A 56,878-nucleotide genomic window follows, 5' to 3' on the forward strand; every position below is an offset into this window, starting at 1 on the left:
TCGTTTCCGCTCGACTTGCATGTGTTAGGCCTGCCGCCAGCGTTCAATCTGAGCCATGATCAAACTCTTCAATTTAAAGTTTTTGATTCCCTAAATAAATAGGGAGAGGCTCAATGAATACTGACTTCAAAACTACTAATGTAATTTTAAAGCTATTATCGTTCCAACAGAACGATAATGAATTGACTGTGCCAAGTCCGAAGACTTGATTGGTCACTTCGTTTCATTGAAACCTAATTTGATACCGCTTTCCGTTAAGAAAGAAATATCTAATTGGATTATCATCAACGAGTGCCCACACAGATTGATAGGTCTATATTGTTAAAGAGCTTGCTTCGTAAGCTTTGCTATCGAAGCGGAGGCGTATTCTAAGGAATTAATTTTCAGTGTCAAACACTTTTTTAAATTAATTTTTAGAAGTTTTCTTTCGCCTTCTTGCCAACCGCTTTTGCGTTTCCGCTTTGCCCTGACAACGGAGGCGCATTATAGGGAGATGATTTTTCTTGGCAACCCCTTTTCAGAAAAAAAATCAAAAAAAAGCGTCGAATGATTAAATATCACTCAAACGCTTATTTTTAGCACTCAGTTGTTAACTTCAAGTAGCAAATAGGCAATCAATATGTGTCTAGCCAAGACTCTTCAAAGCCTGTGATATCGAGACTCATTGATTGCGCCGCTTCGATTTGCTCGATAGCCTCCAATTCTTTATTTACACTGCTCATCGTCAGTGTGTTGTTGTCTAGCTCAAACACCTGACTTTGAGTCGTATAGTAGAACTTAAGGATCGTCAGCGCTTTTACATCGCCATTGTTCGCGGCTGCTTTAATGCTTTTTAGTTTACGAAAGATCTTGTTGTGCAGCTGCTTGAGTTTCCAAACGTACAGCACTTCTTCCATGTATGGTCGAGTTTTAATTTGATTCAATAAAGAGAGGGAAGTTGCAACTGCGAGAACGACACCAATCAAATTCCAATGGAAATTGCCCGTTGATTGTTCTGGTACGACTTCAGTGTTGCCAAACAAAACAATCAACAAGGTACTAAAGGCAAGAGAGGAGATGGCGAGCAACGCAACAAAACCGCCAATCACAAGGTTTACTTTCTTTTTATAAATGTCTTTATTTATCTGTTTGATTTCCATATACCACTCCTAACAGGGTTGCCTCCTATTCTAGCCAGCACACCCAGCTCCACAATCGAAGCTTTGTAAGTAAGTTCACATTTGCTATTAAACTCGCATCCCTTCCCTGCTTGGGTATATACTTCCGCGCATTCACTCTTCCTATATAGAGGCTAAATTCATGCGCTCTTTTGTTTTACGAGCTCGCGCGGCGCCAACCACCAGCAAAGCACTGTTAGAAGGTGTTGGTAATGAAGCGCATACAGAGATTCTTGCTCATACCATGATGAACACGATGTTCGTTGCTCAATCACACCGTGAAGATGTGGTTGTTCACTTGGTTTTAGAAAGCACAAAAGATTTCTCACGCACCATTACTATTCGCTCCAACGACATCACCAACATTGGCGGCTTCCATGAGTCAACCTTGATTGCAGCAGTGGCTCGCGCTTTGGATGCTTCGGTTGGTATGGGTAAAGAGCAACTTCGTGAAGTCGAACCTGGTATTACCGTTCGTACAGTGAGCTTTGAACGCCTAGTACAAGAACTGGCAGAAGATCACCAACTATATATGCTGGATAAGAAAGGCGAATTTGTTCGTGATGCAGAAATTGGTGAAAATCCATGTTTCTTGCTAACTGACCATATACCGATGCCGAAAAAGTCTTTTAACAGCTTAAAGCGCCTTGGCACAGAGAAGATCAGCTTAGGTCCTAAGATGCTTTTCGCTTCTCAGTGTGTAGTATTGATCCACAATGAGTTGGACATACGCGAATTCTAGTTATTCGCGCACACGTTGCTAGATAATGAAAGAGGACTCTATTGAGTCCTCTTTTTGTTTCTATAGTAATGCTAAGTTTACTTACCACCAATGCTCAAACGAGCAAAACGAACGTCTGGCGAGAAGAAAGTTCGGCTATCGTTAATTAGCTGAGTATCACCTACTGCCTCAACTTCTTGCAGCATATTGTAGAAGTTACCCGCTACCGTGATCCCACGAACTGGTTGAATGCGCTTACCATCACGGCACAAGAAACCACTCGCGCCAAATGAGAAATCACCACTCACTGCATCCGCACCAGAATGGACACCTTGAAGTTCGACTAACTCTAGGTACTCACCCGCTTTTACTTCTGACGCACTGCTGTTACCCGTCGCAATCACTTTGTGATTCGCTGATACGTCTAGGCTCGATTTTGCACCGCGAGCGGCACTTGCTGTCGAGACTGCGCCCAAGTAACTTGCGGTCTGGCTGTTGTGTAGCAAGGTTTTCAACTCACCATTAGCAATCATGACATTATCTTGAGTAGCGAAGCCTTCACTATCAAAACTCGCGATTGCCATACCATTTGGCATGTAAGCCGTATCAGTAAAGGTAATTAAATCACTCGCAACACGTTGACCAAGCTTGTCACCCAGTGGCGTAATGCCTTTCATCGCGCTTACGCCAGAGAAAGCACTGCCGAAAGCACCGAATAAACTTGCTAGCGCATTGATGTGGAAAATAGCAGGGTAGTTACCTGTCGCAACCGGAGCGCCTTCCAGAAGATCACGAGCAAGGTTGTAGCCACCTTCTATACAGTAAGCTGGATTCAACTCATCAAAACGGCGACCCAGTGACATTCTACCCGCCATTGACTGTTTGCCGTCTTTTTCAAACAAGGTATACGCGTAACAAGTGAACGAGCGCTCGAAGTGTTGACACAATGTGCCTTGAGTATTGGCAATGATCAGTTGTGTTTCGCCATCGCTGTAACCATTGTAAGGTGCGCTAGAAGCGTGAGGCAGAGCCACTACGCCTTGCTCAAGTGCGAGAGACAGTTCGATTTTTTCGTCAACAGAAGTGGTATCTTCTTGCACAATCTCAGCAACATCAGTCGTGATTTGGCTGTTTACGCAGCTGATGGTTTGATGTTCATCTTGCTTGGAAAAGCGAGCACTTTGCAGCGCGTTTGTGAGCATCAAATCTAAACTTGGTTGCTCTAGTGATTCAGAATAACTTGTCGCGACACGAGCATCTTTAATAACTCGAACACCCAGCACTTGACTTGAGCTTACTTTGTACTCATCCAGCTTTCCTTGGTTCGCTTTCAGAGAAAAGCTGCTGTTGCGGTTTACAATGACGTCCGCTTCTGCACCTTGGCGTTTTGCTTCTGATAGGACGTAATCAACCGCATTAAGAAGTTGTTGTTCTTGGCTCATTAGTTACCGCCTCCTACCAGAATGTTATCGACTTTCAGTGTTGGCTGACCGACTGTTGTTGGTACTGAACCACTTACGGAACCACACATGCCCGGCGCAAGTGCCATGTCTTTGCCGACCATGCTGATTTCTTTCAACACTTTTGGACCCGTGCTGATCAGCGTTGCTGTTTTCAGAGGCTTGGTGATTTTGCCATTTTCAATGAGATAAGCTTCACGAACAGCAAAGTTAAACTCACCCGTACCCGGTTGAACCGAGCCACCTCCCATCTTCTTCGCATAGATACCATGCTCGATGCCTGCCAGCATGTCATCAAGTGAATGCTCGCCTTCTTCGATAAAGGTATTACGCATACGCGAGGTTGGTGCGAACTTGTAGTTTTGACGACGACCAGAACCCGTAGGTTCGTAACCTGTCTTCATGCAACCCATTTTATCGACCATAAAGCTGGTTAGCTTACCGTCTTTGATCAATTGGGTGCGCTGAGTCTTCATGCCTTCGTCATCAACATGAATCGAGCCCCATTCGTTGGTCATGGTGCCATCATCGACTGCATTCACCGCGGTGTGAGCAACCATTTCGCCCATCTTGTCGTGGAATACTGAAGCTTTCTTCGCAACCGAAGTGGTTTCTAGCAAGTGACCACACGCTTCATGGAAGATAACGCCGCCAAAGCCGTTACCAATTACCACTGGCATTTCACCCGATGGACAAGCATCAGCGCCAAGTTTTACCAACGCTTGTTGCGCGATAGTTTGACCTAGCTCTTTCGCATCAAGCTGTTCACTGAACTCCCAGCCAGCAAGAGCACCAGGACCTTCCATACCAGAAGACTGCTCATTACCTTTTTGAGCGACAGTATTACCAGCAACTCGGATGTAGTGACGAGTATCGTCAACGTGTAGACCTTCTGAATTGAAGATAGACACTTGCTGTTCGCGCTGAAGCACGCTGCCAATAAACTGGCTGATATGCTCACTCTCAGCACGTGCGGCTTGGTCAACTTTCAATAGAAACGCGATTTTTGAATCTAGGTTAGCATCCTTACTTAGCGGCATGCGGCAACCATGTTGGATTGGGTAGCGGTTCAAATTCAAAGAACCCGCTGACGCGATTTGCTCACGCTTGTCTTTTGCAGCAAGCAGCGAGGTTACGCGCTTTAGTTCGGCTTCATCTGTGCTGTTGGTGTAACCGTAAAGCACCTTATGACCGAAAAAAAGACGAATACCGATACCAAAATCGATACCCGAGTTAACCTTATCCACTTCACCAGATGCGATCTGGACAGTGTTGGTTTGGTGATGTTCAACGAATAGTTCAGCGAAATCAGCCCCCAAAAAGAGAGCATGATCGATCACTGACTTCGCTGTTACAGAATTAAGCATGAAGTCTCCTTGCTCGATGATCGTCTTAGCCTTCCTAATTAACTGTGAAAAAGTTCAACAAAGTTAAATTGGCAACACGTTAAATTTTAACAGTTTTTTAACCTTGTTTTGTGCTAATCCTTGCTTAACGAGACCACGATTATTTATTAAATATTCCAGGTTCTGCTCATTCACCAGAGCGTTGCACTAGTAAATTCCACCCAGCAAACCATTTAGGTGCTTACTTTATCACTCACCTCGCATAATTGAATACTCATTATAATTACGCTCAAAAAACGTATCCCTTCCGCAATGGTCCTGCTATCATCCGAACGAAATAGTCGGGGGGCCACACGACAAGTGTTGGCTGAGATCGAAATTCGAGACCCGTTGAACCTGATTCAGTTAGCACTGACGTAGGGAACTATGCACACTTTGCCTTTCGTCGCCCCTCTTAGGTAAGCGATAGCGATCGAAAAATCGATCTATCTGCAACGGTCAAAGTCAGTTCCTATACGTCTTGTAGTAGGAGCGACCATGACGCAGCAATCACAACCTCATTCACATCACACGCCAGCCTTGCCTACCCCTATCGTATTGACCATCGCGGGCTCAGACAGTGGTGGCGGTGCAGGTATTCAAGCCGACATCAAAGCGATGTCCGCAACCGGCAGTTTTGCTTGCTCGGTAATCACGGCGATTACTTCGCAAAATACCCAAGGCGTTTCTGCGATTTTCCCCATTCCTCTCGACCATGTAGAGAGCCAACTTGATGCAGTATTTACCGACCTCAACATCGTTGCAGTCAAAGTGGGCATGCTGGCAGATTCCAATATCATCAAAGTCGTTGCTGACAAAATTAAACAATACCAGCCAAAACACCTCGTGATTGACCCTGTAATGGTGGCCACTAGCGGCGATCTATTATTGGAACAGTCGGCAATCAGCACTTTAAAAGAAGAATTGATTCCGCTCGCAGACATCATTACCCCTAACCTACCCGAAGGCGCAGCATTGACGGGTAAGCCAATGCCTCAGTCAGAATCTGAAATGAACGATATGATTACCGACCTTCGTGCGCTTGGAGCCAAAGCTATTCTGCTCAAAGGCGGTCACCTTGAAGAAAATGAAAACAGCAACGATCTGCTTATCATGCAAGACAGTGCCGAGTTAATTAGCGCCAAGCGATTTCCAACCAAAAACACCCATGGCACAGGCTGCACGCTGTCTTCTGCCATCGCATCTTATCTTGGACAAGGCAACAATCTGCACAAAGCGGTGCACCTTGGTAAGCAGTACATCAGCCAAGCTATCGCGCACGCTGATGAACTGGATGTCGGTAAAGGTCACGGCCCTGTGAACCACTTTTTTGCGGGTCATACTTATGTTCGCTAACGCGATTGGCATTCAGCTTTCCGATGCTAGCCTGCGATACAAAGATAGCCAAACACCGACTTTAGCAGGAATGAACATGACCATTCCCGTCGGTAAATGGACGGTATTACTCGGACGAAGTGGCTGCGGGAAAACCACAATATTGCGTTACTTAGCTGGCCTACTGGATGACCAAGTTGACTGGCATGGCGAACTCATCACAACCGATGGCGCTGCACTGCATGACCGTATCGCTTACATGGCTCAACAGGATTTATTGCTACCGTGGTTGAATGTGTTAGACAACGTCTGCCTCAGTTCTCGATTTTCTCAAGAGCAAGCACCAGAGCAAAATAGACAACGTGCACTGACTTTACTCAGCCAAGTGGGACTCGCCGATTACGCGGATGCTAAGCCAGCTCAGCTCTCTGGCGGCATGAGACAACGTGTTGCCCTTGCTCGTACTCTGATGCAAGACAAGCCTCTGGTTCTGATGGATGAGCCCTTCTCTGCGCTGGACGCGGTTACTCGCCATAAGTTGCAAACCTTGTCTGCCGAATTATTGAAAGATAAGACGGTTGTTCTGATTACCCACGACCCACAAGAAGCGGTGCGATTAGCTCATCAACTCTATGTATTGCAAGGCTCACCTGCGCAAGCTCAGCACTTGGTTGTTCCGGGTTCTACGCCTCCACGAGTTCTCGATGGAGAATGCGCGGCGCTACAACAAGCGATTTTGGACCAATTGGAGAAAGACTATGAGTGATATGACTCAGTACAACTCCGTTTCGGCACGTATTGGTAAAAAAGAAAGCGTGACACATCCGGCTCTGCGCTTGGTCATCAGCACTGCGGTGATCTTGGGATTGTGGCAGTTGGTCGTGGTGATATTCGATATGCCAAGCTTCATCTTACCTTCACCAATTGAAGTGCTGGATAGATTGGTCACTCGTTACGATGTCCTGCTCAAACATACTTGGGTTACCGCGCAAGAGATTTTACTTGGCTTGGCGCTTGGATTATCAATGGGTTTGCTGTTCGCATTGCAAATGCTGATGTTCGAGCCGCTCAAGCGTTGGTTACTGCCCATTCTGATTGCTAGCCAAGCGATCCCTGTGTTCGCCATCGCGCCAGTGCTCATGCTTTGGCTTGGTTACGGCATTGCATCGAAAGTTGTCATGGCGGCGATCATCATCTTTTTCCCCGTCACGACATGTTGTTATGACGGTTTGCGCAATACACCAACAGGTTACCTCGATCTTGCCAAGACCATGGGCGCGTCGAAATGGCAGCTACTTCGTCATATTCAATTGCCAGCCGCACTACCAACTTTAGCTTCAGGTATTCGTGTTGCCGTCGTTATTGCGCCAATTGGAGCAGTGGTCGGTGAGTGGGTAGGTTCAAGTGAAGGCTTGGGTTATCTGATGCTCCAAGCTAACGCTCGAATGATCATTGATGAGATGTTTGCAGCGCTGTTTATCCTCGCCGTGCTGTCTATCTCACTCTACTTCATCACCGATAAATTATTGAAAAAAGCCATCCCTTGGGAAAGCAAGTAATTGCCGAAAATAACCAAAGGAAATTGGGAAAGAAAAGGAAGAACCCCGTGAATAAAAACAAACTTATGAGCGCTGCTGCTCTACTCGCTTCAGTGGTATCAACCAACGTGCTTGCCTCTGAAAAAGAGATGACACTGATGTTGGATTGGTTCGTCAATCCAAACCATGGTCCTATCGTGATTGCCAAAGAGCGCGGTTACTTCAAAGAACAAGGTTTGAAGGTCAACATTCAAGAGCCTGCAGATCCAAGTACACCACCTAAGTTGGTCGCGGCGGGTAAAGTCGACATGGCGATTTCATACCAACCGAGCCTAACTATCGATGTCGCGGCTGGTTTGCCACTAATCCGCTCTGCGACTTTGATTGCTACGCCACTCAACACGCTGATGGTGTTGGACAACGGTAAGAATGAAAACCTTGGCGACTTAAAAGGCAAGAAGATCGGTATTGCGATCGCAGGCAACGAAGAAGCAACAATCGGCACCATGCTAGCTCAAGAGAACGTGAAGTTTTCTGACGTACAAATCATCAACGTAGGTTGGGCGCTGTCTTCGTCTCTTGCGTCTGGCAAGGTGGATGCGATTTGGGGCGGTCTACGTAACTTCGAAACCAACCAACTGGCACTAGAAGGTTATAAAGCTAAGGCCTTCTTCCCTGAAGAACACGGCGTGCCAGCGTATGACGAGTTGGTCTTCGTAGCCAATGCAAAAACCTACGACAAAGAAGCCATCAAGGCATTCAATAAAGCACTAGAGCAAGCGACCACTTACATCGTTAACCATCCAAAAGAGTCGTGGAAAGAGTTTGTGGCTTATTCACCAGACACCCTCAACAACGAACTTAACCAACGCGCTTGGAACGACACGCTAACTCGTTTCGCTCTTCGTCCATCTGCAGTAGATCTGAAACGCTACGATGATTATGCCGAATTCATGTATTCACAAAAAATCATCGAAACACTGCCAAAAGCGAAAGATTACGTACCGAGCTTTGACTAATTCTACTGACCTTAGGCTCAAAGCCTAGGGTCTTTTGATAACGAGATACCCATAATGAAATACCAAGATTTGATCGACGCTTGCCGCCAAGATTGGCAAGAATACACTGAGCATGCTTTCGTGCAGCAATTGGCGCAAGGCACTCTGGCTCAGCCTTGTTTTCTGCATTACCTAAAGCAGGATTTTCTTTTCCTAAAGCAGTACGCACGAGCTTACGCATTAGCGATCTACAAAGCACGTACTTTGGATGACATGCGCCGTGCCCTACCAAGCGTACACGCATTGCTCGATTCTGAAATCGCCCACCACGTGACTTACTGTGAGCAATGGGGACTGACAGAATCCGACTTAGAAAACGAGCCAGAAGATTTCGGCACTGTGGCTTACACCCGTTACGTATTAGATGCTGGCATGACGGGCGATCTTGTTGATCTATACGCGGCACTAGCGCCATGCTCCATCGGTTATGCCGTAATCGGTAAGGTGCTGATTGAAGATGAAAAGACCGTAATCGAAGGCAACCCATACGCAAGTTGGATTAATCTCTACGGTGGTGAGGAGTTCCAATCTGGTGTCGCAAAAGGTGCAGAACACTTTAACCAGTTATTGGCGGAAATCGACATCAATAGCCAGCGTGGTCAAAACCTGATTCAGGTATTCAAAACTGCAACGCGTATGGAAGTAGCATTCTGGCAACAAGGTCTGAATGCTCAGCAAGATTAATCGGAGAGTCTCATGTTAATTGAACAAATCACCCAAGCATTAACCGCAGTACGCCAGCAAAAGCCATTAGTCGTCAACATCACTAACTACGTGGTGATGAACAACACGGCAAACGCGCTATTGGCTATCGGCGCTTCTCCAATCATGGCGCACTCCAAGCAGGAAATGGCAGAGATGATGTCGTTCGCGGGCTCACTGGTTATCAACATTGGTACCTTAGACAGCGTTTGGACACCTCGTATGAGCTATGCCGTAGAGCAAGCCAATGCCAATGGTAAAATCGTTATACTCGACCCAGTCGGTTGCGGAGCAAGCTCACTACGTACAGAGACATCACGTGAAATCGCACGCCTTGCAGACAAACTCATCATCCGAGGTAACGCCTCAGAAATCATTGCACTCGCTGGCGAGCAAGCACAAAGCAAAGGCGTCGATGCGTTAGACAGCAGCGACACAGCACTTGGTGCAGCCAACTTCTTAGTCACAGAGTATGATGCAAGCGTGGTGATTTCTGGCGAGACCGATTACATCGTCACGAAAGGGCAAACCGTGCAACTGAACAATGGTCACGAGATGATGCCATACGTAACCGGAATGGGCTGTACGCTCACGGCACTAACGGGCGCTTTTGCTGCCGTTGGTGATGACACTGGTCTCGCAGCAGCAGCGGTACTGGGTGTTGTTGGCGAGATTGCAGCGGAACAAGCTCGTGGTCCAGGTAGCCTGCAAATGAACCTGTTGGATGAGCTTTACCAGTTGGATGAAGAAACATTGGCGAAGCGCCTCAAACTGCACGTGCAATAAGCTTTTATCTCTTTTAACACTAGCCTCTCAATCCTCTTTCAATGAGAGGCTTAAAGGAAACCCAATGAACGCCTATCGTTTATATTTGGTCACCGATGACCAACAAGATTTAGCCACACTAAAGCGTGTTGTGAAAAAAGCCGTGGAAGGTGGCGTGACCATGGTACAAGTCCGCGAAAAACACGGCGATGTGCGTGCGTTTATCGAACGAGCTCAAGCCGTAAAGACTATCCTTGAAGGTACTGGCGTCCCGCTAATCATCAATGATCGTGTTGATGTTGCCCTTGCCGTCGATGCCGATGGTGTTCACCTCGGGCAGTCAGACATGCCAGCAGAGATCGCTCGTCAATTGATTGGCCCAAACAAGATCCTCGGCTTATCGATTGAGACTGAAGATCAGCTGGCAGAGGCGGATTCTCTGCCCATTGATTACATCGGCTTGAGTGCCATCTTCGCGACGCCGACCAAAACCAACACCAAAAAACACTGGGGTATTGATGGTTTGAAGATGGCGTTAGAGACGACTTCACTGCCGATTGTTGCCATTGGCGGCATTAACGAAACCAACATTCCTGCCCTGAGTGCGACAGGTGTACATGGTTTGGCTTTGGTTTCTGCCATTTGTCATGCAGAAAACCCAACCAAAGCAGCAGAATACTTACTTTCTCTGATGGATTAAGACCCCAGCGCTTAAGGATGAGCGCCTTTACCTTCCGGATAAATATCATCAATTCATCACTCAACCTTCATTCTCTCGTCAAATTGACAAAGCGTTGATAAGTTTTTCACGCCAGATAACGTAAGATAAGCCCCTTATTTTCACGTGGTTGAATAACCCTCAATAAAAACAAAACGCTCTCAATGAAAACCAAAAAATATGGATTGATGATGCTCGCCTTGTCTGTTCTTGGCATCATCTCAATGTCGCTGTTTGGCTCTTATCACAATCTCACTTCACAGGTGCCTGAAAGTCTGGGTATTACTTTTACTTTGCTCACAGATTCTGCTGGTAGCAAAGGTTTTTTAATTACGTTAACACTGCTACTGCTTTCTTTATTTCGCTTTAAACCAAGTCGCATTGAGTGGATACAAAAACTCTCAATGTTAGGGTTGTTACTGGTGATTGGTTTTGCCAGCAAAACGGGGCTAAAACTGATGACAGAAAGCCCGCGTCCCTACGCCGAACTGCTTGCTGAAGAGCAATTGATTGAGCACCCAGAAGCGTTTTATCAGTTGGATACAAAGCAGCAAGCCAACGTAATTAACCAGATTTCTGAACACGTCAGTGATTGGCGAACGCGCCATTGGCAAGGCGAGAAAGACTATTCTTTCCCATCCGGCCATACGATTTTCGTTTCGATTTGTTTGGCTTTCTTTGGTGGTTTGTTCTTACAGAACAAGTGCTATATCTCTGCACTGTCATTGTGGATGTGGGGAATGAGCGTCGCATATACCCGCTTATGGCTGGGCATGCATCGCCCTGAAGATTTAATAGGCTCGGTCTTGTTTGTCGCGATTGTATTTACTTTACTCCCGACATTTCAGATTAAGAAACAGATGCCGTTTGTTTCTCTCGCTTCGCGCTAATGTGAACGATGACTAGATAAAAAGAAGCCAGCGATTCGCTGGCTTCTTGCTTTCAATCGCTACTTTTTTCTAGCCATTTCTTGGTGGTTCAAACGCTGTTAGTTCTAATTCTGGGCCAGTGTATTTTTCAATACGAACCAGTGCCGAGTTCGCCGCACAGCCGTTTGCAAGTCGAGAGGTCGGAATATCCAACGTTAACACGTTACAACCGCCGTTCTTACAAATGCCGGTTTTAGGATCCAAATCCGGCCAACCGCCTTCATGAATACACACTGAACCTTGCTTGATTCGGTCAGTCACTTCTGCACCAACCAATACTTGGCCACGGTTGTTAAACGCACGAACTAGATCGCCCGTTTTAATACCACGCGCTTTCGCATCTTCAGGGTGAATCCAAATAGGTTCACGGTTTGCAATTGCGTACTCTTCGCGAATCTTCGCGTAGTTGAATTGGCTGTGTAGACGATGCGCTGCGTGCGCGGTCATTAGCTGCAACTCGCCATCTTTCGCAGTACCCGTGTACTCGGTTGGTGCCATCCACGTTGGATGTGGAGGACAGTCTTCCAACTGATAGCCTTCAATGGTTTTCGAGAAGATTTCGATCTTACCACTTGGTGTACCGAGTGGATTCATGATCGGGTCTTCACGGAAATCTGCGTAACGAACAAACTGTGCGTTCTTCTCGTTCCACTTCATCTCGATCAGTTGGTTATCTTCCCAGAACTTGCTGAAGTTCGGCATTGCTACGCGAGAGCCACGGCCACCTTGTTGCGCCGCCTTGTAAAAGCCGTACAGCCATTCCATTTCGGTTTTGCCTTCGGTGTATACGTCACGGCCACCCGGAGCTAGCATCTCTGCCATGTCCGCGAATACATCGAAGTCATTACGCGCTTCACCTTGCGGCTCAACCACTTGCTTCATTGGCACCAAGTGTTGGTTACTGTAGTCACCCGTCATCGTTAAGTCGTTACGCTCGAACGATGTGGTGATTGGCAGAACAATGTCCGCGTGCTTCGCAGCCGCCGTCCAGTAAGGCTCTGAAATCACGATCAGCTCAGGCTTTTGCCACGCTTTGGCCAGACGGTTGGTGTCTTGGTGGTGAGTAAAGTTCGCACCACCTGCCCACCAAATCATCTTGATGTCCGGGAACGTCAGTTCATGACCGTTATGATGGTAGGATTGACCTGGGTTTTCCAACGCCTCGACAATACGCGCCACAGGGAAGCTTTGCACCGCGCCAGACACCGCCCAGTCGTTCCCCGCAGAAGAGCCGCCACCCAGCGATGCCGAAATCGCAGGAAGTACGCCAGCATCACGAGCAGGGTTACCACCGTTTGAGTAGTGGTAAGAGAAACCAAAACCACCGCCCGGTAAACCGATTTGACCCAACATTGTTGCCAGTGTAACCAGCATCCAGTGACGCTGCTCACCGTATTGTTGGCGCTGCATGCCCCAACCAGCCATCAGCATGGTGCGGTTTTTACTGAAGATGTCAGCCAGTAGCTCAAGTTGCTTCGCAGGTACGCCACAGATTTGTGATGCCCATTCTGCTGATTTTTCTACGCCGTCTTCTTCGCCCATCAGGTACGCTTCAAACTTGTCGTAACCTGCGGTGTATTTATCGAGGAAGGCTTTATCGTGCTTACCTTGTTTCACTAAGGTGTGTGCGATGCCCATCATCATTGCCACGTCGGTCATTGGGTGAGGAGCAATCCACTCCGCATTCTCACCAAAGAACTCGATGGTTTCAGAACGAATAGGGTCAATAGCGATAACCGTCTTGCCTGATTTTTTCAACTGATGGAAGAACTCAAGACCAGCACAGTCTGTTGAGCTCCACGCGATTTTTAGAGTGTTGATCGGGTTTAAGCCCCAAAGCACAACCACATCGCTGTGCTCTAGTACCACTGGGTACGTAGTTTGTTGCTCGTACACTTCGATAGAGCCCACAACGTGCGGCATGATGACCTGCGCAGCACCCGTTGAGTAGTCACCCAAGTGGCCTGAATAGCCGCCCGCCATGCTCATGTAACGTTGCAGCAAGGTTTGTGCTTTGTGCAGCACGCCACTTGAACGCCAGCCGTAAGAACCAGCAAACACAGAAGCCGGGCCATATTCTTTACGAATGCGCATGTGCTGCTCGTGGATCAGCTTGTAAGCTTCATCCCAAGACACCCGTACAAATTCATCGCTGCCACGAACTCCTTCGGGAGCTGATGGGTTTGCCAAGTAACCTTTGCGAACCATTGGGTACTTAACACGCGCTTTAGTGTGCACTTGGTCAGGACCGGTGCTTTGTAGGCTGTTTGGTACAGTTTGTGGAAGAGCATTGGTAGTCGAAACCAACTTACCATCTTTCACTTCACATAACATTGGGCCCATGCGGCCTGCTGTCAAAATGCCCTTGCCACGCTGGTTTGAAGACGCAACAGACATAGGTGCAAATGAAGTGAATGCCATTGCACCAGCCGCCATACCAGTGCCTTTTAGAAATCCGCGACGGGTCATATTAGTCATAATCTTATCCTTCTATTTATCGTTAGTGACCAACCACATCTTTCGCGTGGTGCTGGAAGAACTTGGTTAGAATTTCTAGGTTCTCGGCTGAAATATCAGTTCGATCACCCATACTTTTCGCTACCGGTCCCCATGCATTCACTGTGAAGTGATTTGAAGGAATTTTCGCGTGACAAGTTGCACAGTAAACGTTGTCCAACTCTTCTGCGTATGACCATACTGGTTCAAGCGTGTCAACAACTGGAGAATCAATAGCGCCAGTTAGAGAAACCGCGCGCCATTCGTTGCCGTAAACATCTGCCTCAAATTCACCAGTTTCAAGCGCTTGTTGGCCTTGCTCTGTTAGCGTTGCAACGATGGCACGTTGACCTTCTCCCATGTAAAGCACTTGCTCTGCGCCTTTCATTTGGAATGCGTTCAACTTAACAGTGCGGTTGTCGCCTTCAGAGCTGATTACTTCCAACTTCGTCGTTGGGTTAATTTTACCCATCTCACCCATTGCGATTTCAGTCACAGGGTAAACAACCTTGGCATTAGGTGATGTTTTTGTGGTGAAGCTCATCAACGTTTCAAATGCCTTGCTGTCTAGCTCTGCTTCTGGTGCAAAGTGCGCCACACCTTTATGACAATCGATACACGTTTGATCGTTTGCTTTCGCGTAAGCGTGCATCTTCGCCGCATCACGTGATTGCTCAAACTCTTCCATTGCATCGAAATCATGACACGAACGACACGTCGCTGAATCATTTTCACGGAACTGAGCCCATACCGTTTCAGCCATATCTTTACGATGTGCTTCATATTTCTCTGGCGTGTCGATCTTACCTGTCACAAATTCATGGTAGATGTCTTTCGACGCGCGAATTTTGGTGATCAGGTAATCCATTGGTTCTTGAGGAATATGACAGTCAGAACATTCCGCGCGAATGCCTTTCGCATTACTGAAGTGCACTGAGCCTTGGTACTCTTTGTAAGGGGTTTCCATAGAGTGGCACGAGAGACAAAATTCAGTATCTGAGGTGTAATGCATTACTGCCGCACTCCCCCCCAAAGTTAACCAGCCCACACCAATGCCGGCAGCAACCAGCAGTGCAACATATCGTTTTTTTATTGACATAATTAGCAACACTTCCAAATAAAATGTAATTATAGGTCGCAAATTACTACTTTATGGGTAGTCCTCTCTTGATCCACATCATTTCCGTGTTGCTCTGTATGCCTCAAGTATGAAATTTTGTTATTTGCATCTCAAAGATGAATATATGGCAATAATCCATTACCCAGCCAACCATTCACCACATAAATCACTTTTATGAATGCAACTATTTGATTAAACAGATAAGAGGATGAGAGACTGAATCTCCACATTGATGCAGTAAGGACACGCATGTCAGTTTATATCGAGACGCACAGAAGCCAATTAAGACCCATCAAAGCCAGTGACTGGGAACTCTTTCAACGATTACTCTCCGAACAAGAGGTTATTGCGCTCTGTTTCGATCGTCCCAGCGAAACAGAAATAAGAGAAAAATTTGCTTCGCGATTATTACCATGGACCCCAAATTGCCAGCATTGGCTTTGCCTTGTAATACTCGATAAGCAATCTGAACAACCCATCGGCATCACTGGCTTTGCTATTGAAAACGGTAAGGCAGAGGTAGGTTACTTACTTTTGCCGGAATTTCATGGCCAACAGTTTGGAACAGAAACTCTTCAAGCGCTTTTATACTGGGCAACCTCGACACATAACATCAACCACTTTTCCGCGACGGTCACTGAAGGCAATATTGCGTCAGAGCGTGTCCTGATAAAATGTGGTTTCGAACTCATTGAGGTCATTCCAGACGCATACCAAATTGGTGGCAAACCCTACGCCGATAAAATCTACTCACTACATAAATAAGGACGTATTTTGAATAAAGTAGTCATCATTACCGGCGCAAGCCGAGGCATTGGAGCCGCAGCGGCGAAAAAGCTGGCCGAGCAAGGCTATCGCGTTTGCGTTAATTACCGCACTCAGCAAGAGGCCGCCGACCAAGTTGTGGCAGAAATACAAGCAAACGGTGGCAAAGCGATTGCCATCGCCGCAGACGTAGCCGATGAGCAGCAAGTGCTCTCCTTGTTTGATGAAACAGAACGTGAATTTGGTGCAGTGACGCACTTGGTCAACAACGTTGGAATCCTCTTTACTCAATCGCCTTTGTCAGAAATCAGCTTGGAACGCTTTCAGAAAGTAATGAACACCAATGTGAATAGCTGTTTTCTCTGCTGTCGAGAAGCGGCGAGGCGATTCAGTGCAGGCGGTGCAATTGTGAATGTCTCCTCTGGAGCGTCGCGCTCAGGCGCGCCATTTGAGTATGTCGATTACGCCACATCAAAAGGCGCGATGGATACCTTAACTAAAGGGCTCTCGCTAGAGTTGGCAGAGCGCAATATTCGCGTCAATGGCGTTCGACCTGGTTTCATTTACACTGATATGCATGCCGACGGCGGAGAACCAAACCGAGTAGATAGACTCAGCCCTCAAATTCCTCTTAAACGCGGTGGCACGGTAGAAGAAGTAGCAAATGCGATCGCTTGGCTATTAAGTGACGAAGCCTCTTATGTCACAGGATCATTTATCGATATTGCAGGGGGCAGATAGAATGCAAGTCCATATCCGACAAGCGATTCCCGAAGATTTAGACGGAATTTTTCAGCTTAATTTTCAAATTAATTCACTGCATTTTGCGAATGCGCCAGAAGCCTTTGTTGCGCCTTCAGGAGCTGACCGCGAATTTCTTGCACAAGCACTAGAGAACAAAGAGCGACTCTTTTTGATTGCCGAACGCGAACAGCAAATTCTCGGCTTCTTAACCGCGATGATCACCCAAAACGACACCGTCAGTTTTCTGATCAAAGACCCAATTTGTCGCGTGGGAACAATTGTTGTCGATGAAGCGCAAAAGCAGCAAGGAATCGGCCGCCAACTGCTCCTAGCCTGTGAGCAATGGGCGCGCGACGCCAATGCCACACAAATTCGATTGGAAGTGATGGAATTCAATCAGCCAGCACAGCGCTTTTACGATAATCAAGGTTTTAAAACTAACTCACGCATTATGCTGAAACATTTGTAACGATAACGACAATTAAGCGCTTTTCACGACTAAACCCACCTAAATCGCATTTATCGATGCAATTTACCCCCTGATTTTAGAAAAAGACGATATGATGTGCGGATAAGGAGATTCGAACATGATTTATCTTTTCGATTGGGGGAACACCTTGATGGTAGATTTCCCTCACGCACAAGGAAAAATGTGCGATTGGGAACACGTAGAAGCAGTTCCTCAAGCCAGAGAAACACTGGCAATACTTTCCCAAAATCATCCCATCTACATTGCGACCAGTGCATCTGATTCCAACATGGAAGAGGTTCAGCGTGCATTTGTTCGCGTCGACTTAGACCAATACTTAAATGGCTATTTTTGTTTTGCCAACCTCGGTATCGCTAAAAACCAACCTGAGTTTTATCTCGCCATCGCAAAACAGTTAGGGGTTAACGTGAGTGGAATAACCATGGTTGGCGATTTACCTCACAAAGATATTTACCCTGCGATGAAAGCGGGCGTAAACACAATTTGGTTTAACCCAACGGGCGCTGATGCACCAGCCGAAGCCATTCCTAACCAAATTCGTTGTTTATCTGAGCTTATCCCCTAACCGTTACTAACCTGCACTAATCAAGGAAGATGAATGCAAATCAGATCCATCAAGGTGAGCGATATCGCGCGCTTCACCGCGCTGTGGAATCGAGTGTACTCCGAAGGGGAATTTTTGATTTCTCCTGCACCCGATAACGCAACGCTTCGCAGAATCCTGCAACGTGTGGAAAACGAGTCCATCCCTCAGTTTGTCGCGTTTGACCGCCAAAAACTTATCGGTAGTGTTGAAATCTACCCAGCTGAGATGTGCGGTTACGAAAGAGGGCAACGCCTTCGCGTCGGTATTCTTGGTATTCACATCGACAAAAACTACCGAGGCAAAGGATTGGGGCGGAAACTATTGGCAGTCGCGATCGCACGTGGTTGGGAATTTGGTTACGACCAAATCGCACTCTACGTATACAAAACCAACACACCAGCGATTGCTTTGTATGAACGGTTTGGATTTGAACATCAGGGGGAACTTGGGGAAGTGACCTTGCCAAATGGTAAAGTCTTGATGAGTCAAAAAATGATATTGTATAAAGCGCAAAGCCGTTCGAAAAGCCCAGATTTGTAGAGTCACGATAACCGTTGTTCGCAACACTTATTCGGGGTTAACACCCTTGCGTCACATGCCCTCGAACAATTGAATCGTTAGAGGCTTGATTCACGTAGTAGAAATAGCATGCTTCTTCTGCCAGTGTGTAACCTTGCGGCCAAATGTACACCACGCGATCAACACCCGATTTATCTAAGAACTGATAATCAGGAATAGCGACAAAATGAGCACTGTTTGGGTGCTGCTGACCGATGATGCAAAAATCACTGCCTTTGCACGGCACGTCAATTTTCGAATAACCTCTGGCTGGTAGATCGATTTCTAACAAAGCTCGAATACTATCGGCACTCGCTTCTGGCATGCCTTTGCGTGTTTTGACATGTCGGTCAATGTAGTGAACGTGCTCTTGGCCGTAAGCGTTATCAATCACTGATTGAGCATGAAAGAATTTGAGAGCCGTACCCAAAGAAGACTGAGAACTGTGCAGCATCGCAGCGTATGCTTGGCGATGAATATCGAGTAGTACTGGTAAAGCAGCTAATGCGATGAAAGCCAAAGTGGTAAGCACTATGGTGATTTCCATCAGCGTAAATCCCTTTGATTTCACGTTTCTTATCTCAACTAGCCCAAGACAATAGCCCCACATCCATGTGAGACCGAGCCAATATATCGCCAATTTCTTACGATTAAAGGCTTAAGGGGCAAGAAGAGACAAACACCACTCAAACTTGAGAACAGCAGCCAAAGAGCAGTGTAACAAAACGACGCTATGTGTCAGATATTAGACGGTTTTTACTCTCTAGTTACTGAGTAAAGGCACATTATTTCGCACCAGACCACGACGAACATTCGTGCACATTTTGCCAAAACGACGAATCTCATCGAACTGCGGAACAATGCCGCGCTCCATGGCTGACTCCCAATAAGTGACTTCTGAATCGACCATTTCCAACAATTTCTTCGGACAGCCAATGCACTGCCCTTCTGGTCCACATACAAACGTTTCTGGTTCATAAATTGGTAGTTCCGCTTTTACTTGCTCGATGATGCTACGCATGGCGGTCATTCGATCTGGCTTTACCTTCATCATTCTGCTCCACGGATTAAGATGAAGCAGATTGTACCCACTGATACGCAAATGTCCCTACCCAATTTAGGTATATTCTGTTTGAATCGATTTCTTTATCGTCAGATCCGGCTTTTTAACCACCAAATACACCGCCGTAGCTGCCAGTACGAAACCAGAAATCCCCATCCAATCAAATGACTCTCCAAACGCGAGCCAAGCCTGAATCGCCGTCGTTGGCGGCACCAGGTAGAATACAGAAGCTACGCTCGATGCAGCACCGTTCTTAACCATGTACAGCAGCAGTAGAATAGCTACACAAGAGAGCACGACGACCAACCACAACACAGTCAAAATAAACTCCAGTTCCCACTGCACTTGCATGGTTTCAAACTGCATCGCAACGGGCAGAAACATGATGAGCGCGGCCAAATATTGCACCGTCGCACCACCCACCATATCCACTTGTTGGCAATGTTTTTTCTGATAAAGCGTCCCTAGCGTGATACCAACCAAAGCCAATAAACACAAACCAATAGCCAGCACTTTATGCTGCTCGGATTGCCACTCCATTTTGCCCATCAACACCATAGCGATACCGACAAAACCAAGAGCCAAACCCAACCATTGCGAGGGTTTAAATTCCTCACGAACAAACGCCACCAGCAAAGCCGCGGTTAAAATCGGTTGAATACCCACCAGCAACGAACTCAACCCAGCAGGCATACCCAAGGCGATAGCGAAATAAGTACCGCCCAGATAGAAACCGTGGATCAACGCCCCAACCACGCAGCTGTGCCAAAAATCTGTTCCTGTCGGCAACCTTCTACGCAATACCGCCACAAGAACCAAAAACAGTAAGACATTGAATGCCATACGGATAGAAAGTAGTGTCGCTGGCTCGGCATATTGCAAACCAAAACGCGCACCAACAAATCCAGAAGCCCAAAGGATGACAAATACAAAAGGGATGGCTCGGATTAACATGTTCGCCTCACTCACGCTTGTTTTATGTTTTGAGATACTGCTAATGTAATTAGGTACAGTGTTTTCAAAAAGTGACAGATGGAAGTGTTTTTATGGGTACAGATTTATTGGGAAGCGGTGAAGGGAATAAGTACCTCGTGGTGGAAAAACACCTCAAACAAGCCATCAATGGTGGCGTTTATCAGGCGGATGATCGACTGCCCTCCATTCGCTCGTTGAGCCAAGAATTAAACGTCAGTAAAAATACCGTGATTCGTGCGTATCAAGAGCTGGAAGCACAAAACTTGGTTTACTCGGTTCCCAAATCGGGTTATCGAGTTAAAGTCGCCTTGCCGACCTCTCGCTCAATTCCGGATCCGACTCGCGTGGATTTGCTCTCGATCTGCAAAGAAATCCTTACTTATCCTGAATACCAAGAGCGTTTGCCTACCGGTTCTGCCCACCCAAACATTGACTCCCCCGCGATCAAAAGCTTGTACGCCGAGATCGGCCGCCACAGCCGCCAGCAAACGCATGTACCGAGCCATTACCAATTACCACCCGGTGATCACCTCTTAATCAAACAACTAGCGAAAATCACACAAGATTTGGGCACGCCAGCCAAGTTGGATGAGATCATGGTGACGCACGGCGCGCAACAAGCCATTAGCCTAGCGCTGCGCGCAACGACACAAAAAGGCGATATCGTCGCGGTGGAGTCCCCTTGCTATTTTGGCAACTTATTGATGCTAGAATCACTCGGCCTCAAAGTGGTGGAAATTCCGAGTTGCCCACGCGACGGTATGTGCCCCGAAGCCTTAGCAAAAGCAATGGCGACATGGGACATAAAAGCGATCATCGTAACGCCAAACTTCACCAATCCAACTGGTGCCATGATGCCGCTAGAAAAGCGTCAACAATTACTATTGGCGTCCGGCAATATTCCTATTATCGAAGACGATGTGTTTGGCGGGTTAAGTTATGATAAGCCGTTGCCAAGCCTGAGATTGCTCGATGACAAGCAACGCGTAATTTACGTGAATTCGTTATCCAAAACGCTCGATTCGCGTTTGAGAATTGGTTGGATGTTGGCGGGGCGATATCGAGACCAAATTGAACAATATCTACTGTGTGAGAATATGGGCAGTTTGAACCTGATGCAATCCGCCGTGGCAACGTTTCTAACGTCAGGCAAGTATCGAGCGCATACTGCGCGAATGGGTCGGGTTTATCAAAACAACATGCGACGATTTATCCAGATGCTTCATCAATACTTGGATGAATACGAACCTCTAAAAAATCGATACCAGATCAACGCCGTACAAGGCTCGTTCTTACTTTGGTTGCGACTGCCCGAAGACACGGACAGCTATGCGTTGTATCAAGCATGCAATAAGCACAGAATCAGCCTACTTCCCGGCACCGTATTTGGCACTCAAGGGCAATATCGGCATTGCGTACGCCTCAGCGTGGCAAACTTTGGTCATGAAACCGATTGGAGTCAAGCGATGCAAACACTGGCAAAGTTGATAGCAAAGCATGTCTGTTAACTCGCTCTTGCTAAATGAACTTATGCCCACACACGCAAACAGGTAACAACAAAAAACTCCACGCAAAGGTGGAGTTTTCTCGTATCGTTATCGCCCTCAGTGCGACTTAATTTTCCACATTCTCGCGACGTTTTCGGCTAAATTGGCAACGTTGACGTCGGCCTCTTTCATGGCCTCAGGTAAGCTCATCGCCCTTGGTACACAAGCAAGCACCGCATCAATGCCGCACTCATAAACCGCCTGATAGTTGTCGCCCACACAGCCTGCTAATGCAATGACTGGTAAATTACACTGCTTGGCGACCTGAGCAACGCCCATCGGCGTTTTGCCATGTGCGGTTTGATGATCGATTCGACCCTCGCCTGTAAATACGATATCCGCATCCGCAACATGCTGAGCAAGTTTGACCGTTTCAAGCACAATCTCAATTCCCGGTTGCAAACGTGCTGGCGTGTACCCGAGCAAGGCCGCGCCCATACCACCAGCAGCACCCGCCCCTTCACGAGTCAGTACATGCTTACCCGTCGCTTGTTCCGTCAACTCGCCAAACTTGCGCAATGCGTTATCGAGCAGAGTGACGTCTGATACGGTCGCTCCCTTTTGAGGGCCAAAGATAGCCGACGCGCCTTTGTCACCACAGAGTGGGTTATCAACATCGCACGCTACCAACATTTCGCAAGTTGCTAAACGAGGGTCAAGACCAGAAATATCGATGGACGCAAGCGCCGCTAACCCGCCTCCATTTGGGGTAATTGCATGACCAGATTCATCAAGAAACGCCACCCCCAACGCGGTCAACATGCCCACGCCACCATCATTGGTAGCGCTGCCGCCCAAACCAATGATTAAGCGTTGAATACCTCTATCTAGCGCGTGTTTGATCAGCTGTCCAGTACCAATGCTGCTGGTCAGTTTTGGGTCGCGAGCATCACTCGGCACAAGGTGCAGACCACTGGCCTCCGCCATTTCAATAACCGCGGTTTCGCCGTCGCCGAGGATGCCATAAAACGCTTCAACATCATTCCCTAATGGCGCGGTCACCGTTGTGAAGACTTGTTCGCCTTGAGTTGCATCTATCAAAGATTGAACCGTGCCTTCGCCACCGTCTGCGACCGGAACCGTAACAAACTCAGCATCATGCCATACGCGAGCAAGACCTGTTTTGATCGCCTCGCTCACTTGTTTGGCGGTTAAGCTTTCTTTAAATGAATCAGGTGCAATTACCACTTTCATACGTATTTCCAGAGACTTATAAGAGAACGAGGCTCAAAATGTACACCAATGCCATTGCCGTGACACCTTGAACGAGCGTAGCCATGGTTTGCGCGCGGTACGCTAGGCCCACCGACATTCGACTAAACTGCGAAACTACCCAGAAGAAACTGTCGTTTGCATGAGAAACCGTCATCGCACCTGCACCGATCGCCATCACCGTTAATACGCGGCCCATTTCTGAATCGAGCCCCAATTGCGTGAGCATAGGCGCAACCAAAGCCGATGTGGTCACCAATGCAACCGTTGATGATCCTTGCGCCGACTTTAGCGCAGCCGCAACGATAAATGGCATGAAAATACCCACACCCAGCGCCGATAGCGTTGTACCTAAGTATTCACCTAGCGGCGTGGCTTTTAATACCGCGCCAAATGCGCCACCCGCACCGGTAATCAAAAGAATAGGCGCAGCAGCCGTAATACCTTGGCTGATTCGCTCGCCAAATTCTTCAATCTTGTTGTCTGATTTGAGTAGGCGAACAGAAAGGAACAGGCCAATCACTAATGCCGTTAGTGGCTGTCCTAAGAAAGTCAGAACATCAAACACAAAACCTTCGCCCAGCGGTAGGCTTGGGAATTTCGCGATAGAGCCAAAACAGATCAATAAGATAGGAACAAAAATAGGAGCGAATGCTTGGTTCGCCGTTGGCAATTTGCCGTAAGACGCTTTGAGTGCTTGCCAGTCTTGCTGAATTTCTTCTACGGCTTCAATGCCATCTGGTTCAACATGTTGGAATCGGTTCGCCCACAACATACCCGCTAACGCCGCAACCGCTGCAACAAACACACCCACACCAATCACTAAACCAAGGTTAGATTCCAGGCCTAAGTTACCCGCAGCGGCAATCGGGCCAGGAGTTGGCGGCACAAACGTGTGCGTTGCGTATAAGCCAGTTGCCAACGCCACACTCATCGCAACGCTTGAGGTTTTTAAACGCTTCGCGAGTGATTCTTTGAGCGAGTTCAGAATGACAAAGCCTGAATCACAAAATACCGGAACAGAAACGATGTAACCTATGATGCTCATAGTCAATGTTGGGAAACGCTCACCCAACACTTTGATGACCGTATCGGCCATGGTGATCGCCGCACCACTTTTTTCCAAAATAACACCGATGATGGTACCTAAAACGATAACCAAACCAATGTAACCAAGGATGCCGCCAAAGCCAGAAGCAATGGTTTTGGCAATGCTATCTGCCGGTAAGCCGTAAGCAAATGCCGCAAGGAACGCCGCGATGATCAGCGCTAAAAAGGGATGTAATTTGAATTTGGTGGTCGTGAGCACAATAAATGCGATCACCCCAAGCAGGATTAATATAAGGTTCATGATAACTCCATTTATTCTTATTTTGCTGAGCGAGTCCGTGTTGGCTCACTCAACATGTAGGGACGCATGAATTATTAATCGTTTGCTTTCGAATTCCTTTAGGCGGAGTGACAAATGATGTGGTCAAAAAATAACGCGTATTGTGCAAATGCACAACATCACGACATTTTTGAGAGCCGAGTCGCAATATAAAGCTCCGCTAACCCCACAAAATTGGTGGTTGGTAGCCCTGTTATCTCGGTGATTTTCTCTAACCGATAGCGCAGAGTGTTCCGGTGAATAAACAGCATTTTAGAGCATTCTGTTACATTGCCATTGCATTCAAACAGTGCATCTAGGGTTTTCAGTAATTGCCCAGATTTGTCTTTCTCTTTCAACCGTTTCACACCATCAATAATTTGTTCACCTTGCCAAATATCCGCCAACGGCGCTAACAAAACAGGCAAACGAAGTTCATCGAACAGGTACTTACGTTTCTCTGGGTAGAACTGCTTGCCAATAGCTAATACCTGCTTCGCACTTTGGTATGACAACGCGACATCTTTAGGCTCATTAAACAGCTGCCCTAGCGCAATGTGAAACGTATGCGAATCGTGATCGCTTAAACGCGACATCAACTTATCAATGCGCTCACTTTCAACTTGGCTATCCCACTGCTTGGCGGAATGACACGGTTTCAACACCACAATTTCATTCACTGAGACAATCGCAACTAGGTTGTTACGCTCTGGGTATTCAAGCAGCTCAACAATATTGCGCACACTCTTCATGCTTTTCGAGGCCGACGGCGTCGAGACTTCAATCACCGTTGCCACCCGTGGTTGAGTAACATCGATAGAAAGACGCATCGCCCAATCTTTCAGCTCTTCATCGGTCAATTTGCCATTGATCCAAGCCAGAATAAACTCTTCACGATGACGTCTGTCCCACTGAAATTTTTCCACCAGCGCAGCTTGCTCGATTGTTAGTTCAGCGGTCATTTTAACCAGTTTTGCAAAATCTCGGATTTTCTCCGGCTCTCCTGTGACGCCAACAATACCGACCACGTCGCCATGTAATTTCAACAACATATTGATACCGGGTTTGACACCCTGCAACGTCAAACATTGCTGCTCATTAAGCTCTAGCGAATCGCCATGATTCAGCGCCAGTACCGCGCCATCATGCACTTGCCCAACACGTTTAGGGTCGCCACTGCCAATGATGATGCCTGCCGAGTTCATCACATTCACATTGTGACCAATGATGGACATGGTTCGATCAACAATTTGTTGTGCTAAAGCGTGGTCGAGAATCACCATTTCGAGTTTCCAAATTGACCGTTTAATCACTCAATAAATCACAAATGGCAAACTATCGCGATGCTGCGGTTCTAAATAACGGAAGCAGCTCAAAGCATTATCCAATTGCCCATATTTAAAAAGTGGATTAAACCTTCATTTTTAGCAGCGGGTTATATACTTAGAACAAAGGTTACCAATGCATTCTTCACTGTGCATTGATGCCACTCGTCTACCTACAGAGGAGAGATCAACATGGAGTTACGGAATAAATCGGGGGAAGTTGCAAATATTGCTGATAACCTCACTTTGAAGGAAATCACAGAAATGGGCTACACCGTAGATTTATGCGATGAAGCATTTGCTCCTGGAGAGCATTGGAAAGCGGAAGGTAAAACGCAAGGTATGGGCGAGTATCCAGAGGAGTAAACGTCCTGACGAGCCAGCGCACAAAAGCGTTCCACAAACAGAAAAACCGAGCGACTTAACGCTCGGTTTTTTACTTTTGAACTTCTTGAATAAACAAGCTCATCTCTTCAAGATAATTGCCGTTTGAGCATCCCCAGTCGGTGACCTCAATCAACTCAGTAACTAACTGTCCAGACTCATCATCTTGCACTCTCTGCACAAACGCTTCAAAACGTTCCAGTTGTGTCTGACTCTTAACGCCATGCACGGCATATTCTACAAGCAAGCCGTTGTACGTCTGCCAGCGCTGGTCGCCAGCAACATCATTGCTTAAAATCACAGAACACTTTTGTTGAATGCTTTCAACCGCATCATTTCTTGGTGGCGCGACTGTGGAACATCCAACTAAAATCGTACCTACCGCCAATAACGTAACTTTTGTCTTATTTATCATATCGTTTCCAACTGTATCGCCACGATATGGAAATCTTATTACACCTGATAAGGATCATCGATAGCGCACCGCAGATTAATTACTTAATAAACTGTAAACTCCATACCAGTCTTAACACTGCAAGCTCATAACTCCTATTAACTCACCCAAATGTAAACAAATAGTAAAATCACCTTTACGCGATGCAAAATCGACAAATGAGATTAGCGTTCCTTTCTCGCGACCAAGCGTGCAATAATCAACTGTCTACATAACGAAACCATTTGAAGGATCAAAATGACCGCAACGGATTACCTCAACGACCTCAATCAACGTTACCTTGCGATTCACCGCACCAAAGAAGATTTCTTTTGGGAAACTTACATGGGGATCAGCGATGACCATGATGGCTCGACGCAAGCACAAACGGCATGGACAAGCTTTTTAAGCAACGCCGAGCAAATTACTGCCATCAAACAACAGCTTGAAGCCGCGGACTCAATTACCGACCCACAAGAGAAACAACAAACCATTACGGGTCTATCTGGTTGGCTGGCGATGTTTGAATCTCACGCTATCGAGGGCGAAAAAGCACAAGCGTTGAAAAATCAGCTCATTGCCTTTGAAGCTGAGCTCTTCGAGAAAAAACAGAACCACGTACAAACATTTACCGATGAGAACGGCGAGCAAGTAGAAGGTTCACTTCCAGTATTAAGCTCAACCATTCGCACCAGCAATCATGAAGAAGTTCGCCAATCGGCTCATCAAGCGTTGCTGAACCTTGAACAATGGCTACTGCAAAACGGCTTTATTGAACTGATCAAACTGCGCAACCAGTTCGCTCGCTCACTGGGTTATGCGACTTTCTTTGATTACTCCGTGCAAAAAACGGAAAAGATGAGCACTGAGCAGCTATTCGAAATTTTGGAAGATTTCGAACAACGCACGCGAGATGCGCATCTAAACAGCTTAGAAAACTTGGCGAAAGAGAAAGGCGCAAGCGCACTAGCAGGCTACAACTTTGTTTACTCATTCGCGGGTAACGTTATGCGTGACCTTGACCCATACGTGCCGTTCTCAAAATCTCTGAGACGCTGGGTAGAATCATTTGGTCGCCTAAATATTGATTACTCTGGCGCGACGCTAACGCTGGATTTACTAGATCGCAAAGGTAAGTACCCGAATGGGTTCTGCCACGGCCCTATCCCTTCTTTCTATAATCAAGGCGAATGGGTCGCAGCGCAGGTGAACTTCACCAGTAATGCCAAACCAGACCAAGTGGGCAGTGGCTACGATGGCATTAACACGCTGTTCCACGAAGGCGGCCACGCAGCACACTTTGCGAACGTAAAAATGAACGCACCTTGTTTCTCGCAGGAGTTTGCGCCGACGTCAATGGCTTATGCAGAAACTCAGTCGATGTTCTGTGATAGCCTGTTAACCGATGCCGATTGGCTAAAACAGTACGCACTGGATGATGAAGGGAATTCTGTGCCTGATGAGATTATTCAAGCAATGATCAACAGCCGTCAGCCATTCAAAGCTTATGAAGAACGTAGCATCTTGGTTGTGCCCTATTTTGAGCGCGCGTTGTATCAACTGAGCGATGACGAGTTAACGCCAGAGCGCATCACTAAGCTAGCTCGCGATTGTGAAAAACAGATCCTTGGTTTGGAATGCAGCCCTCGCCCACTGATGGCGATTCCACATTTGCTATCCGACGAAGCGGCTTGTGCGTATCAAGGTTATCTACTCGCGCACATGGCGGTGTATCAGACCCGAGCATACTTCCTTGATAAGTTTGGTTACCTGACGGATAACCCAGAAATTGGCCCACTGCTGGCAAAACACTACTGGCACGCAGGCAATCACTTGTCGCACAACGAAACCATTGTCTGCCTGACTGGCGAAGGCTTCAATGCCAAATACCTTGCAGACGTGTGTAACCTGTCGCCAGAACAGGCATGGGAAGTGCAGCAGAAGAAAATCGACTCACTTGCGACGCGAGAGCGAGTACCAGTCGCTTCACTGAACGCCGCGATTAAAGTCGTCGACGGCAGTAAAGAGCTGGCAAGCAACGCCATCTCTGACGAACAAATGTGTGACGATTTTGAACGTTACATCGTAGAGACTTACGGACGATAACACGCAGAAAGCCAGGAGCTCGCCTTCTGGCTTTTTATTCTTTAGCTAATGCAATAGGAAGGAAGATCCATGTACCAAGAAGTCATCAAATTTTGGTTCGAGGAGCTATCGCCCCAAAATTGGTTTGAAAACAACCCAGAACTGGACAAGCGTATTACATCGCGATTTGCCTCGGTATTAGAACAAGCGGCTCGTTGTGAACTGTTTAATTGGCGTGACAGCGCACAAGGACGATTGGCCGAAATCATCGTCCTCGACCAGTTTTCACGTAATGTGTATCGCAACACCTCAAAAGCGTTTGCACAAGACCCACTCGCATTAGCATTGGCTCAAGAGGCAATTCGGTTAGGTCACGACAAAGAATTAGCGCCCGAGCAGCTAAGCTTTTTGTACATGCCGTTTATGCACAGCGAATCTCGCCTCATTCATGTCGAAGCTGAAAAATTGTTCCGCGCATCAGGGCTTGAAAATAACTACGATTTTGAGCTAAAACACAAAGCCATCATCGACCAGTTTGGGCGCTATCCTCATCGCAATGCGATACTGGGAAGAAAGAGCACTCCCGAAGAGTCAGCGTTTTTGCAACAACCTGGGTCAAGTTTCTAAATAACAATGAATAATGAGTTAACCATGAGAGACCACGCAGTATGTTGGCCATGCTTGCTAAAACTAGACGGCGACGATGAGCTGATCTACACGCATTCCCAGTCCGACTTAGACTCTGAATGCGAAGCCCTCATTTTTGGGCAAGATGATTACGTTATCGACTCAAATGGCAACACGTTTGAATTGAAAAACAATGGCTCGAACACCACTCTTTTACATCTAAAAGAACGAACGCTGTCCGTAGAAGAGGTTACGTCATTAATCCAATCGCATGAATTCAGCCTCGCGCAACGGTGCATTATCAAGATTCATTTCACCTCGGTGAGGCAAGCTGTTGAGGCCTTAGCTCACTAAATCAATCCCAACATGCACATCATTAAATAAAATTATCATCTTTATAATTTATGATAATTTCATGTAATCAACATCACGCCATATACTCTCCCACATCGAAACAAGACAACGTTCAAACACACATGTTGGGAGCAAACAAATGAAAATGAATCATGTCGGTATTATGGTCGGAGATATGGACAAAGCGGTTGAGTTTTACACGCAAGCGCTAGGTCTAAAAGTCGTTATGGGCAACACGAAAGTGATTGAAGAACGCGAAACGGCAATTGGCAGAATGTGTATTGCGGTCTTTGGGGAAGGCTTTAAAGGCTTCAACATTGCGCACCTTGTGACAAGTGATGGCATTGGCCTTGAGTTATTCGAAATGAAAGAGCGTCAAGAGCGCCATGAAGTGGATTTTTCTCGCATCGGTATCTTCCATTTCTGTTTGCAGACAGACGATTTTGAAGGTGCTATCAAACGCACCGAAGCACTAGGTGGCAAAGTTCGCATGGACATCATGCGTTACCACCCAGAAGACGATAATAAGCCTGCGAAAATGGTTTACCTAGAAGACCCATTCGGCAACCTATTCGAGCTTTACTCACACACTTACGAAGAAACTTACGCTTCTGATTACGAGTAATAGCCCCATCCATATTCCAAAAGGCTAGCAATACGCTAGCCTTTTTTGTTTGCTTTGAGTTGCAGTGTTTCTGCACTCGCTCTAGAAAAAAACATCTGGAATTTGATCATTTCTCTCACCACTTTTAAGGTCACTTTATACTTACCTCAACACAATGCAAAAAGGAGTGAAGCATGCCCACCAAAAATCCAATCGCCATCAAAGCGCTTGATCATGTTGTTTTAAGGACCTGTAACCTCGATGCTATGTTGCATTTCTATCGAGACATTTTGGGCTGCCCTGTCGAACGCGAAGTAACGGAACTTGGTTTAACTCAACTTAGGGCAGGTAACGCATTAATTGATGTAGTGACGGTAGACAGCGAATTGGGCCAACTCGGCGGTAAGCCACCAGTTCAAAATGGTCGTAATATTGACCATTTTTGCCTGCAATTGGCGCCTTTTCCCGAGGATGAATTACTGGAATATCTGCGTGCGCGCGGCATTGAAACCGAAGAGTTTGCGAAACGCTACGGCGCACAAGGATTCGGTCGCTCACTCTATATTCATGATCCGGAAGGAAATGTCGTCGAGTTAAAACCTCAAGTGATTGATGAGTAAGCGAGTAAAAACCTTGTTATATTCTGAAAATAACAAGGTTAATTTCTAAAATAATTATTGAAGTAAGAACATATTATTAAGTCAAAATTATATCTGGCTCACCTATTTCTTTTTCTCGCCACCATTGTTTATTTATATGTTCTTGATGAACGTAAAAACTCTCCCCCGGCATTGGCGTCAGCAGCGTTATATGTTCTTTTTGACAATGGGTAAGCAAATCTAAAATCGGTTCGTCCCAGCGGTGAGTAAACAGTTCGTATGTAGCCCAATGTACTGGCAACAGTTTTTTCGCATTTAAGTCGCGAAACGCTTGCACGGTATGATGAGCCTGCATGTGCCCCCAGTTTTCGACCGGATAACCTTGGCCTTTCACATCAGCAGCCACTTCCAAACAGGCAATGTCGATTGGTCCACATCGCAGTGCGATCTCGGAAAAGTGCGAATCGTAAGCTGAATCGCCACTAAAATAGAGCGTCTCTTCTTTACCTTTGATGACCCAAGAAGCCCACAAGGTCGAGTTTTTATCGAAATAAGTACGACCAGAATTATGGTTAGCGGGCGTACAAATCAGTTCGATTCCGGCATAGTGCACGCTATCCCACCAATCGAATTCCACGATGTTGTCTGCGCAAACGCCCCACTTTATCAGATGCTTGCCAACCCCTAAGGGTACATAAAACGTCACGGGTTTATCGGCGTAGAAACGTATGGTCGATGCTTCTAAATGGTCGTAATGATCGTGCGAAATCACGATAATTTCAGGAATCGGCAAACAATCTCTGGCATGGGTATTGGGAATATTGCGTTCAAACCACGCTTTTGCGATGAACGGAGAAGCGTAATCAAATACCGGATCAGTCAGAATTCGAATGCCATCGACCTCCACCAGCATGGTGGAATGGCCCAGCCAAGTAACGCGCATCGATTCACTTCGCTGCGCAAACTGCGTAGGTTGAATTGGGAAATGTGGCAGATGTTCGTTAGGACTCAATGGCGTTCTACCACCAAGATAGCTCCAACACACCTGCCAGAATGATTGCGGGCTAGGGACATTTGGCATCTCGTTTTTAACGCGGCCGTTTTCAAATTGAGGCGAGTGGTAAACACGGTGCGCCAACTGCGCATGGTAGGTTTGAGGCGGAATCAGTGAACTTGGCTTTTGTTCACTCGTTAGGTATGTGCGCTTAAGTATCGTCTCAGACATATCGTTATTTTGTCTCGCTTGTGAACGCTCAACAGTAGGTTTATTAAAACGTGCGTGTATGTCTATTTCGTGACCAAAATGAGGTGTAAGATGAAGATTCAGTTTCAATCAAACGTCTTCTATTTAAGGAAGCGGTTCTCAAACCTTCTGAATACTGCGTCGGTTTGAAAGGAGAAAACTATGGTGACTTGCAGCCAATACGATTTTATTGAAATCGCCTGTATGTTTAAGCTCCCTATCGAGATCACGCTAAAAAATGGTGAAACTCATCAGGGCAACGCGTTCGACACAGGCTACGACATGCAGCGACAAGAGTGCTTGTTTTTAGATATGGATGGTGAGCACACCGCTTTCCCGACTGAACAATTAGTCGCAATGCGCGCGCTCAAAGCCAATCCGCATTTTGATGAAGTGACGTTTGAGTAAACGTCCGTCTTTCATTGACACCGTCCAATAAAAAACACCTCTCAAGCAAATACAACTTGAGAGGCGTTCTCTTACACGATTCACCGGAACTTGTTGTTATTCTCGCGACCGGATGAAAACCAGCATCGGCATCATGATCACGAACATCACTCCCACAAGCTGGAAGGTGTGCACAAACGCGACCATTTGCGATTGCTGCTGCAACATCTGTTGGTATTGGTCTAACGCAACCGGATCGGTAATAGAAAGCCCCTGATTGGCCGCCCAGTCATGCAAGTTAGGATTATAAGGATTAATACCCTCTCCCAGCGCATGCCATTGCTGCTGACTATCACGATATTGGAACGTGGTGGCGATAGAAATACCAAACGAGCTACCAATGGTACGGAACAGATTGTAAATACTCGCCGCCGCAACAGATTGCTCTTTCGGAATCGTTAAATACGCCAAGGTGGATAGCGTCGAGAAGGTTAAACCAAGCCCCATCCCCTGAATCATACTCGGCATCACAATCCAAAATGTATCGATCTGCAGTGAGTATTGCGTCATCAAATAACTACCAATCCCGATGCAGCTCAAGCCAAAGACTATTTTGATTCTGGGATCGAATTGCGGATTGAGCTTAATCACCAAAATCAACATCGCCGCTGACGCCAATCCACGCGGTGCCATTAATAAGCCAGTGGTTGAGACCGGATAATCCAGCAAGCTTTCCAACAGCATCGGTTGTTGAGTCGTCAGGCCAAACATCGCCATCGACACCACGGCAATCATCAACGACGAGACCATAAGATTTCGGTCTTTCAGTAGCCACAATGGCGCTATTGGGCTTTTGGTTTTCCAGCTGCGATAAATCCACATCACCGACCCCATGACAGCGAGTAATATCGCGGTCTGGATCATGCGTGAGTTGAGCCAGTCTTCTTCGTTACCTTTATCCAACACAAACTGCAACGCGCCCACACCTAACGCCATGTAACCGATGATCCACCAGTCAAAGTTAGGTTTGGATTTGTTGTCGATGTGGATATAGCGATAAATCAAAGAGGTACAAATCAAACCGAATGGCAAGTTGATGTAAAAAATCCAGCGCCAATTGATGTTGTCGGTGATCACGCCACCCACGACTGGGCCCAAAATAGGACCAAGCAAAATGCCGATGGAGAAAATCGCCATCGCTTTGCCTTTTTGTTCGTACGGATAAATCTGCACTAACGTCGACTGCGCTAATGGAATCACCGACGCGCCGAAAGCGCCTTGAATAATGCGAAATAGCACCATCTCTTCAAGAGACTGTGCTTGCCCACAAAGCGCACTGGCAATCACAAAACCGATCACAGCAACCAGCATGACTTTGCGTTCACCAAAGCGCGACACCCAGAAACTGGTCATCGGAATGAAGATCGCTTCCGCCATGCTGTAACCCGTCAGCACCCAAGTAATTTGGTCTGCCGTTGCGCCCAACGCGCCCATCATGTGCGATAGCGACACGTTCGCAACGGTCATATCGATTAACACCATGATGGCAGAAAGCATCACGGCGACGGTGGCAATCCCCCGTTTGTCTGCCGTAATTTGATGGCTCATTGCACGCTACTTTGCAAATCAATGGTGACTTCTGAGCTCGCACCCACGCGAAGTTGCGGCGCATCGGCCGGTACTTCTAATGCCAAACGTACAGGGAAACGCTGTTTGATTTTAACCCAGTTACCTGTTGCGTTTTCTGGTGGCATCAAGGAGAACGATGTACCACTCGCAGGCGACAGCTGCTCTACCGTTGCTTTCCACACCACGTCTGGGTACATATCAATCACCACATCCGCATGCATGCCAGGTTTAATATGAGTAAGATCGGTTTCTTTAAAGTTCGCGCGTACCCAATAGCTGTCTTTTAAAATCACAGGGAACAACGTTTGACCCACGCTAACGACCGAGCCTACGTGCGTATTGATCTCACCGGCAATGCCATCCACTGGTGACGTAATGTCGGTGTAGCTCAAGTTCAGCTCTGCTTGCGCTAACTGTGCTCCCGCTTGTTGAACAACCGCAGCCTCTGCGCCTTCTTCACCACGGTTCGCAATGGCTTTTTCTACCGTCGCGCGCGCTTGCTCCAGGCTCGCTTGGGCATTGGCTAGTTTGTTTTTTGCCGTATCTAAATCTTGGTCCGACGCCAGTTTGCGTTTCACCAAGGAATCCGTACGTTTGTACTCCACTTGCGCTTCTGTCAGGTTAGAGCGCGCCGCATCTAAGCCCGCAACGGCTTCAGTTACCTGCTTATCGGCAACGTCATGTTGCTGGACCGCCAATTGGTATGCCGCTTTTGCTTGCTTCACTGCCAACAAATATGGGCGTGAATCTATCTTCAGCAGTAGGTCACCTTTGTTAACAGATTGGAAGTCTTTGACATCCACAGAAACCACTTGGCCTTTTACCTGAGGCGCTACCGACAAAATTTTTGCCCTAACATAGGCATCTTCTGTGCTTGGGTGACTGTCTGAATACTGCCAAGACCAATACATCGCACCAAATGCGATAACACAGAGAGTAAAGAAAAGAGTTTTTACCAGCTTAGATCTGGAGGAGGAATGCTTTGCGATATCGTCGCTCATTTATATTGTCCACTTGTTCAATTATGTGATCAGTGTAGGACTTTTCGATCTTCCGACAATAAAATGATCTGCAAGGTAAAGATCCAATTTTGCATGTTGCTAAGTGGAGTAAATGATGTGCAATCAAAACGAGGATAAAAAAGAGGGGCAGTCCCCGTAACCGCCCCCAAAGTCATGCCAATAATAGTAATGTGCGTGTAACTACTGGTTTTTCTTAGAACTTGTAACCGCCGCTGATCATAAATACCCAAGGGTTAATTTTGACGTCGGTTTTTTGCTTCACTCCACCTGCTTTGTAAGTTGCTTCTGTTTCAATGTTTGCGTACCACGCAGCGGCGTTGAGGAACCATTGATCGTTGATCATGTAGTCCACACCAATATTCGCTGCTAGACCGAATGAGTCATCCAACTTAAGATCTGAAAGACCAGCGCCTTTACCCGTGCTATTGAAGCCCTCATCAAAGAACATGGTGTAGTTCAGACCTGCACCAACGTATGGACGGAACTTACTTTGTGGCTCGCCAAAGTAGTACTGCACCATAAGCGTTGGTGGAAGGTGTTTGGTGTCCGCGATATCACCAAGACCTAACAAGTCTGTTGAAATATCGTGGCTGAATGGTGTTGCTGCTAGAAGCTCTAAACTGATGTTGTCTGTAAACATGTAGCCAAACGTCAAACCAAGCTGCGTATTTGAATCCACTTTCAATTCTTCTTGAGAACCAAGAATCTTATCGCTGCTGTCGTTTGGAACGACAGACGCCGCACCAACACGAAGAACGAAGTCACCTTGTTTATGAGCGAAAACACTTGGTGACACGAGTGCAGCAACCACTGCTAGACTGCAGATTGTTTTTTTCATTTTTATTTCCTTTCGTAGGGCTTCGTTATGTCGTACCCAAAGGGGTGCCTGTTAACTGATCTGAGATTTCAAGTAAACTCAGCGCCTTGAAGCACACGGGTATCTATATCTTTTTGAGCTGTGCGCAATCTAGCACATAGAAACCCTACTATTTTGATGGAAATCAATTTGTGAAAAATATAGGTTTTTTGTATGGAGAAACGCCATATTGATCAACAAATTATGCAAATAGGATACAATTCTGTAATGCAAACTGTGCGTGTGAGTTGCCATGCATACCCATAAATGCGAATCCTCTCGTTAAGGCTCGTAGCCAGCAAAAACTTTTTTCGTCCTCTACGTCTTCTATTTTCAAAAAACAACCCACTTAAAACGCTCGTTTGCCCTCTTAAAATCGCGATTTGAGGGGTTTGTAAAGCACTGAAATACAAGAAGTTATTTTTCTGGAAAATCAGTCACTTGGAGTGCTAGTCTGCTCGCAGCTAAGGAGAAGACATGTTAAAAACCGATCTCATTTTTGAACGAGAAAACTTTTCTCATCACGATTTTCAGAATGCTACCTTTAAAAACTGCCACTTTTATATGTGCTGTTTCGACCATGCCGATCTGCGCGATGTTAAGTTCATCGACTGTCGCTTTATCGAATCCAAAGCGCTAGAAGGGTGTAGTTTTCGCTTCGCGAACTTAAAAGATGCCAGCTTTACGAACTGCATGTTGGCGATGAGCCTGTTTAACGGCGCAAATTGTATGGGCTTGGAGCTACGTAAGTGCGATCTCAAAGGGGCAAACTTCCAAGGTGCGAACTTTGCTAATCGCGTCAGTAACACCATGTTTTTCTGTTCTGCTTTTATTACTGGCTGCAACCTCAACTACTGTAACTTCGAGCGAGTGTTACTAGAAAAATGTGACCTCTTTGAAAACCGTTGGAACGGTGCGAACCTCGCAGGGGCAACTCTCAAAGGCTCGGATTTATCTCGCTGCGAATTCTCGCCAGAACAGTGGGGAACCTTTAACGTTGAGCAGTGTGATCTGACTCATGTCGAACTGGACGGGCTGGATGTTCGCCGCGTTTCTCTGTTTGGTGTTAAAATTTGTGATTGGCAACAAGAGCAATTGCTTGCGCCTTTTGGACTGATCATTCTCTAAGGAAAGGCCATGAATCTTTTTAAAGACTTACCGAATAACCTCGACGAGGAAGTGTTCGAAGACCTGCTGACCCACAAAAACCTGCGTATAGAACGCATTGTCTCAACGGGGCAAACCTCGCCCAAAAGTGGCTGGTACGATCAAGAAGAACATGAATGGGTCTTGGTTCTTAAAGGAGCAGGTGAGCTGACTTTTGAATCAGGTGTCGTGCAACGACTTGAGGCAGGCGATCACGTTACGATTCCAGCTCATACCAAACACAAAGTGAGCTGGACTGACCCAACGCAAGAAACCATCTGGTTGGCGGTGTTTTATCAATAAACACAAAATGATCTTAAACCCAAAAATAGGCGCTGAGTTTGCTCGATACTACTAAGCCGTCACTGGCACTGTTTGATTTTGATGGCACCATCACCCGAGAGGATATGTTTAGCCTTTTCCTCCACTATTCTGCTTATGGCCTGCGCAAACGAGTAGGAAAGGTCGCTATCATGCCATTTTATGCGCTGTACAAACTCGGAGTGTTACCCGCTCGTGTTATGCGCCCTCTCAGCAGTTTTATTGCATTTTCAGGGAAAGAAACGCAGAAAATTGAAGCGATTGGCACTCAGTTTGCCCATGAAGTGATCCCGCTGTACTTACGGCCAGAAGCGATGGAAAGGCTTGCTTGGCATCAACACCGAGGCGATACCATCGTAGTGGTGTCGGCATCACTCAATGCGTATCTCAAGCCTTGGTGTGAGGCGAACGGTTACCACTTGCTGTGCAGTGAACTGATCTCAGAACAGCCAAAACTGAGTGGCTTTTACCAGCAAGGTGATTGCAGTTTAGAAAGAAAAGTCTCACGCGTGAAAGCGGCGTTTTCGCTCGACGAGTTTGCGTCTGTTTATGCCTACGGAGATACGCATGAAGACATTCCGATGCTCAAACTGGCAGACTACGCGATGCTCAACTGGAGCGAGTGGAGAGCAAGCGAATAACGATATGTGCTCTGATTTTCAAGACAGCCACTCAACCAAAGTGGTCGTTTTAGACTGAAAAAACAAACCCTTCTCACATGAGAAGGGTTTTATTGTTCAGGGCCCGAATAAATGGCTTAACGCCATACACCCCACTGACCCGTTGTGCCTGGTTCCTCACCAGACGTCCACCACTGGGCAGTCCATTCTTTACCGTTGTGCGTCACCACATCACCTTGGTTGTAAACGGCCGTCTTGTCCCACAAGTTGGTTGGTTCAACTGGTGGCGTGACATCCGCTTTGATCAGTGACAACGCATAACTGAAGTCTGCGCTTGGCGCTAATACTTGGTTCGCATTCACGTTCTTATTATCGAACATGTAGTGGTTCATCTCTTGATGCCAAATGCCCACATACCAATCGCCCGTTTGCTGCGCGTTAAATTGATCCGCAATTTCTGCCGCCCAAGTCGCCGTATTGTTTGCACTGATTGGTAGTGAAATATCGACAATTTCATTGCCTGTCGCATTAAACGTACGAAAACGGATGGTGTCACCCGCTTCTATTGGTCCGAAACCTTGCTGAACAAAGTAGCCCAGAGATGTCAGATTATTGCCCGGTTCGGTTGGATCAACAGGGTCAGTCGGTGGCGTCGTGCCCGTTCCGTTTAACGTAATGTCACTACAGTTGTAGAAACCTTCACCGGCAACATCAATACGCTGCCAACGAGTATAAAGCACCGCATCGCCCGAACGATCAGCAGGGAAAGTCACCTGAATACGGTAGCGTTTTTCCGCATCAACATACACATCACCTGCGGTGTCGATCAGCTCTAAATCACTCCAAGTAAGAGGTTTTGAATCATCATAAGTTGGCTTGGTGAGATAGAATTCCCAGTACGATGGGTTGTGCGGCGCTTTGCCGTAAAACACCAATTCAATCTGGTTATTTGCATCTGGCGTAACATTGGTGCGCTGCCAGTTTGGAGAAGGAATGTTCAAGCCTTTCTTAGCTGTATCGCCAGCAGAACATAGCTCACCGTCGCGAACCACGGCTTTCACATGCTCCATATCTCGGTAATTTGGTACGTTTGCTGCAATTTCGCTACGCTGCACAAACGGATACGCGCCAGATTCATCAAAAGCCGCTTTACACGCTTGGTTAGGGATCTCGTTGGTCCAAAAGCCACCGTCTAAATAACACGTATTTTGACGAGCACTTGGAAACTCTACCCAGCCATGGGCGTTGACGTTAAATGAGCTCAATGCGGCAACAGCGCTTAAGCTCAAAAGAGGAAGTGTTACATGTGATTTCATCGTTCATCCTTAATTTTGCTGACTCGCCGCTCTGAAACACAAGCGGTTTAAGCAAAACTAGCAGGATGGGATTATTTAGAAGGTGAGAATAAATATGGAAATTGTAAGAGTGCCATCTGCTTTCCAGCATTTGTTGTGAACCATTCTCATACTCGACTGACTCTTTCGAGTCACTTCAAATTCATGTGCCACAAAAACTGTCACCCTCGTTTGGCTATCGCTCGTCTTTTGGTGTGTCCATCACCACCATGGTTGTGATCGACTTGACGTGTTCGCACTCACCCAACACATCAGCATGGAACGCTTTATAAGCGGCGAGATTTTGCGTCTCTACGCGTATGAGATATTCGTTAGATCCCGTAATGTTGTGACATTCCACCACCTCGTTTACAAAACGCACATGCTCTTCGAAACCCAGCTGCGCCTGCTTAGAGTGCGAGGCCAAACCAATCGACACATAAGCGACAAAACCCACGCCAAGTTGCTGATTATCCAGTACCGCTCGGTAGCCTTTGATCACGCCTTTACGCTCTAAATCTTGCACTCGGCGTAAGGTTGCAGACGGAGATAAACCAACGCGTTCCGACAGCTCCACATTGGAGATTCTTCCGTCTCGTTTGAGCACTTGCAATATTCTTTCGTCAAATCTATCCATGATGATGTTTCATTGCTTATTTAGTTTCTAATCATCAAATAAAAGCACAATATTGACCTCAGTTCTACTTATAGTTGTTCTCAACTTATCGAGAACTGATTCAAGGAACAATCTATGGAATATCATCAACTGGGTGCTTTGGCGTTGTTCGCTTTTGTCTCCACTTTTACGCCGGGTCCCAATAACATTATGTTGATGACCTCAGGGGCAAATGTCGGCTTTAAACGCACTATCCCACACATGTTGGGCATTACCTTCGGCTTTGGTGCCATGCTAATTTTGGTGGGTATTGGCTTGATGAGCCTGTTCCATGCCTACCCACTCACCCACTCCATTTTGAAAGTATTGAGCTTGAGTTATTTGCTGTACTTGACGTACAAAATCGCCACCAGCGACAAAACCGAAGCAAAACACGATTTTCGCCCAATGTCTTTTTTAGGGGCTGTCGCATTCCAATGGGTGAACCCAAAAGGTTGGTCGATGGCGTTGACGGCCATTACGGTATACAGCAGTGGCGGTTCTTGGCTCGAACTGACTTTTATCGCCGGTATCTTCTGTTTAGCCAACTTGCCATCGGTGACATTTTGGACGGCGGCAGGTATGCAATTGCAGCGTTGGTTGACCACCGATAAACGCGTTAAGGGGTTCAACTACAGCATGGCTGCGCTGTTGCTTTTGTCTACGATTCCAATGATATAAGTCCATTTATGGTTAAAAATGACTCACTTCACGTGGTTAGAGAAAGGATAGAGGTAATATTTTTCTTGAGGCTTTGGCGTTAATTCACAGTGTAAATTTGTTTAAAGACGCTACCCTCTTGTTAGGGAACTTGATAATCTTTAAATGAGAAAGAGAATAATTATCGAGTAAAGTAACAATGAAAAAGAAGCCTCAACCTAAAACGCTTGTTGTCACAGACACAGAAACCATCACTCCAAACATGCAGCGCATTACCTTGCAAGGTGAGGCGCTGAGCCACTTTCCTCGTGACTGCGAAGGCAGTTACATCAAATTACTGTTTAACGATATGGGTGGCTCGGATCTGAGCATCCTGTCAGAAGACGACCGACCAATCATGCGCACTTACACAATTCGACGCTTTCATCCAGAAACCAGTTCAATCGAAGTGGATTTCGTCCGACACGTAACGCAAGATCTGCAATGCGGATTTGCAGCGCGTTGGGCAACGGCCGCGCAAAAAGGCGACACGATCAGCATTGTTGGGCCAGGTAGCATCTCCAACTTAAACACTGAGGCGGATTGGTTCTTCATGGCTGCCGATATGACGGCACTTCCAGCACTTTCTGCGAAAATTCGTACGCTGCCAGAAGAGGCCAAAGGCTACGCTGTGATCAGCGTGATGTCTCCAGCCGACATTCAACCCCTAAATACGCCAGCCGGTATGGAGTTGATTTGGCTAACTGAACAGCAAACCTTGGCTGATAGCGTTCGCGAACTCGAGTGGTTAGATGGTAACGCTTCGGTATGGTGTGCGTGTGAGTTCGATTCAATGCGTACGCTGCGCCAATATTTCCGCAACGAAAAAGAAGTCGATCGCGAGAATATCTACATCAGCAGCTATTGGAAGCAAGGCGTGTCTGAAGATGGGCACAAAGTGATTAAACGTGAAGACGCGGAATCCAACCAATAGTGATTCATGTCTTTTCGATTCCAGCTCTCATCCTAATAAAAACGCCCGGCATCACCGGGCGTTTTAGCAACTTCAGTTGTATTAAAGTTCATGAAAACTCTAATCCGCTAGTTCCTGCGCTAAAAAGTCGATCAACAACCTCACTTTGGGCGATAAATTTCGGCTTTGTGGATACAGTGCCCAAATGCCTTCACGGTCGTCTCGGTAATCGGTCAGCACCTCGACTAGCTCACCGTTATCTAGGGCTTCTTGAACGTAATAGTCCGGCAACTGCACTAAACCCAAACCACGTTTGGCGGCGCCCATTAGCGCAAAACCACTATTGCATTTAATCCTCCCCGACACGCGCAAAGACTTATCGCGTTTATTTTCCTTAAAATGCCAATAATCGACCGAACCAACCAAGCACTGATGTCGAGCCAGTTCGGATAATGTGTGAGGCTCGCCAAATCGCTCCAAATACATAGGGCTAGCACACACGTAATTTTGACGCGACGAAAGACGCTTTGCGATCATGCTGGAATCTTGCAGGCGGCCAAGACGAATCGCCACGTCTACCCCTTGCTCTATCAAATCCAGTTTTTGATTGGTCAGAACTAAATCGAGATCCACACGCGGGTACTTCTCCAAAAACTGATGCAAGAGCGGTGCGAGGTTCATTTCCCCATAGGTCACAGGCGCTGTCACACGCAGCAAACCTCGCGGTTCGGTTTGCATTTGCGTTACAGCAAGCTCAGCTAGTTCTAGCCCTTCGACCAAGTGTTTGCACTGCTGATAATAAAGCTGTCCAGCTTCAGACAGAGAAACTTTTCGCGTCGTGCGATGCAGTAACTTAACCGCAAGACGCTCTTCAAGTGCCGATACGCGGCGACTGATTTGTGCCACTGACGTTTTCAGTTTAGCCGCGGCAGCTGTAAAGCTGTTAGTTTCCGCTACGGCAACAAACTCGCTGACTCCTTCCCAATTCGCCATGCTGTATTCCTGTCGACCTCTTCTAGACAAATAGTGATTACATTTTTCTCGTCGCGCTACGCTTTGAAAACGGGAAAACTTTACGCGTCAGGTAACGGACGAAGTTCGTCGTATTGCGCATCAAGCTCAATGCCGAAGTATTCTTTCAATGCATCCAGATAGGCTTGGCCCGGTTCTAACTCTAATTCTGTCTGCTCACCTTCGCTGGTGTATTTGAGTGTGTAGTTAAGCAATGTCACCAACCCACTTTCTGTTGCTTTCGCCGCGACTCTTGCGCTGGTAAAACGCGAATTAGGCGAAGTCGAGGTAAAGAAGTTGCTACATGCAATGTCACCAGCACACACGAACTCTAGGTCAAAGCTGTATAGATTGCTCCACACGTCCGTTCCATCGGTTGAAAGCACTTGGAGGAAATAACCAAACTGAGCATCTTTGACAAAACGGAAGGTTTGTAAATCCGTCTGAATCACTTGGTCAAGGATAAATGGCAATGGCGCTCGAGGGGTATTGGAGCCAAAACCCACATCGACAATCCATGTTTGTTCCTCTAACGTCACTAACGTGATTTGATGACTACGACCTGTTGGTGTACCAGAAACATGTACACGCCCTAGCAAACTTCGCGCTTCAAACCCAAGAGTGTTGAGCACATCAAGCATTAAACCATTTAATTCAAAGCAGTAACCACCGCGAGAGTGGTACACGGTTTTTTGAATAATATCTTCAATCTCAACAGAGACGCCTCGCTGCAATGCGATGTCAAAATTCTCAAACGGCAGGCAACGATGCTGCGCCACGTGAACTCTGTGCAATGACTCCAAATCGGCGGGCAATTCACTAGGCAAGCCTAGCTTGGTTAAATAGGCACTCAGATCCGTCTTATTCATAATCACTCTTACTTAGCTGATGGTTTGACTGTTTTCTACTTTAGCCCCTCTATCTAACTTCAGGTCAATCACCTTTTCCATTTCCCTTCCGCTTTAAGGAGGCATCGCACTCTTTTTACACGCTCACCTTATCATTATTACGCATATGTAAAAATCATTTTCAAAATGGACGGATTATCATTTTTACTGAAACACCTAAAATGAGCACCAACAAAACGACGCAGCGCGGTAAGCAAACCTTAACTACGCTTATTACGTCACTCCATATACTGAAAATATAAAGGAAACATCCAATGTCGCTTGAAATCAAACCTGGTCAAACTCACATAAAATCAAAAGCAATGGTCTCTTGGGCTGCAGGGGAGCCGCTTAAAATGGAAGAAGTGGATGTACAACTTCCAAAAGCCGGCGAAGTGCTAGTACGCATCGTAGCAACTGGTGTTTGTCACACTGACGCATTCACACTATCAGGTGACGATCCAGAAGGTATCTTCCCTTCAATCCTTGGTCACGAAGGTGGCGGTATCGTTGAAATGGTTGGCGAAGGCGTAACAAGCGTTGAAGTTGGCGACCACGTTATCCCACTTTACACTGCTGAATGTGGTGAGTGTAAGTTCTGTAAATCTGGCAAAACGAACCTATGTCAGGCCGTTCGTGAAACGCAAGGTAAAGGCCTAATGCCAGATGGCACAAGCCGATTCTCTATCAACGGCGAAACTATCTTCCACTACATGGGTTGTTCTACTTTCTCTGAGTACACGGTTCTTCCAGAAATCTCACTAGCGAAAGTAAACAAAGAAGCACCACTTGAAGAAGTTTGTCTTCTAGGTTGTGGCGTAACCACTGGTATGGGTGCGGTATTAAACACAGCTAAAGTTGAAAAAGGCGACACAGTGGCAATCTTTGGTCTCGGCGGTATCGGTCTTTCTGCAATCATCGGTGCTCGCATGGCTGGTGCCAGCCGCATCATCGGTGTAGACATCAACGAAAGCAAATTCGACCTAGCGAAACAACTTGGTGCAACTGACGTAATCAACCCACAAAAATTCGACAAGCCAATCCAAGAAGTGATTGTTGAAATGACAGACGGTGGTGTTGACTACTCATTCGAGTGTATCGGTAACGTAAACGTGATGCGTCAAGCACTTGAGTGTTGTCACAAAGGTTGGGGTGAGTCAGTCATCATTGGTGTTGCTGGTGCAGGTCAAGAGATCTCAACTCGTCCATTCCAACTGGTAACTGGTCGTGTATGGCGTGGCAGCGCTTTCGGTGGCGTTAAAGGTCGCTCTGAGCTTCCAGAAATCGTAAACCGTTACATGGCTGGTGAATTCGGCTTACAGGAGTTCATTACCCACACAATGGGATTAGCAGATGTCAACAAAGCGTTTGATCTGATGCATGAAGGTAAGAGCATCCGAACAGTTATCCATATGGATCAATAATGCTGCCTCAGGCTCTCCTTTTGGGGAGCCTGAATTCCTTCTGCTAATTAGAGAGTTTATTCATGACCATTGAAAATGTAAGCCAAGCCAAAGTGTTTGGCGGTTGGCACAAGCAATATACACACGAATCCAATGCCCTAAACTGCACCATGCGCTTCGCGATATTCTTGCCACCTAACGCAACGAAATCAAACCCCGTACCCGCGCTATACTGGCTCTCTGGTTTAACGTGTACCGATGAGAACTTTATGCAGAAAGCGGGCGCATTTCGTATGGCGGCCGAGCTTGGCATTGCGATCATTGCACCAGACACAAGTCCGAGAGGCGAAGGTATCGCTGACGACGAAAGCTATGACCTAGGAAAAGGAGCTGGCTTTTACCTTAATGCGACGCAAGCACCTTGGTCACTGCATTACTGTATGTACGACTATGTGACTGAGGAGTTGCCTGCGATCATCGAAAGTAACTTCCCAGTCTCTGACGTGAAGTCAATTTCCGGTCACAGTATGGGCGGCCACGGAGCGCTCACCATTGGTCTGAAAAATTCAGAACAGTACCGTTCTATTTCAGCGTTCAGTCCAATCAGTAACCCAATGCAATGCCCTTGGGGACAAAAAGCCTTTACTGCTTACTTAGGCAAGGAGCTTGAAAGCTGGAAGCAATACGATGCAAGTGAACTTCTAAAACAACAACAATCACCATTACCAATTTTGGTTGATCAAGGTGATGCTGATGGCTTCTTAAATGAGCAGCTTAGACCGGAAGCGCTGATTGCTGCGGCAAAAATACACGATTCAAACCTAACCTTGAGAATGCAACCAGGCTATGACCATAGCTATTACTTCATCTCGAGCTTTATTGAAGAGCACCTCAACTTCCATGCAAAATATTTGTTTGCATAGTTAATTTAAGTAAGCTCATGAAATAAAAAATAAAGTCACCAAAACTAGGTGACTTTATTTTCTTTACGTACTAACAAATACATATCTGAATATCGATGATTTAAATATGTAAAATAATGTAACTTAAGAACAAATTCGACGTCCATTTCTCGCCTTATTAAATTCTCATTTCCGACACAGCATCTTTATTAAAAATGATACAAAGTTGCACTAAAAAGTAATTAAATACCGCGAAATCATTACGAAACTCTACCATCATCCCAATACTCTGAGCTTTTAATTAAGAAGCAACTTAATAACCTTGACGTGACGTAAACCGACAGTTATTTTTGAAACATAACGTATTATAAAATCTCATCCGGTTGGCTCTATAATTATAAATAAATTACCGCTAGCACCTTTGTCCTAGCTAAGAAAAAAGAATAAAACTCAAAAGGGCATATGATGAAAAAGATAGTCGCGCTAGGTCTGTTTTTTGTTGCGCCATTCTTGTCTGCAAATACGATCGTATTTAGTAGTAGCCAGCAGCCTAGTGTCATACTGGAACTGGAAGAGATCCAAGCTTTACCTACCACTAGCTACACGATGATATTGCCTTGGCTTCCTGCCTCGTCAGAGTTTTTAGGCGTTAAACTCAGCACGCTTCTTACACACGTCTACGGAAAGGTACCAGAGCAGGTTGATATCAGCAGCTTAAACGACTACCACTCGACATTGTCCCGACAAGATATTCTTCGATATCAACCAATACTGGCTTATCAACAAGATCAGAACTATATAAAAGTCAGGAATAAAGGCCCTTTCTGGGTGATATATCCACTCAATCTCTATCCAGAGCTAAACTACAATAAATATCATGCGCAAATGGTATGGCAAGTAAATGAAATAAAAGAAAAATAATAAGAATGAAATTATCAGAACCCTATTCTAAGAAACAAAGAATATTGCAATATTCTACCACCAGCAAAATGCTGCTGGTGGTGTTTGCCGTTTCTTTGCTTCTCGCGAATGTCGTGCTTTTACAGCAAACACGTTCACTCTCACAAAATTTTAATAACGAACAAAAACAAGCGACTTGGTTTTTATTCCAACTCTCCAAAGAACTATCAGAACTTGTCGGCGAGGCCAGACGGTTAGATGAAAACGTATTGAATATTGATGGTGCAGAGCTTCAATACGAGTTAGCGTGGAGTCGCTTTGACTTATTGACCAGTAGCACGAAAGCCAATAAGTTCTTTTCTCGGAACAACATGCACCTTTACTTCATTAACCTTTTTGAAGAGTTCAAAGAGCTAGAAAAACAACTAGTAGAAGCTAGAACAGGTGATAGCCAAGCTGCTGCTGCATTTTATCGTTCAACTCAAACACTATATTTAGGCTTAATAGACTTCGTTAATCAAAACTTCCGTCTAAGCAGTAAAGCTTATGAAGCACAAAAAGGTCAAACCCAGCGCTTAATGCAAGCACAATATATGTTGTTTGCGACGTTCGTTTTGTCGATTATCTCTCTAACTTATTTCTTTTATCGTGAATCCCATTTTCATAGAAAATTGGCGCTCAGCGACCCTTTGACGAACCTAGGGAACCGCAATGCACTATTCATAACCCTAAACAAATTTACTCAAGAAAAAAGGCCCTTTTCTCTCTGGATTCTAGATTTAAATGGTTTTAAAGAAGTCAACGACACACACGGACACCAAGTTGGCGACACTGTACTGCGGGAAATCGCTAGGCGGCTTAATTCTATGACACTCAATGATTTTACTGTTTATCGCATGGGAGGAGATGAGTTCGCGGTTATCCTTGAAGGTGAACATCTCAATGAAGAGAACGTACGTGAGCAGATAAATACCGTCTTTGATGCACAAATATTAAACTCCGATAAAGTCTCAACACTTTCAACAAGCATGGGCTTAGCGCAATACCCTAAAGACAGTGATAATGTTGACTTTCTTATCAGCATAGCGGATAAGCGCATGTACAAAATGAAATTTCAACGTTAAACGGTATATATGATGAGAAAGTTCATGCAAGTACTGCTTCTACTGGCAGTCATTGCGGCAGGTGTGTTGGCTTGGGTATTTATTCCATCGCACGAAACCATCGGGCAAAAAACGCTTGAGCAGGCACTCAACGACGACTACAGCCTAGTTGGGCATCGAATCTACTCAACCGATCCGGATGCTGGCAACCGATTCGGCTACTTCGTATTGGCAACGGGCCAGAGCATTGAAGAGCAAGAGCCGTTTTTGGTCACTTCGGATCAGTTTATTCGCATGGAGCAAACGGGTGATAATACCTTGTCTGTGACCATAAATGGCCGTATTTACCATTATCATAACGACTTGTGGGTGCCAAAATCAGACGGGAAATTGCAACACTTTTTAGTCAGCGCAACCGCCAAGTACGTACGCTAAAACGGGAACCTTACTCCCCCCAAAAAAACAAAGCCCCGCAGTGTATGCGGGGCTTTTTACGTGAAGAAGAAAATAACATCGAAAGAATGAGCGTTACTTCGCTAATACTTTCTCTTTAATCACTTTGAGTACCCCAGCCTCTTGGTTGCTTGGCGCAGAATAACGAGCAATTTTCTTAATCTCTTCGTGCGCGTTGGCAACCGCGTACGAATACTCACTGACTTGCAGCATTTCGAGGTCATTGAGGTAGTCACCAAACGTCATAGTTTCTGCCGGAGTAAAATTCATCGTCTCTTGAAGATGCTGAATGGCCGCACCTTTAGACGCCTCGGCATTCATCACATCCAGCCAGATTTTTGCACTCACTACGACTTTATGCGTTGCGCCAAACTTTGCGTTCATGGTCGGGAACAGGAGCTCTTCCGAACCGTCAAAGTGACAAATTGCTACCTTAATAAACTCGTCTTCGACCTCAAGCAAATCCGGCACATATTCACAGCGGTGGTAGTACTTTTGAAATTCTTCCAGCGATTGCTGATCATGCGTTTCGATGTACGCCGAGCGCTTGCCACACAATACGATGTTCGCTCCGTCAATTTCACGAGCCGCTTTCACAATCTCCGCCACTTCCGCTTTAGGAATGGTGCAACTGTAGAGCTCTTTGTCTTGGTACATCACCAAGGTGCCGTTTTCAGCCACATACAACAGTCTGTCTTTGATTGGCGCGAACGTGTCTCGCAGACTGTAATACTGACGACCAGACGCAGCGGAGAACAAAATACCTTGCTCTTCCAGTTGCAAAAACAGATCGAAAAACTCCGGATCCAAACGACCGTATTGGTCAAGCAATGTGCCATCCATATCGGAAGCAATAAATTTGATGCGAACTTGTGACATTAACTAAAACTCTAAATGACGCTGCGAAAATATATCCATGTAAGGTACAGGATCTTGTATGAATCTCAAGTCGGGATGACGACGCCTTTCGCTATTACCAAGGATGCTGTTTAAAGTAATCTTCACTGTGATCGATGAAAGCTCTCACCGCAGGAGACAAGTGTTTACGTGATGAATACAGCGCGTAAATGTTGAGATCATTTGGCTTCCAATCCGGCAACACCGACTCAAGCTGACCCGATTTGAGATAGATATTGCTCAAGTAAGTTGGCAACATCGAAATACCCATGCCTTGTAAAGCGCCATGCAATAACGCCGTGGCCTCATTGCTGGTTAGGCGACACTCAATTCCCACCGATTCGAACTGGTCGCCCTGAGACAAATGCCACACGTGACGCTCAAAGTTTTTGTATCCCAAACAGTCGTGTGAAGATAAATCTCGCGGATGCGCGATCGCGTGGTGAGTTTGCAAATATTGCGGTGATGCTACCAACACCGATTCGCACACCGCAATCGGCTTACCAATCAAAGAAGGATCGGGATCTGACGCAATTCGGATCGCCAGATCGATACGTTGTTCGGTTAGATCACTCACTGAATCTTGCAGATCTATGTCGATATACACTTTGGGGTGCTTTTGCATAAAACTGTTTACTACGGGGATCAACTGTGAGAATCCAAATGAAGTACTAGACGCAAGACGGATTTTTCCGGACAGCTCACCATCAACGGCAATGTTCGACGTTAATGTATCGGCCTGTTTTAACCAGCGCTCAATCTGAGGCAAGCTGCGCTCCCCTGCGGTGGTGAGGGACACCTTGCGCGTGGTGCGGTGTAACAAACGAGTTTGCAGCCAGTTCTCCATCGCCTCTACATAACGAGTTACCATTGGCCGAGACATGTCTAACCGCTCTGCGGTCGCGGTAAAACTGCCAGAATACACCACATCCACAAACACTTTTGCTGCCGTTACTCTGTCCATACATTTGCTCGAAATAAGAAATAGTGATGCACATTATTGTGTATTTTTCCGAGCGTATCAATTTCCTAATATAGCTCCCGTTCCCAAGCCATCGTCGCTTGGCCCCAAATTCTTTAGGAGCTTATTATGAAAAAATTAACTTTGATTGCTGCATCCATTTTAATGGCAAGCCCTGTCCTAGCCTCTCCCCTTACTCTTGAGGTTTACAACGCCGACGGTAACAGCTTCCACGTAAACTCAACCTTGGTATACGGTGAGACTGACGCCATGGTTATCGACACTGGCTTCACCAAAGCTGACGCGATGCGCATTGCCGCTAAAGTGCTGGACTCAGGCAAAACGCTTAAAACCATTTTTATCAGCCAAGCGGACCCAGACTACTACTTTGGCGCAGAGGCCTTACACCAACAGTTCCCTGATGCGCAGATCATCGCAACGCCTGCGGTTCAAAAAATTATTAAAGAGAAATTGGCTGGAAAGCTGGCGTACTGGGGACCAAAGCTTGGCGCAAACGCACCGGTAAAACCAGTGATCCCTGTCGCGTACGACAAAACATCATTGGAGCTAGAAGGTCATAAGATTGAAATTCGTGGCAACCATGGCACATCAGCACACCGCCCTTACCTATGGATTCCAGATAACAAAGCGATTCTAGGTAACGTAGCCGTGTACTCAAACGTACATTTGTGGATGGCCGATGCCGCTGACCAAACCGCTATCAATGCTTGGGAGCAACAACTTAGCGAGATGCTTGCGCTTAAACCTCAAGTGGTCATCCCTGGTCACATGAAAGCAGGCACAAAGCTGAACGCAGACACCATTCGCTACTCGCAACAATACTTGCAGGATTTTCAGCAAGCGAAAAAACACAGCAATAACAGCGTTCAACTCATTGACACTATGTCAGCGAAATACCCAGAAGCTCAATTGCCAATCGCGCTAGAAATCGGTGCGAAAGTGCATACTGGTGAAATGTCATGGTAACCGTGCATTACTTCTTCGATCCCATGTGTGGTTGGTGCTACGGGGCATCACCACTCATCGAAGCCTTGATGGACACCTCTCAATTTAAGGTGGAGCTTCATCCCGGCGGCATGATTGAGAAGCGCGCAATTGAGCCTGAATTTCGTCAGCACATCATCAACAGTGACGCTCGTATCGCAACCGAAACCGGAGCAACGTTTGGTGAAGCATATCTACAACGCGTGAAAAGCGACGATGCGTTTGTTCTTGATTCTTATCTACCAACACAAGCGATCTTGAGTGCGGAGAAAATGGGGCTGAATCCATGGCACATGCTAAAGACCATCCAATCTGCGCATTATCAACTCGGGTTAAAAGTGAATGAAGCATCGACACTCAAAGCCATTGCAGAATCGCTAGGTTTAGCAAGTGATGCGTGGGAGCAAAACATGACGTTAAGCGAAGCCGAGCTAAACGAGAGAATTCACTCTAGCCGACAGTTGATGCGCCAGTTACACGTTGGTGGTTATCCAACCATGATTGCAGAAGTAAATGGCGAGTACTTGACCTTGCCGCACTCGACCTACTACGACAAACCGGCACAGTGGAAGCTTGCATTACAAAAACTGCAATAAGCTCTTTCCCACTCGCTCTTGTTCTTAATCCAAGAGCGAGTGCCAACACCGACATGGCAATCCTGACTCAAACAGGTACAATCCTCGCTCGAATTTTTACTCGCGCGGATACCCACCATGCACTCGCCTGAACATTGTTTTACTCGTTTTACTGCTGATACTTCTGATTATGAATTACCAACGCAGTTTACGTTTCCGTTCTACTACACGCCGCATCCTCTTTGCGTTATAGCCGCAAAGCAATTGCAACAGCACTTATTAGCGCAAACCGACTTCGAACACGATTTTGGTTTGGTTAATGAAGAAACGGGGCGAGGCAAAATGTTTGGCGTATTGCTGGTAAAAAGCCCTCAAGGCGAGCTCGGCTTTTTAAGTGCGTTTTCTGGCAAAATTGCCGACCAAAACTTGATTCCAAGATTTGTCCCTCCTGTGTACGACATGCTGACCGATGAAGGCTTCTTCCGCGCAGAAACGGATGCCATCAACGCCGCCAATGCGGAGTACAAAACCTGTGTTGCGAATCCGGAATTGGCAGATCTTAAAGCGCAAATCCAAGCCGACCGAGCCGCTTATCAGCAAGAGGAGCAAACACAGCGCCAAGTGATGATTGATGGCCGCGCCGCACGCAAACGACAGCGCCAACAGGGCGAGCAAACGCTCAATGCCGATGATCTCAAAATCTTGTTGGATGAGTTGGGTAAGCAAAGTGTCGCCGAGAAAAATGTTCTCAAATACTTAAAGCAAGCGTGGGATGAAAAGCTTGCAACCAAAGAAGCACGATTGGCCGAGTTAGAGCAGCAACTTGCTCACCTGAAAGAGCAGCGCAAGACGCTCTCCAACGCTTTACAGCACAAACTGCATAAACAATACCGCTTCCTAAACAGCCATGGCGAAACACGCGACTTGGTGGACATTTTTGCGGACACCACAAACCCAGTACCACCAGCAGGTGCAGGGGAATGTGCTGCGCCAAAACTGCTCCAGTACGCGTTTAAATACGGATTCAAACCGCTGGCGCTGGCAGAATTTTGGTGGGGTGTGTCGCCAAAGTCTGAGGTTCGCCAACACAAAAAATTCTACCCATCGTGCAACAGCAAATGTCAGCCGATTTTGGGCCATATGATGCAAGGGCTGGATGTCGAACCTAACCCATTGGCGGAGAATTGGGCAGAAGACAAAGAGCTAGAGATAATCTACCAAGACGACGCTATGGTCGTCGTCAACAAGCCCTCGGGCTTACTTTCAGTGCCTGGTAAAACTATCAAGGACTCTACTTATACGCGCCTACAAGCGATGTTCCCTGATGTGGAAGGGCCGTTTGTGATTCATCGTCTCGACATGGCGACCTCTGGCATTTTGGTGTTTGCCTTAACTAAGCGCGCGAACAAAAGTCTGCAAAAACAGTTTATGGCTCGCGGCGTACAAAAACGTTATATGGCACTGCTCGAAGGCGTATTAAACGAGCCTGAAGGGGAAATTTCACTGCCAATGCGTGGTGACCCAGACGACCGCCCACGTCAACTGGTGTGTTTTGAACACGGGAAACATGCAGAAACCTACTGGCAACTGATTGAAGTCAAAGATGGACGCAGCAAGGTATACATGTATCCGAAAACCGGGCGAACTCACCAACTACGTGTACACAGTGCTCATCACATGGGGTTAAACATGCCGATGGTTGGTGATGGTTTATACGGTGAAAAATCGAATCGCTTACACCTGCATGCTGAGATGCTAGAGCTGGATCATCCATACAGCAAAGAGCGTATGGTGTTCCAAGCTGAGTGCGAATTCTAACGTCTTCCCGATTTTAAATAACAAAAAGGCACTGACTATCAGTGCCCTTTTTTGTTTTCTAACAACAGAATAAGCGTGATGCGCGATACCGAAAACCGTTAGCTCACCTTAAACTTGGTCCACACCTGAGAGCGCCAACGCCTTGCCATGATGATACCACGTACCCATTCATCGAGTGCGATTGCCATCCAAGCCCCTAAAACGCCATAACCCAAGTGGATGCCAAAGATGTAAGAGAAAAGCACGCCTAGTCCCCACATACTCAAAATCCCCATTTGCACTGGGAACTTGATGTCACCCGCGCCTTTGAGCCCCGCGATAAAAATCAGGTTAAACACACGTCCGGCCTCGAGCAAAATTGAGCCCATGACTAACGAACCTGCCAATGCGAGTATCTCTGGTTGATCGGTAAATACGCGCAGAATCTCTTCTCTAAACAGGTAAATCAGTGTGGTTGCCGCCGTTGATGCCACAAATCCCACTAAGAAGTAGATTTGTACGCGTTTTAAAATGCTGCTCACCCAACCTTTACCGATGTAGTAACCAGTTTGAATTTGCGCTGCCTGACCAATTGCCAACGCGAAAGCAAACGAGAAACGGGCAATGTTTTGCGCATAAGTGAAAGCCGCTAACGATGCCGTCCCCATTTGCACCACAAAGTACACAATGCAGATTTGCGCCACGTTGTAAGACAGCACTTCACCCGCGTTCATACCGCCGATTTTTAAGATCTTTTTGTAAATCTCTGCGGGCACTTGTTTCATGGTCAACATTGGTAGCTCAATGCTGCTGCGCGCGAGAATAAACCATAACATTAACGTACCGATGACTTGGCTGACGACGGTTGCTATTGCCACGCCTTGCACGCCATACACAGGTAAACCAAATGGCTGGTAAAGCGCAATATAGTTACCAATGATGTTGAACACACCCGAGATCAAATTCACCACCATTGGGGAACGTGAATAACCATGACTACGCAGAATAGTTGTAAAAACAACGCCAATCGTAACGTTAAACGTCATCGCACCGCTTATCAGCAGATATTCATGAGCGTACTGCTCGACTTGCGCTTCCAAGCCGTAATACGGGAGTAGATATATCGCACCAAGCACGGCAATCACACTCAATAGCACACCGACGAGCACAGACAACGCAATACTCGCTACACCAACGCTCACTGACTCTTGCTCGCGCCCAGCGCCATTGTATTGGGCAATCAAAATCCCCGTACCGCTACTGACAAACGTCGAAACGATGATTAAAAAGAAGGTAATCTGCGTGATCACACCAACAGCGGATACGGCTTTGTCTGAGTAGCCACTCAGCATGAACACGTCACTGGTTCCTAAAGCCGTCCGTAGCAAAATTTCGACAAGAATTGGCCAAGCTAATGCCACGATGGACATTCGTTGGTTGATGTTTTGGCTTTTAGGCATGCTTGTAACCTTTCCTACAACTAAAAACTGCCTCACAATATTTGTGAAGCAGTTTAAAAATAGTGACTCGAACGAAGCTCGATATGAGGTTGTGATTTAGCGCGGATTCTAGTCTCATATTGGTCATAACGACAACAATATTTCGCCCTGTTTCGGAAAAATATTTCTAATGCATTTTCGAAACGACATATGCCTTGACGATACGTAGAGTAGAGATTGGTGAACAATACTCTCAATCAACGAGCACCGAACAGAATTAGGATAATCAATATAAATGCATCTAACTAGATACATTACTTTGAGTTATCAGTCCAACCATATAGAGCCATGAAGAACCGTCATGAAAACCTGCATGCGCCACCATTCCTCTTTGAACACTCGCACCAAATCACACTGATGGCTTTGCACTAAAAATGACTGATATCACATTTGGAAACTTTGTTGTTCTATTTATCGCGAAAATACCGCCTAGAATAAGCGTACACGTTAATTAAGCAAGGATACGTAATGTCGACATTGGCTGGGGCGCGCTTAGAAGAAATGGCGGACATCCGCTCAACAAGAAAAAAGAAAATTGTCTTTTTATGCTCCAGTATCGCCGCTGCCTGTTTAACTTATGGTTCCATTGCTCAATCACTTGAGAATAACTGGGGTTTAAGCTTTTTCCATGCTTTGTGTGCCTTGGCATGCTTAGCAATCAGTTATGTAATAAAAGTCCAGCGGCACCATCAATACGCCGACTTATGGCTAAGTGCTGTCTTAATGTTCGAAGGGTTATTGTTACTTCTGTATAACGACGCTCCGTCAGGCAAAATGTTATGGCTATATCCTATTGTCGCCACTCTGGTATTAATTAATGAGTTTAAGGTCGGTCTGTTGTTCAGTGGCACCTACATTTTACTGATCTTTTTTGGGGTCGCTTTTTTAGATCGACTGCCAACAGCCACAGAAATCATAGAGCGGAGATTGATGCTGACCCTGATAGCGACCGCGTTTGTGTGTCACACGTTCTCGTATTACTACACGAAAGTCCTCAATTACATTCAAACACTGTATCGTGAGGGGATTGAGGAGTTAGCATATTTTGACCAGCTCACTGGGCTTGCCAATCGCTGGAGCTTTGAGACTTGGGCGCGCGCAAAGCTCGATGAAATCAAGCACTCATCTGATGACAGCATCACCGCATTGGTCTTTCTCGATATCGATAACTTCAAGCACATCAACGACACCTACGGGCACGATATTGGTGACCAAGTACTTCAAGCCTTCGCAACTCGATTAAAAAATAACATTCGCAACAAAGATAGAAAAACAGATAAACACGACTACTCCATCGCTCGATTTGCGGGCGACGAGTTTGTAATCATGCTTTACGATGTAAAAAGTAAAGATGACCTCGACAGCATCCTAAAACGGATCGTGAATCTGTTTCCGACAGGTTACCGAAGCTACGATATGATTAACGAGTTAACGATGAGTGTAGGTGCTGCTATCTATAAGCAAGATGCAAAGGATTTGTCTGAATTGACTCGATGTGCAGATAAAGCAATGTACGCAGCTAAACATACTGGTAAAAACCAGTACGCCTTTTATGA

At 46.4% G+C, this 56,878-nt stretch carries 58 protein-coding genes, 1 rRNA gene, 1 pseudogene and 1 riboswitch (1 of these 61 cut by a window edge); of the genes and pseudogenes, 36 read left to right on the forward strand and 24 right to left on the reverse strand.

The features are described 5' to 3' along the window. A 16S ribosomal RNA gene (locus tag R7P64_RS00005) occupies positions 1–75 on the reverse strand; the annotation flags it as partial. Between the two features lie 539 nt (positions 76–614). After that, positions 615–1,139 (reverse strand): DUF3087 domain-containing protein, encoded by a 525-nt coding sequence (locus R7P64_RS00010; protein WP_033907183.1) that lies wholly within the window; start codon positions 1,137–1,139, stop codon positions 615–617. Positions 1,140–1,299: 160 nt separating this feature from the next. Here R7P64_RS00010 and trmY point away from each other — a divergent pair, with 160 nt between their 5' ends. Then, entirely contained in the window at positions 1,300–1,899 is a 600-nt protein-coding gene (trmY, locus tag R7P64_RS00015) for a tRNA (pseudouridine(54)-N(1))-methyltransferase TrmY (protein ID WP_017634347.1), read from the forward strand. Positions 1,900–1,976: 77 nt separating this feature from the next. Here the strand turns inward: trmY and R7P64_RS00020 are convergent, their stop codons facing one another. Together R7P64_RS00020 and R7P64_RS00025 are read right to left on the reverse strand one after the other, a co-directional pair. Then, positions 1,977–3,320: a TldD/PmbA family protein gene (locus tag R7P64_RS00020; RefSeq protein ID WP_054578541.1), complete on the reverse strand. Its 1,344-nt coding sequence runs from the start codon at positions 3,318–3,320 to the stop codon at positions 1,977–1,979. Beyond that, complete coding sequence (locus tag R7P64_RS00025; protein ID WP_318123004.1) at positions 3,320–4,705, reverse strand: TldD/PmbA family protein; 1,386 nt, start codon at positions 4,703–4,705, stop codon at positions 3,320–3,322. Before R7P64_RS00025 ends, R7P64_RS00020 begins: the two co-directional genes overlap by 1 nt. 311 nt (positions 4,706–5,016) lie before the next feature. Further along, positions 5,017–5,124, forward strand: a riboswitch (TPP riboswitch). A gap of 97 nt (positions 5,125–5,221) precedes the next feature. On the opposite strand from R7P64_RS00025, the gene thiD reads away from it, so the two are divergent. The 8 genes and pseudogenes from thiD (at position 5,222) to R7P64_RS00065 (ending at position 11,729) form a co-directional block, all read left to right on the forward strand. Next, positions 5,222–6,079 (forward strand): bifunctional hydroxymethylpyrimidine kinase/phosphomethylpyrimidine kinase, encoded by an 858-nt coding sequence (gene thiD, locus R7P64_RS00030; protein ID WP_005383329.1) that lies wholly within the window; start codon positions 5,222–5,224, stop codon positions 6,077–6,079. Next, positions 6,069–6,824, forward strand: a complete 756-nt coding sequence (locus tag R7P64_RS00035) for an ABC transporter ATP-binding protein (RefSeq protein WP_054578543.1) — start codon at positions 6,069–6,071, stop codon at positions 6,822–6,824. The genes thiD and R7P64_RS00035 overlap by 11 nt, the downstream gene beginning before the upstream one ends. 58 nt (positions 6,825–6,882) lie before the next feature. Continuing rightward, positions 6,883–7,617: pseudogene (locus tag R7P64_RS00040) on the forward strand (ABC transporter permease); the annotation flags it as partial. A 47-nt stretch (positions 7,618–7,664) separates the two neighbouring features. After that, the gene (locus tag R7P64_RS00045; RefSeq protein WP_155486333.1) at positions 7,665–8,615 is read left to right on the forward strand and encodes an ABC transporter substrate-binding protein; all 951 of its coding nucleotides are present in this window, start codon (positions 7,665–7,667) and stop codon (positions 8,613–8,615) included. A 54-nt stretch (positions 8,616–8,669) separates the two neighbouring features. Then, entirely contained in the window at positions 8,670–9,338 is a 669-nt protein-coding gene (tenA, locus tag R7P64_RS00050) for a thiaminase II (RefSeq protein WP_005374294.1), read from the forward strand. A 12-nt stretch (positions 9,339–9,350) separates the two neighbouring features. Continuing rightward, positions 9,351–10,142, forward strand: coding sequence for a hydroxyethylthiazole kinase (gene thiM / locus R7P64_RS00055; RefSeq protein ID WP_009697282.1), 792 nt, complete (start codon positions 9,351–9,353; stop codon positions 10,140–10,142). Positions 10,143–10,206: 64 nt separating this feature from the next. Continuing rightward, positions 10,207–10,821, forward strand: coding sequence for a thiamine phosphate synthase (gene thiE, locus R7P64_RS00060; protein WP_238970620.1), 615 nt, complete (start codon positions 10,207–10,209; stop codon positions 10,819–10,821). Between the two features lie 182 nt (positions 10,822–11,003). Further along, positions 11,004–11,729 (forward strand): phosphatase PAP2 family protein, encoded by a 726-nt coding sequence (locus tag R7P64_RS00065; RefSeq protein ID WP_318118573.1) that lies wholly within the window; start codon positions 11,004–11,006, stop codon positions 11,727–11,729. Positions 11,730–11,798: 69 nt separating this feature from the next. Here R7P64_RS00065 and R7P64_RS00070 read toward each other — a convergent pair whose 3' ends face one another. Together R7P64_RS00070 and R7P64_RS00075 are read right to left on the reverse strand one after the other, a co-directional pair. Further along, positions 11,799–14,246, reverse strand: coding sequence for a trimethylamine-N-oxide reductase 2 (locus R7P64_RS00070; protein ID WP_213897424.1), 2,448 nt, complete (start codon positions 14,244–14,246; stop codon positions 11,799–11,801). Positions 14,247–14,268: 22 nt separating this feature from the next. Continuing rightward, positions 14,269–15,363 (reverse strand): NapC/NirT family cytochrome c, encoded by a 1,095-nt coding sequence (locus R7P64_RS00075; protein WP_005374302.1) that lies wholly within the window; start codon positions 15,361–15,363, stop codon positions 14,269–14,271. A 270-nt stretch (positions 15,364–15,633) separates the two neighbouring features. Here R7P64_RS00075 and R7P64_RS00080 point away from each other — a divergent pair, with 270 nt between their 5' ends. The 5 genes from R7P64_RS00080 (at position 15,634) to R7P64_RS00100 (ending at position 18,509) form a co-directional block, all read left to right on the forward strand. Then, complete coding sequence (locus tag R7P64_RS00080; RefSeq protein WP_005374306.1) at positions 15,634–16,149, forward strand: GNAT family N-acetyltransferase; 516 nt, start codon at positions 15,634–15,636, stop codon at positions 16,147–16,149. 9 nt (positions 16,150–16,158) lie between these two features. Further along, positions 16,159–16,890, forward strand: a complete 732-nt coding sequence (locus tag R7P64_RS00085; protein WP_213912017.1) for a glucose 1-dehydrogenase — start codon at positions 16,159–16,161, stop codon at positions 16,888–16,890. A gap of 1 nt (position 16,891) precedes the next feature. After that, positions 16,892–17,362 (forward strand): GNAT family N-acetyltransferase, encoded by a 471-nt coding sequence (locus tag R7P64_RS00090; RefSeq protein WP_005383318.1) that lies wholly within the window; start codon positions 16,892–16,894, stop codon positions 17,360–17,362. A 118-nt stretch (positions 17,363–17,480) separates the two neighbouring features. Beyond that, positions 17,481–17,948 (forward strand): HAD family hydrolase, encoded by a 468-nt coding sequence (locus tag R7P64_RS00095; RefSeq protein WP_005374312.1) that lies wholly within the window; start codon positions 17,481–17,483, stop codon positions 17,946–17,948. A 33-nt stretch (positions 17,949–17,981) separates the two neighbouring features. Continuing rightward, the gene (locus R7P64_RS00100; protein ID WP_130545280.1) at positions 17,982–18,509 is read left to right on the forward strand and encodes a GNAT family N-acetyltransferase; all 528 of its coding nucleotides are present in this window, start codon (positions 17,982–17,984) and stop codon (positions 18,507–18,509) included. A 37-nt stretch (positions 18,510–18,546) separates the two neighbouring features. On the opposite strand, the gene R7P64_RS00105 is transcribed toward R7P64_RS00100, so the two are convergent. The 3 genes from R7P64_RS00105 to R7P64_RS00115 form a co-directional block, all read right to left on the reverse strand. Beyond that, positions 18,547–19,137 carry a type II secretion system protein gene (locus tag R7P64_RS00105; protein WP_225455765.1) on the reverse strand — a complete coding sequence of 197 codons (591 nt, stop codon included), beginning with the start codon at positions 19,135–19,137 and terminating at the stop codon, positions 18,547–18,549. 153 nt (positions 19,138–19,290) lie between these two features. After that, positions 19,291–19,578, reverse strand: coding sequence for a hypothetical protein (locus tag R7P64_RS00110; RefSeq protein ID WP_005374318.1), 288 nt, complete (start codon positions 19,576–19,578; stop codon positions 19,291–19,293). 66 nt (positions 19,579–19,644) lie between these two features. Next, on the reverse strand, positions 19,645–20,544 hold the full coding sequence (locus R7P64_RS00115) for a DMT family transporter (RefSeq protein ID WP_130545281.1): 900 nt from the start codon (positions 20,542–20,544) through the stop codon (positions 19,645–19,647). A gap of 92 nt (positions 20,545–20,636) precedes the next feature. Between R7P64_RS00115 and R7P64_RS00120 the strand changes: the two genes are divergently transcribed. Continuing rightward, entirely contained in the window at positions 20,637–22,073 is a 1,437-nt protein-coding gene (locus R7P64_RS00120) for a PLP-dependent aminotransferase family protein (RefSeq protein ID WP_318123007.1), read from the forward strand. Between the two features lie 96 nt (positions 22,074–22,169). Here the strand turns inward: R7P64_RS00120 and R7P64_RS00125 are convergent, their stop codons facing one another. The 3 genes from R7P64_RS00125 to R7P64_RS00135 form a co-directional block, all read right to left on the reverse strand. Next, the gene (locus R7P64_RS00125) at positions 22,170–23,306 is read right to left on the reverse strand and encodes a glycerate kinase (protein ID WP_318123008.1); all 1,137 of its coding nucleotides are present in this window, start codon (positions 23,304–23,306) and stop codon (positions 22,170–22,172) included. Between the two features lie 16 nt (positions 23,307–23,322). Next, a complete protein-coding gene (locus R7P64_RS00130; RefSeq protein ID WP_193837831.1) occupies positions 23,323–24,675 on the reverse strand; it encodes a GntP family permease in 1,353 nt (450 codons plus the stop codon). A gap of 158 nt (positions 24,676–24,833) precedes the next feature. Further along, a complete protein-coding gene (locus R7P64_RS00135) occupies positions 24,834–25,976 on the reverse strand; it encodes a sugar diacid recognition domain-containing protein (protein ID WP_005374330.1) in 1,143 nt (380 codons plus the stop codon). A 234-nt stretch (positions 25,977–26,210) separates the two neighbouring features. Here R7P64_RS00135 and R7P64_RS00140 point away from each other — a divergent pair, with 234 nt between their 5' ends. Continuing rightward, positions 26,211–26,384 carry a hypothetical protein gene (locus R7P64_RS00140; protein WP_005374332.1) on the forward strand — a complete coding sequence of 58 codons (174 nt, stop codon included), beginning with the start codon at positions 26,211–26,213 and terminating at the stop codon, positions 26,382–26,384. 70 nt (positions 26,385–26,454) lie between these two features. On the opposite strand, the gene R7P64_RS00145 is transcribed toward R7P64_RS00140, so the two are convergent. Continuing rightward, on the reverse strand, positions 26,455–26,817 hold the full coding sequence (locus R7P64_RS00145) for a hypothetical protein (RefSeq protein ID WP_025768763.1): 363 nt from the start codon (positions 26,815–26,817) through the stop codon (positions 26,455–26,457). A gap of 276 nt (positions 26,818–27,093) precedes the next feature. Here R7P64_RS00145 and R7P64_RS00150 point away from each other — a divergent pair, with 276 nt between their 5' ends. From R7P64_RS00150 to R7P64_RS00170, 5 genes are all read left to right on the forward strand, one after another. Beyond that, a complete protein-coding gene (locus tag R7P64_RS00150; RefSeq protein WP_025768762.1) occupies positions 27,094–28,941 on the forward strand; it encodes a M3 family metallopeptidase in 1,848 nt (615 codons plus the stop codon). 69 nt (positions 28,942–29,010) lie between these two features. Then, on the forward strand, positions 29,011–29,547 hold the full coding sequence (locus tag R7P64_RS00155; RefSeq protein ID WP_025768761.1) for a DUF924 family protein: 537 nt from the start codon (positions 29,011–29,013) through the stop codon (positions 29,545–29,547). 24 nt (positions 29,548–29,571) lie between these two features. Continuing rightward, on the forward strand, positions 29,572–29,901 hold the full coding sequence (locus R7P64_RS00160; protein ID WP_017634368.1) for a DUF4144 domain-containing protein: 330 nt from the start codon (positions 29,572–29,574) through the stop codon (positions 29,899–29,901). 139 nt (positions 29,902–30,040) lie between these two features. Next, positions 30,041–30,526, forward strand: coding sequence for a VOC family protein (locus R7P64_RS00165; RefSeq protein ID WP_005374344.1), 486 nt, complete (start codon positions 30,041–30,043; stop codon positions 30,524–30,526). 173 nt (positions 30,527–30,699) lie between these two features. Then, complete coding sequence (locus R7P64_RS00170) at positions 30,700–31,125, forward strand: VOC family protein (RefSeq protein ID WP_137282899.1); 426 nt, start codon at positions 30,700–30,702, stop codon at positions 31,123–31,125. A gap of 76 nt (positions 31,126–31,201) precedes the next feature. Here R7P64_RS00170 and R7P64_RS00175 read toward each other — a convergent pair whose 3' ends face one another. Further along, positions 31,202–32,329, reverse strand: a complete 1,128-nt coding sequence (locus R7P64_RS00175; RefSeq protein ID WP_137282900.1) for an MBL fold metallo-hydrolase — start codon at positions 32,327–32,329, stop codon at positions 31,202–31,204. Positions 32,330–32,509: 180 nt separating this feature from the next. Here R7P64_RS00175 and R7P64_RS00180 point away from each other — a divergent pair, with 180 nt between their 5' ends. Continuing rightward, on the forward strand, positions 32,510–32,755 hold the full coding sequence (locus R7P64_RS00180; RefSeq protein WP_005460845.1) for a Rho-binding antiterminator: 246 nt from the start codon (positions 32,510–32,512) through the stop codon (positions 32,753–32,755). Between the two features lie 96 nt (positions 32,756–32,851). Here R7P64_RS00180 and R7P64_RS00185 read toward each other — a convergent pair whose 3' ends face one another. The 3 genes from R7P64_RS00185 to ompW all read right to left on the reverse strand — a co-directional run bounded on the left by R7P64_RS00185 (position 32,852) and on the right by ompW (position 36,223). Beyond that, positions 32,852–34,342, reverse strand: a complete 1,491-nt coding sequence (locus tag R7P64_RS00185) for an MDR family MFS transporter (protein WP_005460814.1) — start codon at positions 34,340–34,342, stop codon at positions 32,852–32,854. Next, a complete protein-coding gene (locus R7P64_RS00190; RefSeq protein WP_025768756.1) occupies positions 34,339–35,364 on the reverse strand; it encodes an HlyD family secretion protein in 1,026 nt (341 codons plus the stop codon). The genes R7P64_RS00185 and R7P64_RS00190 overlap by 4 nt, the downstream gene beginning before the upstream one ends. A gap of 214 nt (positions 35,365–35,578) precedes the next feature. Continuing rightward, positions 35,579–36,223, reverse strand: coding sequence for an outer membrane protein OmpW (gene ompW / locus R7P64_RS00195; protein WP_025768755.1), 645 nt, complete (start codon positions 36,221–36,223; stop codon positions 35,579–35,581). A gap of 495 nt (positions 36,224–36,718) precedes the next feature. On the opposite strand from ompW, the gene R7P64_RS00200 reads away from it, so the two are divergent. The 3 genes from R7P64_RS00200 to R7P64_RS00210 are packed head-to-tail and all read left to right on the forward strand — an operon-like array spanning position 36,719 to position 38,349. After that, positions 36,719–37,369 carry a Qnr family pentapeptide repeat protein gene (locus tag R7P64_RS00200; RefSeq protein ID WP_318123010.1) on the forward strand — a complete coding sequence of 217 codons (651 nt, stop codon included), beginning with the start codon at positions 36,719–36,721 and terminating at the stop codon, positions 37,367–37,369. Between the two features lie 9 nt (positions 37,370–37,378). Beyond that, on the forward strand, positions 37,379–37,690 hold the full coding sequence (locus R7P64_RS00205) for a cupin domain-containing protein (RefSeq protein WP_025522087.1): 312 nt from the start codon (positions 37,379–37,381) through the stop codon (positions 37,688–37,690). 38 nt (positions 37,691–37,728) lie between these two features. Further along, on the forward strand, positions 37,729–38,349 hold the full coding sequence (locus R7P64_RS00210; protein WP_033907205.1) for an HAD-IB family hydrolase: 621 nt from the start codon (positions 37,729–37,731) through the stop codon (positions 38,347–38,349). Between the two features lie 116 nt (positions 38,350–38,465). On the opposite strand, the gene R7P64_RS00215 is transcribed toward R7P64_RS00210, so the two are convergent. Next, the gene (locus R7P64_RS00215) at positions 38,466–39,644 is read right to left on the reverse strand and encodes a lytic polysaccharide monooxygenase (protein WP_085569482.1); all 1,179 of its coding nucleotides are present in this window, start codon (positions 39,642–39,644) and stop codon (positions 38,466–38,468) included. A gap of 214 nt (positions 39,645–39,858) precedes the next feature. After that, the gene (locus R7P64_RS00220) at positions 39,859–40,299 is read right to left on the reverse strand and encodes an Lrp/AsnC family transcriptional regulator (RefSeq protein WP_031780811.1); all 441 of its coding nucleotides are present in this window, start codon (positions 40,297–40,299) and stop codon (positions 39,859–39,861) included. 114 nt (positions 40,300–40,413) lie between these two features. Here R7P64_RS00220 and R7P64_RS00225 point away from each other — a divergent pair, with 114 nt between their 5' ends. Both R7P64_RS00225 and R7P64_RS00230 read left to right on the forward strand, forming a co-directional pair. Beyond that, positions 40,414–40,998, forward strand: coding sequence for a LysE family translocator (locus R7P64_RS00225; RefSeq protein ID WP_213867983.1), 585 nt, complete (start codon positions 40,414–40,416; stop codon positions 40,996–40,998). A 178-nt stretch (positions 40,999–41,176) separates the two neighbouring features. After that, on the forward strand, positions 41,177–41,950 hold the full coding sequence (locus tag R7P64_RS00230) for a siderophore-interacting protein (protein ID WP_213867982.1): 774 nt from the start codon (positions 41,177–41,179) through the stop codon (positions 41,948–41,950). A 99-nt stretch (positions 41,951–42,049) separates the two neighbouring features. Here R7P64_RS00230 and R7P64_RS00235 read toward each other — a convergent pair whose 3' ends face one another. Together R7P64_RS00235 and R7P64_RS00240 are read right to left on the reverse strand one after the other, a co-directional pair. Further along, the gene (locus R7P64_RS00235; protein WP_017633836.1) at positions 42,050–42,922 is read right to left on the reverse strand and encodes a LysR family transcriptional regulator; all 873 of its coding nucleotides are present in this window, start codon (positions 42,920–42,922) and stop codon (positions 42,050–42,052) included. Between the two features lie 80 nt (positions 42,923–43,002). Continuing rightward, a complete protein-coding gene (locus R7P64_RS00240; protein ID WP_213973020.1) occupies positions 43,003–43,809 on the reverse strand; it encodes an arylamine N-acetyltransferase family protein in 807 nt (268 codons plus the stop codon). A gap of 293 nt (positions 43,810–44,102) precedes the next feature. Here R7P64_RS00240 and R7P64_RS00245 point away from each other — a divergent pair, with 293 nt between their 5' ends. The 5 genes from R7P64_RS00245 to R7P64_RS00265 all read left to right on the forward strand — a co-directional run bounded on the left by R7P64_RS00245 (position 44,103) and on the right by R7P64_RS00265 (position 48,570). Beyond that, positions 44,103–45,251 carry an S-(hydroxymethyl)glutathione dehydrogenase/class III alcohol dehydrogenase gene (locus tag R7P64_RS00245; RefSeq protein WP_213973021.1) on the forward strand — a complete coding sequence of 383 codons (1,149 nt, stop codon included), beginning with the start codon at positions 44,103–44,105 and terminating at the stop codon, positions 45,249–45,251. Positions 45,252–45,313: 62 nt separating this feature from the next. Beyond that, positions 45,314–46,153 carry an S-formylglutathione hydrolase gene (fghA, locus tag R7P64_RS00250; RefSeq protein ID WP_005374382.1) on the forward strand — a complete coding sequence of 280 codons (840 nt, stop codon included), beginning with the start codon at positions 45,314–45,316 and terminating at the stop codon, positions 46,151–46,153. A gap of 444 nt (positions 46,154–46,597) precedes the next feature. Continuing rightward, positions 46,598–47,053 (forward strand): oxidoreductase, encoded by a 456-nt coding sequence (locus R7P64_RS00255; RefSeq protein ID WP_213973022.1) that lies wholly within the window; start codon positions 46,598–46,600, stop codon positions 47,051–47,053. 5 nt (positions 47,054–47,058) lie between these two features. After that, positions 47,059–48,156 (forward strand): GGDEF domain-containing protein, encoded by a 1,098-nt coding sequence (locus tag R7P64_RS00260; protein WP_053303994.1) that lies wholly within the window; start codon positions 47,059–47,061, stop codon positions 48,154–48,156. Positions 48,157–48,180: 24 nt separating this feature from the next. Continuing rightward, positions 48,181–48,570: a hypothetical protein gene (locus R7P64_RS00265; protein ID WP_017633832.1), complete on the forward strand. Its 390-nt coding sequence runs from the start codon at positions 48,181–48,183 to the stop codon at positions 48,568–48,570. A 93-nt stretch (positions 48,571–48,663) separates the two neighbouring features. On the opposite strand, the gene R7P64_RS00270 is transcribed toward R7P64_RS00265, so the two are convergent. Continuing rightward, on the reverse strand, positions 48,664–49,467 hold the full coding sequence (locus tag R7P64_RS00270) for an HAD family hydrolase (RefSeq protein ID WP_222712181.1): 804 nt from the start codon (positions 49,465–49,467) through the stop codon (positions 48,664–48,666). Between the two features lie 94 nt (positions 49,468–49,561). Next, complete coding sequence (locus tag R7P64_RS00275; protein WP_017633830.1) at positions 49,562–50,449, reverse strand: LysR family transcriptional regulator; 888 nt, start codon at positions 50,447–50,449, stop codon at positions 49,562–49,564. A gap of 126 nt (positions 50,450–50,575) precedes the next feature. On the opposite strand from R7P64_RS00275, the gene R7P64_RS00280 reads away from it, so the two are divergent. From R7P64_RS00280 to R7P64_RS00290, 3 genes are all read left to right on the forward strand, one after another. Continuing rightward, positions 50,576–51,433 (forward strand): MBL fold metallo-hydrolase, encoded by an 858-nt coding sequence (locus tag R7P64_RS00280; protein ID WP_213867377.1) that lies wholly within the window; start codon positions 50,576–50,578, stop codon positions 51,431–51,433. After that, positions 51,427–52,047 carry a DsbA family protein gene (locus R7P64_RS00285; protein WP_213867378.1) on the forward strand — a complete coding sequence of 207 codons (621 nt, stop codon included), beginning with the start codon at positions 51,427–51,429 and terminating at the stop codon, positions 52,045–52,047. Before R7P64_RS00280 ends, R7P64_RS00285 begins: the two co-directional genes overlap by 7 nt. Positions 52,048–52,164: 117 nt before the next feature. Next, entirely contained in the window at positions 52,165–53,844 is a 1,680-nt protein-coding gene (locus R7P64_RS00290) for an RluA family pseudouridine synthase (RefSeq protein WP_318123015.1), read from the forward strand. A 98-nt stretch (positions 53,845–53,942) separates the two neighbouring features. On the opposite strand, the gene R7P64_RS00295 is transcribed toward R7P64_RS00290, so the two are convergent. Then, a complete protein-coding gene (locus tag R7P64_RS00295) occupies positions 53,943–55,283 on the reverse strand; it encodes an MATE family efflux transporter (RefSeq protein WP_318123017.1) in 1,341 nt (446 codons plus the stop codon). Positions 55,284–55,790: 507 nt separating this feature from the next. On the opposite strand from R7P64_RS00295, the gene R7P64_RS00300 reads away from it, so the two are divergent. Beyond that, positions 55,791–56,878 carry the 5' portion of a GGDEF domain-containing protein gene (locus R7P64_RS00300; RefSeq protein WP_025768745.1) on the forward strand. Its footprint extends 61 nt past the window's final position, so the window shows 1,088 of its 1,149 coding nt (coding positions 1–1,088); it begins with the start codon at positions 55,791–55,793; its stop codon lies beyond the right edge, outside the window.

Source organism: Vibrio sp. 2304, from assembly GCF_033339475.1.
GTDB lineage: Bacteria > Pseudomonadota > Gammaproteobacteria > Enterobacterales > Vibrionaceae > Vibrio > Vibrio alginolyticus.

Bases quoted from the DNA above. Each gene is read 5' to 3' on its own strand.
- R7P64_RS00165 (WP_005374344.1), top strand. From the start codon at position 30,041: ATGAAAATGAATCATGTCGGTATTATGGTCGGAGATATGGACAAAGCG.
- R7P64_RS00080 (WP_005374306.1), top strand. From the start codon at position 15,634: ATGTCAGTTTATATCGAGACGCACAGAAGCCAATTAAGACCCATCAAA.
- R7P64_RS00020 (WP_054578541.1), bottom strand. From the start codon at position 3,320: ATGAGCCAAGAACAACAACTTCTTAATGCGGTTGATTACGTCCTATCA.
- R7P64_RS00265 (WP_017633832.1), top strand. From the start codon at position 48,181: ATGCAAGTACTGCTTCTACTGGCAGTCATTGCGGCAGGTGTGTTGGCT.
- R7P64_RS00025 (WP_318123004.1), bottom strand. From the start codon at position 4,705: ATGCTTAATTCTGTAACAGCGAAGTCAGTGATCGATCATGCTCTCTTT.
- R7P64_RS00115 (WP_130545281.1), bottom strand. From the start codon at position 20,544: ATGTTAATCCGAGCCATCCCTTTTGTATTTGTCATCCTTTGGGCTTCT.
- R7P64_RS00120 (WP_318123007.1), top strand. From the start codon at position 20,637: ATGGGTACAGATTTATTGGGAAGCGGTGAAGGGAATAAGTACCTCGTG.
- R7P64_RS00190 (WP_025768756.1), bottom strand. From the start codon at position 35,364: ATGAGCGACGATATCGCAAAGCATTCCTCCTCCAGATCTAAGCTGGTA.
- R7P64_RS00170 (WP_137282899.1), top strand. From the start codon at position 30,700: ATGCCCACCAAAAATCCAATCGCCATCAAAGCGCTTGATCATGTTGTT.
- R7P64_RS00260 (WP_053303994.1), top strand. From the start codon at position 47,059: ATGAAATTATCAGAACCCTATTCTAAGAAACAAAGAATATTGCAATAT.
- trmY (WP_017634347.1), top strand. From the start codon at position 1,300: ATGCGCTCTTTTGTTTTACGAGCTCGCGCGGCGCCAACCACCAGCAAA.
- R7P64_RS00220 (WP_031780811.1), bottom strand. From the start codon at position 40,299: ATGGATAGATTTGACGAAAGAATATTGCAAGTGCTCAAACGAGACGGA.
- R7P64_RS00100 (WP_130545280.1), top strand. From the start codon at position 17,982: ATGCAAATCAGATCCATCAAGGTGAGCGATATCGCGCGCTTCACCGCG.
- R7P64_RS00280 (WP_213867377.1), top strand. From the start codon at position 50,576: ATGAAAAAATTAACTTTGATTGCTGCATCCATTTTAATGGCAAGCCCT.
- R7P64_RS00295 (WP_318123017.1), bottom strand. From the start codon at position 55,283: ATGCCTAAAAGCCAAAACATCAACCAACGAATGTCCATCGTGGCATTA.
- R7P64_RS00285 (WP_213867378.1), top strand. From the start codon at position 51,427: ATGGTAACCGTGCATTACTTCTTCGATCCCATGTGTGGTTGGTGCTAC.
- R7P64_RS00070 (WP_213897424.1), bottom strand. From the start codon at position 14,246: ATGACTAATATGACCCGTCGCGGATTTCTAAAAGGCACTGGTATGGCG.
- R7P64_RS00230 (WP_213867982.1), top strand. From the start codon at position 41,177: ATGAAAAAGAAGCCTCAACCTAAAACGCTTGTTGTCACAGACACAGAA.
- R7P64_RS00065 (WP_318118573.1), top strand. From the start codon at position 11,004: ATGAAAACCAAAAAATATGGATTGATGATGCTCGCCTTGTCTGTTCTT.
- R7P64_RS00290 (WP_318123015.1), top strand. From the start codon at position 52,165: ATGCACTCGCCTGAACATTGTTTTACTCGTTTTACTGCTGATACTTCT.
- thiD (WP_005383329.1), top strand. From the start codon at position 5,222: ATGACGCAGCAATCACAACCTCATTCACATCACACGCCAGCCTTGCCT.
- R7P64_RS00180 (WP_005460845.1), top strand. From the start codon at position 32,510: ATGGTGACTTGCAGCCAATACGATTTTATTGAAATCGCCTGTATGTTT.
- R7P64_RS00090 (WP_005383318.1), top strand. From the start codon at position 16,892: ATGCAAGTCCATATCCGACAAGCGATTCCCGAAGATTTAGACGGAATT.
- thiE (WP_238970620.1), top strand. From the start codon at position 10,207: ATGAACGCCTATCGTTTATATTTGGTCACCGATGACCAACAAGATTTA.
- R7P64_RS00135 (WP_005374330.1), bottom strand. From the start codon at position 25,976: ATGGTGATTCTCGACCACGCTTTAGCACAACAAATTGTTGATCGAACC.
- R7P64_RS00095 (WP_005374312.1), top strand. From the start codon at position 17,481: ATGATTTATCTTTTCGATTGGGGGAACACCTTGATGGTAGATTTCCCT.
- R7P64_RS00155 (WP_025768761.1), top strand. From the start codon at position 29,011: ATGTACCAAGAAGTCATCAAATTTTGGTTCGAGGAGCTATCGCCCCAA.
- R7P64_RS00270 (WP_222712181.1), bottom strand. From the start codon at position 49,467: ATGTCACAAGTTCGCATCAAATTTATTGCTTCCGATATGGATGGCACA.
- R7P64_RS00175 (WP_137282900.1), bottom strand. From the start codon at position 32,329: ATGTCTGAGACGATACTTAAGCGCACATACCTAACGAGTGAACAAAAG.
- R7P64_RS00240 (WP_213973020.1), bottom strand. From the start codon at position 43,809: ATGAATAAGACGGATCTGAGTGCCTATTTAACCAAGCTAGGCTTGCCT.
- R7P64_RS00215 (WP_085569482.1), bottom strand. From the start codon at position 39,644: ATGAAATCACATGTAACACTTCCTCTTTTGAGCTTAAGCGCTGTTGCC.
- thiM (WP_009697282.1), top strand. From the start codon at position 9,351: ATGTTAATTGAACAAATCACCCAAGCATTAACCGCAGTACGCCAGCAA.
- R7P64_RS00160 (WP_017634368.1), top strand. From the start codon at position 29,572: ATGAGAGACCACGCAGTATGTTGGCCATGCTTGCTAAAACTAGACGGC.
- R7P64_RS00010 (WP_033907183.1), bottom strand. From the start codon at position 1,139: ATGGAAATCAAACAGATAAATAAAGACATTTATAAAAAGAAAGTAAAC.
- R7P64_RS00275 (WP_017633830.1), bottom strand. From the start codon at position 50,449: ATGGACAGAGTAACGGCAGCAAAAGTGTTTGTGGATGTGGTGTATTCT.
- R7P64_RS00140 (WP_005374332.1), top strand. From the start codon at position 26,211: ATGGAGTTACGGAATAAATCGGGGGAAGTTGCAAATATTGCTGATAAC.
- R7P64_RS00035 (WP_054578543.1), top strand. From the start codon at position 6,069: ATGTTCGCTAACGCGATTGGCATTCAGCTTTCCGATGCTAGCCTGCGA.
- R7P64_RS00130 (WP_193837831.1), bottom strand. From the start codon at position 24,675: ATGAACCTTATATTAATCCTGCTTGGGGTGATCGCATTTATTGTGCTC.
- ompW (WP_025768755.1), bottom strand. From the start codon at position 36,223: ATGAAAAAAACAATCTGCAGTCTAGCAGTGGTTGCTGCACTCGTGTCA.
- R7P64_RS00125 (WP_318123008.1), bottom strand. From the start codon at position 23,306: ATGAAAGTGGTAATTGCACCTGATTCATTTAAAGAAAGCTTAACCGCC.
- R7P64_RS00200 (WP_318123010.1), top strand. From the start codon at position 36,719: ATGTTAAAAACCGATCTCATTTTTGAACGAGAAAACTTTTCTCATCAC.
- R7P64_RS00145 (WP_025768763.1), bottom strand. From the start codon at position 26,817: ATGATAAATAAGACAAAAGTTACGTTATTGGCGGTAGGTACGATTTTA.
- R7P64_RS00075 (WP_005374302.1), bottom strand. From the start codon at position 15,363: ATGTCAATAAAAAAACGATATGTTGCACTGCTGGTTGCTGCCGGCATT.
- fghA (WP_005374382.1), top strand. From the start codon at position 45,314: ATGACCATTGAAAATGTAAGCCAAGCCAAAGTGTTTGGCGGTTGGCAC.
- R7P64_RS00245 (WP_213973021.1), top strand. From the start codon at position 44,103: ATGTCGCTTGAAATCAAACCTGGTCAAACTCACATAAAATCAAAAGCA.
- R7P64_RS00255 (WP_213973022.1), top strand. From the start codon at position 46,598: ATGAAAAAGATAGTCGCGCTAGGTCTGTTTTTTGTTGCGCCATTCTTG.
- R7P64_RS00235 (WP_017633836.1), bottom strand. From the start codon at position 42,922: ATGGCGAATTGGGAAGGAGTCAGCGAGTTTGTTGCCGTAGCGGAAACT.
- R7P64_RS00150 (WP_025768762.1), top strand. From the start codon at position 27,094: ATGACCGCAACGGATTACCTCAACGACCTCAATCAACGTTACCTTGCG.
- R7P64_RS00105 (WP_225455765.1), bottom strand. From the start codon at position 19,137: ATGTGGGGCTATTGTCTTGGGCTAGTTGAGATAAGAAACGTGAAATCA.
- R7P64_RS00110 (WP_005374318.1), bottom strand. From the start codon at position 19,578: ATGAAGGTAAAGCCAGATCGAATGACCGCCATGCGTAGCATCATCGAG.
- R7P64_RS00225 (WP_213867983.1), top strand. From the start codon at position 40,414: ATGGAATATCATCAACTGGGTGCTTTGGCGTTGTTCGCTTTTGTCTCC.
- R7P64_RS00185 (WP_005460814.1), bottom strand. From the start codon at position 34,342: ATGAGCCATCAAATTACGGCAGACAAACGGGGGATTGCCACCGTCGCC.
- tenA (WP_005374294.1), top strand. From the start codon at position 8,670: ATGAAATACCAAGATTTGATCGACGCTTGCCGCCAAGATTGGCAAGAA.
- R7P64_RS00205 (WP_025522087.1), top strand. From the start codon at position 37,379: ATGAATCTTTTTAAAGACTTACCGAATAACCTCGACGAGGAAGTGTTC.